Source organism: Bowdeniella nasicola (assembly GCF_900107735.1).
Lineage (GTDB): Bacteria > Actinomycetota > Actinomycetes > Actinomycetales > Actinomycetaceae > Bowdeniella > Bowdeniella massiliensis.
The window spans coordinates 169,830-224,324 of sequence record NZ_FNQV01000003.1 but is presented as its reverse complement, the minus strand read 5'-3'; the positions used below and the strand labels follow the sequence as shown (position 1 = coordinate 224,324).

57 protein-coding genes, 1 tRNA gene and 2 pseudogenes (1 of these 60 cut by a window edge) are annotated in these 54,495 nt (G+C 65.2%); 9 read left to right on the top strand and 51 right to left on the bottom strand.

Going from position 1 to position 54,495, the window contains the following annotated elements:
• A pseudogene (locus BLU67_RS03415) lies at positions 1-246 on the bottom strand (IS256 family transposase); the annotation flags it as partial.
• A 60-nt stretch (positions 247-306) separates the two neighbouring features.
• On the opposite strand from BLU67_RS03415, the gene BLU67_RS03410 reads away from it, so the two are divergent.
• Complete coding sequence (locus BLU67_RS03410) at positions 307-1,422, top strand: IS481 family transposase (RefSeq protein WP_092562099.1); 1,116 nt, start codon at positions 307-309, stop codon at positions 1,420-1,422.
• A gap of 110 nt (positions 1,423-1,532) precedes the next feature.
• Here BLU67_RS03410 and BLU67_RS03405 read toward each other — a convergent pair.
• Positions 1,533-1,614 (bottom strand) — tRNA-Tyr (locus BLU67_RS03405).
• Positions 1,615-1,773: 159 nt separating this feature from the next.
• On the opposite strand from BLU67_RS03405, the gene BLU67_RS03400 reads away from it, so the two are divergent.
• Positions 1,774-2,268, top strand: a complete 495-nt coding sequence (locus BLU67_RS03400) for a YajQ family cyclic di-GMP-binding protein (RefSeq protein WP_092562096.1) — start codon at positions 1,774-1,776, stop codon at positions 2,266-2,268.
• Positions 2,269-2,276: 8 nt separating this feature from the next.
• Here the strand turns inward: BLU67_RS03400 and htpX are convergent, their stop codons facing one another.
• Genes htpX through BLU67_RS03380 form a run of 4 tightly spaced genes read right to left on the bottom strand, consistent with a single transcriptional unit; the run spans position 2,277 to position 6,420 of the window.
• Entirely contained in the window at positions 2,277-3,140 is an 864-nt protein-coding gene (gene htpX, locus BLU67_RS03395) for a zinc metalloprotease HtpX (protein WP_092562093.1), read from the bottom strand.
• Between the two features lie 47 nt (positions 3,141-3,187).
• A complete protein-coding gene (locus tag BLU67_RS03390) occupies positions 3,188-4,597 on the bottom strand; it encodes an FAD-dependent oxidoreductase (protein ID WP_092562090.1) in 1,410 nt (469 codons plus the stop codon).
• 57 nt (positions 4,598-4,654) lie between these two features.
• The gene (ppk2, locus tag BLU67_RS03385; RefSeq protein ID WP_092562087.1) at positions 4,655-5,515 is read right to left on the bottom strand and encodes a polyphosphate kinase 2; all 861 of its coding nucleotides are present in this window, start codon (positions 5,513-5,515) and stop codon (positions 4,655-4,657) included.
• A 44-nt stretch (positions 5,516-5,559) separates the two neighbouring features.
• Positions 5,560-6,420 carry a prephenate dehydratase gene (locus BLU67_RS03380; RefSeq protein ID WP_092562084.1) on the bottom strand — a complete coding sequence of 287 codons (861 nt, stop codon included), beginning with the start codon at positions 6,418-6,420 and terminating at the stop codon, positions 5,560-5,562.
• Between the two features lie 98 nt (positions 6,421-6,518).
• Here BLU67_RS03380 and BLU67_RS03375 point away from each other — a divergent pair, with 98 nt between their 5' ends.
• The gene (locus tag BLU67_RS03375) at positions 6,519-7,400 is read left to right on the top strand and encodes a LysR family transcriptional regulator (RefSeq protein WP_092562081.1); all 882 of its coding nucleotides are present in this window, start codon (positions 6,519-6,521) and stop codon (positions 7,398-7,400) included.
• A 25-nt stretch (positions 7,401-7,425) separates the two neighbouring features.
• Here the strand turns inward: BLU67_RS03375 and BLU67_RS03370 are convergent, their stop codons facing one another.
• The 9 genes and pseudogenes from BLU67_RS03370 to pdhA form a co-directional block, all read right to left on the bottom strand.
• Entirely contained in the window at positions 7,426-8,334 is a 909-nt protein-coding gene (locus tag BLU67_RS03370; RefSeq protein WP_261977013.1) for an NAD(P)-dependent oxidoreductase, read from the bottom strand.
• An 82-nt stretch (positions 8,335-8,416) separates the two neighbouring features.
• Positions 8,417-9,502 carry a butyrate kinase gene (gene buk, locus BLU67_RS03365; protein WP_092562075.1) on the bottom strand — a complete coding sequence of 362 codons (1,086 nt, stop codon included), beginning with the start codon at positions 9,500-9,502 and terminating at the stop codon, positions 8,417-8,419.
• The gene (locus BLU67_RS03360) at positions 9,499-10,392 is read right to left on the bottom strand and encodes a phosphate acyltransferase (protein WP_092562072.1); all 894 of its coding nucleotides are present in this window, start codon (positions 10,390-10,392) and stop codon (positions 9,499-9,501) included. The genes buk and BLU67_RS03360 overlap by 4 nt, the downstream gene beginning before the upstream one ends.
• Positions 10,393-10,404: 12 nt before the next feature.
• Positions 10,405-10,662 (bottom strand): PTS sugar transporter subunit IIC, encoded by a 258-nt coding sequence (locus tag BLU67_RS12385; protein WP_261977010.1) that lies wholly within the window; start codon positions 10,660-10,662, stop codon positions 10,405-10,407.
• 18 nt (positions 10,663-10,680) lie between these two features.
• Positions 10,681-10,828, bottom strand: a pseudogene (locus tag BLU67_RS12675) (hypothetical protein); the annotation flags it as partial.
• Positions 10,829-10,890: 62 nt separating this feature from the next.
• The gene (gene lpdA, locus BLU67_RS03350) at positions 10,891-12,303 is read right to left on the bottom strand and encodes a dihydrolipoyl dehydrogenase (RefSeq protein ID WP_092562066.1); all 1,413 of its coding nucleotides are present in this window, start codon (positions 12,301-12,303) and stop codon (positions 10,891-10,893) included.
• 4 nt (positions 12,304-12,307) lie between these two features.
• Entirely contained in the window at positions 12,308-13,657 is a 1,350-nt protein-coding gene (locus tag BLU67_RS03345; RefSeq protein ID WP_092562063.1) for a dihydrolipoamide acetyltransferase family protein, read from the bottom strand.
• A gap of 11 nt (positions 13,658-13,668) precedes the next feature.
• Positions 13,669-14,646 (bottom strand): alpha-ketoacid dehydrogenase subunit beta, encoded by a 978-nt coding sequence (locus BLU67_RS03340; protein ID WP_092562060.1) that lies wholly within the window; start codon positions 14,644-14,646, stop codon positions 13,669-13,671.
• Positions 14,647-14,648: 2 nt separating this feature from the next.
• Positions 14,649-15,758: a pyruvate dehydrogenase (acetyl-transferring) E1 component subunit alpha gene (gene pdhA / locus BLU67_RS03335; RefSeq protein WP_222842353.1), complete on the bottom strand. Its 1,110-nt coding sequence runs from the start codon at positions 15,756-15,758 to the stop codon at positions 14,649-14,651.
• A 199-nt stretch (positions 15,759-15,957) separates the two neighbouring features.
• Here pdhA and rarD point away from each other — a divergent pair, with 199 nt between their 5' ends.
• On the top strand, positions 15,958-16,881 hold the full coding sequence (gene rarD / locus BLU67_RS03330; protein ID WP_222842352.1) for an EamA family transporter RarD: 924 nt from the start codon (positions 15,958-15,960) through the stop codon (positions 16,879-16,881).
• 494 nt (positions 16,882-17,375) lie between these two features.
• Here rarD and BLU67_RS03325 read toward each other — a convergent pair whose 3' ends face one another.
• The 23 genes from BLU67_RS03325 to BLU67_RS03220 all read right to left on the bottom strand — a co-directional run bounded on the left by BLU67_RS03325 (position 17,376) and on the right by BLU67_RS03220 (position 42,481).
• Positions 17,376-17,882 carry a hypothetical protein gene (locus BLU67_RS03325; RefSeq protein WP_092562057.1) on the bottom strand — a complete coding sequence of 169 codons (507 nt, stop codon included), beginning with the start codon at positions 17,880-17,882 and terminating at the stop codon, positions 17,376-17,378.
• Positions 17,851-18,051, bottom strand: coding sequence for a PAS domain-containing protein (locus BLU67_RS12030; protein ID WP_261977012.1), 201 nt, complete (start codon positions 18,049-18,051; stop codon positions 17,851-17,853). Before BLU67_RS12030 ends, BLU67_RS03325 begins: the two co-directional genes overlap by 32 nt.
• A 142-nt stretch (positions 18,052-18,193) precedes the next feature.
• Entirely contained in the window at positions 18,194-19,177 is a 984-nt protein-coding gene (locus tag BLU67_RS03320) for a polyprenyl synthetase family protein (protein WP_410002415.1), read from the bottom strand.
• Positions 19,174-20,739: an NADH-quinone oxidoreductase subunit NuoN gene (gene nuoN, locus BLU67_RS03315; RefSeq protein ID WP_092562054.1), complete on the bottom strand. Its 1,566-nt coding sequence runs from the start codon at positions 20,737-20,739 to the stop codon at positions 19,174-19,176. The genes BLU67_RS03320 and nuoN overlap by 4 nt, the downstream gene beginning before the upstream one ends.
• On the bottom strand, positions 20,736-22,265 hold the full coding sequence (locus BLU67_RS03310; protein WP_092562051.1) for a complex I subunit 4 family protein: 1,530 nt from the start codon (positions 22,263-22,265) through the stop codon (positions 20,736-20,738). The genes nuoN and BLU67_RS03310 overlap by 4 nt, the downstream gene beginning before the upstream one ends.
• A gap of 24 nt (positions 22,266-22,289) precedes the next feature.
• Positions 22,290-24,254, bottom strand: a complete 1,965-nt coding sequence (gene nuoL / locus BLU67_RS03305; RefSeq protein WP_092562048.1) for an NADH-quinone oxidoreductase subunit L — start codon at positions 24,252-24,254, stop codon at positions 22,290-22,292.
• A 12-nt stretch (positions 24,255-24,266) separates the two neighbouring features.
• A complete protein-coding gene (gene nuoK / locus BLU67_RS03300; RefSeq protein ID WP_092562045.1) occupies positions 24,267-24,566 on the bottom strand; it encodes an NADH-quinone oxidoreductase subunit NuoK in 300 nt (99 codons plus the stop codon).
• Positions 24,563-25,453, bottom strand: a complete 891-nt coding sequence (locus BLU67_RS03295; protein WP_092562042.1) for an NADH-quinone oxidoreductase subunit J — start codon at positions 25,451-25,453, stop codon at positions 24,563-24,565. The genes nuoK and BLU67_RS03295 overlap by 4 nt, the downstream gene beginning before the upstream one ends.
• Complete coding sequence (nuoI, locus tag BLU67_RS03290; protein ID WP_250506583.1) at positions 25,450-26,076, bottom strand: NADH-quinone oxidoreductase subunit NuoI; 627 nt, start codon at positions 26,074-26,076, stop codon at positions 25,450-25,452. The genes BLU67_RS03295 and nuoI overlap by 4 nt, the downstream gene beginning before the upstream one ends.
• A gap of 49 nt (positions 26,077-26,125) precedes the next feature.
• The gene (gene nuoH / locus BLU67_RS03285; protein WP_092562036.1) at positions 26,126-27,478 is read right to left on the bottom strand and encodes an NADH-quinone oxidoreductase subunit NuoH; all 1,353 of its coding nucleotides are present in this window, start codon (positions 27,476-27,478) and stop codon (positions 26,126-26,128) included.
• Positions 27,478-30,108: an NADH-quinone oxidoreductase subunit G gene (locus BLU67_RS03280; protein WP_092562033.1), complete on the bottom strand. Its 2,631-nt coding sequence runs from the start codon at positions 30,106-30,108 to the stop codon at positions 27,478-27,480. The genes nuoH and BLU67_RS03280 overlap by 1 nt, the downstream gene beginning before the upstream one ends.
• Positions 30,105-31,430, bottom strand: a complete 1,326-nt coding sequence (nuoF, locus tag BLU67_RS03275; RefSeq protein ID WP_092562030.1) for an NADH-quinone oxidoreductase subunit NuoF — start codon at positions 31,428-31,430, stop codon at positions 30,105-30,107. Before nuoF ends, BLU67_RS03280 begins: the two co-directional genes overlap by 4 nt.
• The gene (gene nuoE / locus BLU67_RS03270; protein ID WP_092562027.1) at positions 31,427-32,194 is read right to left on the bottom strand and encodes an NADH-quinone oxidoreductase subunit NuoE; all 768 of its coding nucleotides are present in this window, start codon (positions 32,192-32,194) and stop codon (positions 31,427-31,429) included. The genes nuoF and nuoE overlap by 4 nt, the downstream gene beginning before the upstream one ends.
• A complete protein-coding gene (locus tag BLU67_RS03265; protein ID WP_092562024.1) occupies positions 32,191-33,525 on the bottom strand; it encodes an NADH-quinone oxidoreductase subunit D in 1,335 nt (444 codons plus the stop codon). Before BLU67_RS03265 ends, nuoE begins: the two co-directional genes overlap by 4 nt.
• Positions 33,522-34,277 (bottom strand): NADH-quinone oxidoreductase subunit C, encoded by a 756-nt coding sequence (locus tag BLU67_RS03260; RefSeq protein ID WP_222842351.1) that lies wholly within the window; start codon positions 34,275-34,277, stop codon positions 33,522-33,524. Before BLU67_RS03260 ends, BLU67_RS03265 begins: the two co-directional genes overlap by 4 nt.
• Positions 34,274-34,828 (bottom strand): NuoB/complex I 20 kDa subunit family protein, encoded by a 555-nt coding sequence (locus BLU67_RS03255; protein ID WP_092562021.1) that lies wholly within the window; start codon positions 34,826-34,828, stop codon positions 34,274-34,276. Before BLU67_RS03255 ends, BLU67_RS03260 begins: the two co-directional genes overlap by 4 nt.
• An 8-nt stretch (positions 34,829-34,836) precedes the next feature.
• Entirely contained in the window at positions 34,837-35,196 is a 360-nt protein-coding gene (locus BLU67_RS03250; protein WP_222842350.1) for an NADH-quinone oxidoreductase subunit A, read from the bottom strand.
• Positions 35,197-35,214: 18 nt separating this feature from the next.
• Complete coding sequence (locus tag BLU67_RS03245) at positions 35,215-36,522, bottom strand: geranylgeranyl reductase family protein (protein ID WP_092562016.1); 1,308 nt, start codon at positions 36,520-36,522, stop codon at positions 35,215-35,217.
• 81 nt (positions 36,523-36,603) lie between these two features.
• Positions 36,604-37,308, bottom strand: a complete 705-nt coding sequence (locus tag BLU67_RS03240; RefSeq protein ID WP_092562013.1) for a demethylmenaquinone methyltransferase — start codon at positions 37,306-37,308, stop codon at positions 36,604-36,606.
• Positions 37,309-37,353: 45 nt separating this feature from the next.
• Positions 37,354-38,652, bottom strand: a complete 1,299-nt coding sequence (locus BLU67_RS03235; protein ID WP_092562010.1) for a S1C family serine protease — start codon at positions 38,650-38,652, stop codon at positions 37,354-37,356.
• A gap of 54 nt (positions 38,653-38,706) precedes the next feature.
• Positions 38,707-40,317, bottom strand: a complete 1,611-nt coding sequence (menD, locus tag BLU67_RS03230; protein WP_092562007.1) for a 2-succinyl-5-enolpyruvyl-6-hydroxy-3-cyclohexene-1-carboxylic-acid synthase — start codon at positions 40,315-40,317, stop codon at positions 38,707-38,709.
• A 5-nt stretch (positions 40,318-40,322) separates the two neighbouring features.
• Complete coding sequence (locus BLU67_RS03225; protein WP_092562005.1) at positions 40,323-41,288, bottom strand: o-succinylbenzoate synthase; 966 nt, start codon at positions 41,286-41,288, stop codon at positions 40,323-40,325.
• Positions 41,285-42,481, bottom strand: coding sequence for an isochorismate synthase (locus BLU67_RS03220; protein ID WP_092562002.1), 1,197 nt, complete (start codon positions 42,479-42,481; stop codon positions 41,285-41,287). Before BLU67_RS03220 ends, BLU67_RS03225 begins: the two co-directional genes overlap by 4 nt.
• A 59-nt stretch (positions 42,482-42,540) precedes the next feature.
• Here BLU67_RS03220 and BLU67_RS03215 point away from each other — a divergent pair, with 59 nt between their 5' ends.
• Positions 42,541-43,500: a 1,4-dihydroxy-2-naphthoyl-CoA synthase gene (locus BLU67_RS03215; RefSeq protein WP_092561999.1), complete on the top strand. Its 960-nt coding sequence runs from the start codon at positions 42,541-42,543 to the stop codon at positions 43,498-43,500.
• Here BLU67_RS03215 and BLU67_RS03210 read toward each other — a convergent pair.
• Entirely contained in the window at positions 43,497-43,958 is a 462-nt protein-coding gene (locus BLU67_RS03210) for an RDD family protein (protein ID WP_092561996.1), read from the bottom strand. The genes BLU67_RS03215 and BLU67_RS03210 overlap by 4 nt on opposite strands.
• A gap of 267 nt (positions 43,959-44,225) precedes the next feature.
• Between BLU67_RS03210 and BLU67_RS03205 the strand changes: the two genes are divergently transcribed.
• Together BLU67_RS03205 and BLU67_RS03200 are read left to right on the top strand one after the other, a co-directional pair.
• A complete protein-coding gene (locus tag BLU67_RS03205) occupies positions 44,226-45,518 on the top strand; it encodes an AMP-binding protein (RefSeq protein WP_222842349.1) in 1,293 nt (430 codons plus the stop codon).
• 63 nt (positions 45,519-45,581) lie between these two features.
• On the top strand, positions 45,582-46,451 hold the full coding sequence (locus tag BLU67_RS03200; protein ID WP_092561993.1) for a 1,4-dihydroxy-2-naphthoate polyprenyltransferase: 870 nt from the start codon (positions 45,582-45,584) through the stop codon (positions 46,449-46,451).
• Here the strand turns inward: BLU67_RS03200 and BLU67_RS03195 are convergent.
• Positions 46,428-46,721: a DUF4229 domain-containing protein gene (locus tag BLU67_RS03195; protein ID WP_176780683.1), complete on the bottom strand. Its 294-nt coding sequence runs from the start codon at positions 46,719-46,721 to the stop codon at positions 46,428-46,430. The genes BLU67_RS03200 and BLU67_RS03195 overlap by 24 nt on opposite strands.
• Before the next feature lie 79 nt (positions 46,722-46,800).
• Here BLU67_RS03195 and BLU67_RS03190 point away from each other — a divergent pair, with 79 nt between their 5' ends.
• Positions 46,801-47,262, top strand: a complete 462-nt coding sequence (locus tag BLU67_RS03190; RefSeq protein ID WP_092561987.1) for a PLD nuclease N-terminal domain-containing protein — start codon at positions 46,801-46,803, stop codon at positions 47,260-47,262.
• Here the strand turns inward: BLU67_RS03190 and BLU67_RS03185 are convergent.
• From BLU67_RS03185 to BLU67_RS03150, 8 genes are all read right to left on the bottom strand, one after another.
• Complete coding sequence (locus BLU67_RS03185) at positions 47,259-47,792, bottom strand: TetR/AcrR family transcriptional regulator (protein WP_092561984.1); 534 nt, start codon at positions 47,790-47,792, stop codon at positions 47,259-47,261. The genes BLU67_RS03190 and BLU67_RS03185 overlap by 4 nt on opposite strands.
• A 9-nt stretch (positions 47,793-47,801) precedes the next feature.
• Positions 47,802-48,341, bottom strand: coding sequence for an SRPBCC domain-containing protein (locus BLU67_RS03180; protein ID WP_092561981.1), 540 nt, complete (start codon positions 48,339-48,341; stop codon positions 47,802-47,804).
• A 64-nt stretch (positions 48,342-48,405) separates the two neighbouring features.
• A complete protein-coding gene (gene ccsB / locus BLU67_RS03175; RefSeq protein WP_092561978.1) occupies positions 48,406-49,302 on the bottom strand; it encodes a c-type cytochrome biogenesis protein CcsB in 897 nt (298 codons plus the stop codon).
• Positions 49,303-50,823, bottom strand: a complete 1,521-nt coding sequence (locus BLU67_RS03170; protein WP_222842348.1) for a cytochrome c biogenesis protein ResB — start codon at positions 50,821-50,823, stop codon at positions 49,303-49,305. It abuts the gene before it with no gap.
• Between the two features lies 1 nt (position 50,824).
• Entirely contained in the window at positions 50,825-51,595 is a 771-nt protein-coding gene (locus tag BLU67_RS03165; protein WP_092561975.1) for a cytochrome c biogenesis CcdA family protein, read from the bottom strand.
• Entirely contained in the window at positions 51,595-52,173 is a 579-nt protein-coding gene (locus BLU67_RS03160) for a TlpA family protein disulfide reductase (RefSeq protein ID WP_092561973.1), read from the bottom strand. Before BLU67_RS03160 ends, BLU67_RS03165 begins: the two co-directional genes overlap by 1 nt.
• A complete protein-coding gene (locus tag BLU67_RS03155; protein WP_092561971.1) occupies positions 52,170-52,856 on the bottom strand; it encodes a histidine phosphatase family protein in 687 nt (228 codons plus the stop codon). Before BLU67_RS03155 ends, BLU67_RS03160 begins: the two co-directional genes overlap by 4 nt.
• 4 nt (positions 52,857-52,860) lie before the next feature.
• Entirely contained in the window at positions 52,861-53,172 is a 312-nt protein-coding gene (locus tag BLU67_RS03150) for a glutaredoxin family protein (protein ID WP_176780682.1), read from the bottom strand.
• A gap of 11 nt (positions 53,173-53,183) precedes the next feature.
• Between BLU67_RS03150 and BLU67_RS03145 the strand changes: the two genes are divergently transcribed.
• On the top strand, positions 53,184-53,966 hold the full coding sequence (locus BLU67_RS03145; RefSeq protein WP_092561968.1) for an HAD family hydrolase: 783 nt from the start codon (positions 53,184-53,186) through the stop codon (positions 53,964-53,966).
• A gap of 42 nt (positions 53,967-54,008) precedes the next feature.
• On the opposite strand, the gene BLU67_RS03140 is transcribed toward BLU67_RS03145, so the two are convergent.
• From BLU67_RS03140 to BLU67_RS03130, 3 genes are all read right to left on the bottom strand, one after another.
• Positions 54,009-54,107 carry a 30S ribosomal protein bS22 gene (locus BLU67_RS03140; protein WP_019174583.1) on the bottom strand — a complete coding sequence of 33 codons (99 nt, stop codon included), beginning with the start codon at positions 54,105-54,107 and terminating at the stop codon, positions 54,009-54,011.
• 57 nt (positions 54,108-54,164) lie between these two features.
• Positions 54,165-54,386 (bottom strand): helix-turn-helix domain-containing protein, encoded by a 222-nt coding sequence (locus BLU67_RS03135; RefSeq protein WP_092561965.1) that lies wholly within the window; start codon positions 54,384-54,386, stop codon positions 54,165-54,167.
• 105 nt (positions 54,387-54,491) lie between these two features.
• Positions 54,492-54,495 carry the end of an acetoin utilization protein AcuC gene (locus BLU67_RS03130; protein ID WP_092561962.1) on the bottom strand. It continues 1,193 nt past the right edge of the window, so 4 of the gene's 1,197 nt are visible here — the last part of the coding sequence; the start codon falls outside the window, past its right edge; it ends in the stop codon at positions 54,492-54,494.

The following is a 54,495-nucleotide window of genomic DNA, read 5'->3' as shown; positions in this document are numbered from 1 at the left end:
ACGCGAATTCGCGTGCGCTGCCGCGTCAGCTGCGCCTTTCTCGTACCCCAGGTGGCTCGTCAGCTCCGCTTGCAGGCCACGTTCAAGAGCTGCTTTAACCAGGGCAGGCACGAAACCACCATCACCAGTCAGCTCCACCTCCCCCGCATCGATCTGAGCGAACAAGGCATCAAGCTGCCCCGAAGCTTTGAGCTGATCAACCAGGTCCTGACCCGAAGGCCTACCCGGCAAAGATTTATCGAACATAGTCATGATAATCACCGTTCCTTCCGACACGGCTTACACAAACTATTTGACACCCCCACCGTGAGTGAAGCAGCAGAAAAATTCGCGGTCTCCCGCCAGTGGATCTACGTACTTAAAGACCGCTATCAACAATACGGACCCGAAGGACTCCAACCCCGAAGCACAGCCCCGCACACCACACCCCACGCCATCACCGCGGCCGTACGAAAACGAATCATCGAACTACGCGATGAACTGACAACCTCCGGTAGCGATAACGGAGCAGAAACAATCGCCTGGCACCTCCAACAACAAGGCCTGCACACCCCCTCAAAATCCACCATCCACCGCATCCTAAAAGACGCCGGACGCGTTCAACCCCAACCACGCAAACGCCCCAAATCCAGCTACCACCACTTCACCGCCGCACTACCAAACGAGCTATGGCAAACCGATATCACCCACACCTACCTCACCGGCAGCCGCCGAGCTGACATCCTCGACTTCCTCGATGACCACTCCCGATACCTCCTGGCCATTCAAGCCTTCATGCCATGCACCGGAGCCGATGTTGCCGCAGTCATGACCAACCTCATCACCACCTACGGTGCCCCCGCCGCCACCCTCAGCGACAACGGACTCGTCTTCACCAGCCGCTACACCAGCCGCCCCGGAGCCCGAAACGCCTTCGAAACCGTGCTCACAACCCACCACATCCAACAGAAAAACGGGCGACCCGGACACCCCCAAACCCAAGGCAAAATCGAACGATTCCACTCCACCCTGAAACAAAAACTCGCCCGCGCATTCCCCCAAGCCACCACCATCACCGAACTACAAGAACAACTCAATACCATCCAAACCTGGTACAACAATCACCGACCCCACCGCGCACTCAACCACCAAACACCCCGCCAAGCATACGAACGCCTCCCCAAAGCCAGCCCCCACCACGTCCCAGACCCCGAATACCGCACCCGCAACGACATCATCGACAACGACGGCAAAGTAACCCTTCGCTACGCGGGAAAACTGCGCCACCTAGGCATGGGACGAGCCCACCGCAGACGCCCCATCCTCATGCTCATCGAAGGCCCACACGTCACCACCCTCGATGCCCACACCGGAGAAATCATCGCCTACCACCACATCGACCCCACCAAGAACTACCAACCCAAAATCAAAGACCCCACCTAAGAACCCCCACCACCAAAACAAAGAAGACCCCCGGAATTTCTTCCGAGAGCCTTCTCGCTGTCAACAATGCTTTGACACATCTGTCAACTATGTCCCGATACAGGACATAGTGGCGGGTGAGGGATTCGAACCCCCGAAGCATTCCGCGGCTGATTTACAGTCAGCTCCCTTTGGCCGCTCGGGCAACCCGCCGTGCACGCAAGTGGTGCGAAGGCCAGATTAGCAGGAGATGGGCGCCAGATACCAAATCGGCAGCGCGTGAGACCCGTCGCGATTTTGGCGATAATGTGGGCAACTAGCGGGCGCCAAGCGTCCAACGTGACAGACGACACCACACACGAGGAGTATGCCGTGGCTGATTCATCATTCGACGTCGTAAGCAAAGTTGACCGCCAGGAGGTCGATAACGCCCTTAACCAGGCCGCTAAGGAGGTGGCACAGCGCTACGACTTCAAGAACGTCGGGGCGTCGATTTCGTGGTCGGGCGATTCCATCGTCATGGTGGCAAACTCAGCGGAGCGGGTGCTCGCGATCCTCGATGTCTTCCAGTCCAAGCTCGTGCGGCGCGGTGTCTCGCTGAAGGCGATTGACCTCGGCGATAAGGAGCCGAGGGCCTCCGGCAAGGAGTACCGAATGGAGGGCACGCTGAAGGAGGGCCTCAGCCAGGAGAACGCGAAGAAGCTGACCAAGCTCATCCGCGATGAGGGCCCGAAGGGCGTCAAGGCTCAGATCCAGGGTGATGAGCTGCGCGTGAGCTCGAAATCACGCGACGCCCTCCAGGAGGTTATTGCTCTCCTGAAGGGCGCCGATGTGGATGCTGCGCTGCAGTTCGTGAACTATCGCTAGCCGGGCGGTTAGTAGCCGGCCATTTTCTCCAGCCGCGCGATGCGATCGGCCATCGGCGGGTGGGTGGAGAACATCTTCTTCAGTCCCCCGCCGCGGAACGGGTTCGCGATCATGAGGTGAGAGACCGATTGCAGGTTCGGAGTATCGGGAAGCGGACGGGCGGCAACGCCGGACTCGAGGCGCTTGAGAGCGCTCGCGAGGGCCAGCGGGTCGCCCGTGAGCTTTGCCCCGTCTTCGTCGGCGTCGTATTCGCGGGTGCGGGAGACCGCGAGTTGGATGATGGTCGCGGCGATCGGGGCGAGCAGCGCCATCGCCATCAGGGCGAGTGGGTTGCCGCCCTCGCGGTTGCGGCCACCGCCGAAGAACATGAGGAACTGCGCGATCGAGGTGATGACGCCACCGATCGCTGCGGCGACCGAGGACGTGAGGATGTCGCGGTTATAGACGTGCATGAGCTCGTGGCCGAGCACGCCGCGCAACTCGCGTTCGTTTAGCAGGCGCAAAATGCCCTCGGTGCAGCACACGGCCGCGTTTTGCGGGTTGCGGCCGGTGGCAAACGCGTTCGGCTGATCCGTCGGCGCGATGTACAGGCGCGGCATCGGCTGATTGGCGCGCACGGTGAGTTCCTCGACCATGGCATACAGCTGCGGCGCCTGCTCGCGACTGACGGGGTAGGCGTTCATCGAGCGGATCGCGATCTTGTCGGAGTTCCAATAGGAGATGAACGTCATGACGAGGCCGCCCACGGCGAACAGCCACAGGAAGCCGGGAGTATTGGTGCCCCTGGCAACGAGCGCGCCGATCGCCATCAGCAGCGCCCACATGCCGCCGAGCAGCGCGGCCGTTTTTAGCCCGTTGTGATGGTTATGCATATCTAGGTCAACGCTTCGTCAAAGGCGAGTATTCCCCGCGGTGATGGTTAATAGAGGGTCCCGTCGTGCTCTTCGCCACGGGAGATCGCCGTCATGGTTTCGCGTTGGACGACCTTGACGCGTTCCCGCGTGCCGCCGCCCGGCAGCTCGCCATGCTTGGCGCCGAGTTCCCGCTCGTAGGCATCGAGCAGTTCCCAGCCCTGCCACGTCGTGTAGCGCACGCCGCGCTCATCGAGGTCCGCCATCATGGCGTCGTGGCCGATGGCATCAGAAGTGGCGTGCAGTTTGCCGGCTTCGGCATCGGCGACGAGGTGGCCGATTGTTTGCTGGGCGTCGGACTTGGTGGAGCCGATAAGGCCGACCGGCCCGCGCTTGATCCAGCCGGTTGCGTAGATGCCGGTCATGACCTCGCCGTCGTCCCCGATCACGCGGCCTTCCTCGTTCGGAATGACGCCGCGGGCGGAATCGAAGGGCAGGCCGGGCACGTCGCAGCCGGAGTAGCCGACGGCGCGGTAGACGGCCTGAACGGGGGTGTCGATAAATTCACCGGTGCCGCGCACGGTGCCATCGCCGACGAGCTCGGTGCGCTCGGTACGGATTGCTTCGACGCGTTCGGTGCCGAGGATTTCGACGGGGCGGTGGAAGAAGTGCAGGTGAATGCGGCGCGAGGCGGTGCGCTCGGCGGGGTCCTTCAGCGTCCAGTCGACGAGGGTTTTCACGACCTGCTTCGTCTGGTTGGAGGTGCGGATCGCTTCTTCGCTGCCCTCGTCGAAGTCGAAGTCTTCCTCGTAGACGATGACGTCGACATCGGGCACCTTTCCGAGCTCGCGCAGCTCCAGCGGGGAAAATTTCACCTGGGCGGGGCCGCGGCGGCCAAAGACGTGAACGTCGGTGACCGGGGAGGATTTCAGCCCTTCAACGACGTTGTCCGGAATCTCGGTGGGCATGAGGTCCTCGACGTGCTTGGCGAGGATGCGGGCAACGTCGAGCGCGACGTTGCCGTTGCCGATGACCGCGACCTGCTCGGCCTCAAGCGGCCAGGTGCGCGGATAGTCGGGGTGGCCGTCGTACCAGAAGACGAACTTGGAGGCGCCGAAGGAGCCTTCGAGCTCGACGCCGGGGATCGGCAGTGGGGCGTCGTCATCGCTGCCGGTGGCGAAGATGACGGCGTCGTAGTGGGCACGCAAATCCTCAACACTGATGTCCTTGCCGACCTCGACGTTGCCGATGAGGCGGATATCGCCGCGCTGCAGGATCTTGTACAGTGCGACGATGATCTGCTTGATGCGCGGGTGGTCAGGGGCGACGCCATAACGCACGAGGCCGTAGGGCGCCGGGAGTTTTTCGAACAGGTCGATCGCGACGTTGAGTCCGGATTTCGCGAGAATATCCGAGGCGTAGATTCCTGCGGGGCCTGCGCCAACGACGGCGACGGACAGGGGCTCGGTGTTACTCACGGGGAGGGCATCCTTCACGGTAGCGGGTAAGGGTCAGCTAACCGGTAGTGTATCCGGCTATTTCTTCGCTTTCACCCGGGCTTTTTCTAACGGCGTAGCGACGTCCTTCACATATTCGTACTTCGAGCGGTCGAGCCGCTCGTAGTTCGATTCACCCGCGGAGGCCGGCCGCGAGGGAATCTCGATTTCGCGCGGCTCCAGTCGCTGCCAGGGAATGCGGGTGAGGATGTCGTTGATGACGTTGATCCGCGAGCGCTTCTTGTCTTCGGATTCGACCGTGTACCACCGCGCCCACGGGGTATCAGTCGCGGCGAACATCGTGTCCTTCGCGCGCGAGTAGTCCTCCCAACGGGTGATGGACTCAACGTCCATCGGGGACAGCTTCCACCGTCGCATCGGGTCTTCGGAGCGGGAGCGAAAACGTGCTTCCTGCTCGGTGTCCGACACCGAGAACCAGTACTTGATCAGGCGGATCCCGTCGTCGACGAGCATGCGTTCAAAATCGGGAGCTTGGCGCAAGAATCGGTGGTATTCCTCGGGGGTGCAAAACCCCATGACGTGTTCGACGCCGGCGCGGTTGTACCAGGAGCGGTCGAAGATGACGATCTCCCCGGCGGCCGGCAGGTGGGCGATGTAGCGCTGGAAGTACCACTGAGTCTTTTCCCGTTCCGTCGGCGCGGGCAGCGCCACGACCCGCGCGTGGCGGGGATTGAGGTACTGGGTGACGCGCTTGATTGCGGAACCCTTGCCCGCGGCGTCGCGACCTTCGAACAGGATGCAAATTCGTTCGCCGGTTTCGATCACCCACTGCTGCATCGCGACGAGTTCGCTTTGCAGCCGACGCAGCTCCTTTTCGTAGGCGGCCGAATCGAGCTTCGGCGGGTTACCGGATTTGGAGACGTTATCGTGGGTGGACATGCCCCAATGCTAGGGCCGGTTGCCGCCTTGCGCAGCGCATCGGCCTAGGATTGGCCGCCGCCCTCACGCAGGTGTCCGCGGTAGGGGTGGGCGGGATAGCTGCCAAGGATTTTCAGATCGGTGACGAAGAATTCGAGTTCTTCCAAGGCGAGTTGCACGTTCTTGTCATCGAGATGGCCGTCGATATCGACATAGAACTGGGAGGCGAAGAAGGTGCCTCCAATCTGGTAGGACTCAAGCTTGGTGATGTTGACCGAGTTTGTGGCAAATCCGCCCAGGCATTTGTACAGCGCTGCGGGAACGTTTCGGACGCGGAACAAGATCGTCGTGATCGCGGGCCGGGAGGTCGTGATCTGTGGCTCCGGCGAGAGCAGCACGAAGCGCGTCGCGTTCATCGCGGAATCCTCCACGTGCGAGCGCAGGACTTTCAGATCGAACCGCTCGGCGACGCCCTTGGGAGCGAGTGCCGCGATGCTCGGGTCGCCGAGGAGGGCGACCTCCCGGGCCGCTCCGGCGGTATCGGCGCTGATGTGGGTACGCCAGCCACGCTCCCGCAGCAGCTGGGAGCACTGACCGAAGGCATGGACGTGGCTGCGCACGACCTCGATCGTCTCGAATGTCGCGCTCGGTGCGGCCACGAGGTCGAAGTGGATCGGCAGGAAGAACTCGCCGATGATGTGCAGGTTCGAGTTCGGCAGCAACAGGTGAGGGTCAGCGACGCGGCCCGCGGAGGAGTTCTCCACGGGGATGAGAGCGCGGTCGGCGCGCCCCTCGTGGACGGCATCGAAGGCAGCGGTAAAGGACTCGCACGGGATGACGGTCGCGCCCGGCAGCATCTGCTGAACCGCGGCATCGGAGTTGGATCCTACTTCGCCTTGAACGGCGACCCGCACGCTGGAATTCATACTCGCCACCTTAGCTTTTGGCCGCTTCTTTACCGCAATTGTCCCGCCCAGTAGTCTCGAAGGGTGGGCACCGGCGGAAAGGAAGGCGCACGTCACTTATGGACTTTCGTCAGCTGAAGTACTTCGTCGCCGTCGCAGAAGCCGGCAGCATGTCGGGCGCCGCTCGAACCCTGTTCGTGACGCAACCGACCCTGACCGTCGCAATTCAAAAACTCGAAAAGTCACTCGGTGCGCAACTTCTTGATCGCTCCACCACTCCCCTGTCACTGACGCCTGCCGGTCGCGCACTCGTTGACGGCGGAGCGCCCATCTTGCAGGAGTTAGAGCGACTGTCAGCCCACGTTCGCTCGCTCGGCAGCGAAGATACACAGCGAATCAGGATCGGCTTGACCGTCTTGTTCTCGATGCAGTTCATGCCTCAGATCACGCGGTTTATGGCCAGCCACCCGGACGTGGAAGTCTCACTCGTGCAGTCGGGATCGCGCGCGATGCAAAAAGAAATCGCTGACGGCCAGCTCGACATCGGGGTCGTGTCCTTCCCCTGCTATGAGCCGAACCTCGAAATCACGCCATTAGCCGGCGACTACGGGACGTACACGGTGGCCGCGGTCATGTGTGATGACCATCCGCTCGCCAGCCGTGCCTCCGTGACGTACGCAGACCTCGCCGGCCAGGCGTTCTCCTCGTTTTCGGACAATTACGTGCTGGGCGAGATGCTGCACGAGCGCTGCCAAGAAGCGGGCTTTACTCCCAACGTTCAGTTCACGAACGACTCGTGGAACGTGTTGCTGTCCTCGATTCTGGACCTCGGGACAATTGGCCTGTTACCGATGCAGCTATCCGAGCTCACCGCCCTCAAAGGGCTCGCCTGGGTGCCGCTTGATGACCGAGTCTCGCACCTGCCGATCGGGATCGCGATGCAAAAGGGCCGGCCACGACCCAAGGCGCTGACGGAACTGATTACCGCGCTGCGCTCCTAACTAGTGGTGGAACGTCGCCCCTCGATCAGACGGCGCCTCTCACGACCAGTGGGCTTGTGCCATCCGTGCGCATCTCCAGCAGCGAGCCAACGGATTGCTCGACCATGGCGGTCACAACCTCGCGAGTGTAGAACGCGATATGCGGGGTTACCAGAACGTTCGGGAAGGACCTTAAGAGAACGAGGTTTCGATGGCGTATCGTGCCAAGGCGGACGTCGCGGTGGAAGTACTCGAGGTCATTTTCCAGCACGTCCAGGGCAGCTCCGGCGATATGGCCGGCTTCCAGGGCAGAGATCAGGGCTTCGGCGTCGATCATATCACCGCGGCCACAGTTGACGATCGTTGCGCCCTTGCGTATTTTGGCGATCTTGTCGGCGTTGATGAGGTGATGGTTCGCGTCCGATGCGGGAGCGTGCAGCGTCACGAGGTCCGACTCGGCCAGGAGCGTGTCAAGGTCGACGTACTCGACGATGCCTTCCAGCTCCGCCTTGGGGTAGGGATCGGCAGCGAGCACGCGGGTACCGAAGGGCTTGATCAGGTTGGCGACCATCGCTCCGATCCGACCAGTACCGATAATGCCGACCGTCGAGTTTCCCAGCTCTGAGCCCTGGCTTCCCATGAGCGAAAAGTCCTGGATCTGGGCGCGGTGCATGACGAGCTTCATCCGACGCAATGTCATAAGAATGAGCATGACGGTGTATTCCGCGACGGAGTTCGGCGGGTATGTCACGTGCCCGACGGTGATCCCGAAGTTTTTCGCCGCGTCGAGATCGATGTGGTCAAAACCGACTGTGCGCGTGGAAATATACTTCACGCCCCGTTCGGCAAGTCCGGCCATGAGTTCGGTGTCAATGATCGACTGCCCGAGGATTGAGATGGAATCCGTTTCGGGTAGGTCGTTGAGTGTTGCGAGTTCGAGGCGGGTGTTGCGAATGATGATCTCTTCGCCGGTGCGCTACATGCAGGCATCGAAGTCGCCGAGCTCATCGGGTCGAACGTCAAAGGCGACGATGGGGTTAGTCATGGGTGGTCCTTAGATAGTCACGGACGTGGTGGGCACGTTCTTTGCCCAGCACGATGCGCCGGGCACCAAGCGCGAGGGCTTCCATTTCAAACTCACCGCCAAAGGCGTGAATCGGCGCAATCCATCCGGCACGTTCCCGCACCGCAGCGAGCAATAGTTCTGAGCGGGCCATCCCACCGGTGAGCGCAATAGCATCGACTTCTCCCTTCAGGGAGGCTGCTAGCGCTGCGATCGTCTTAGCGATTCCCAGGGCCAGGGCCTCGAACACGAGAGCGGCCCGCTCATCGCCTGCGCCAATTCGAGACTCAATTTCACGCAGGTCGGTCGTGCCGAGCAGACCAGCCAGCCCGCCACCGCCCCGCACGGCGCTTTTCAATTCGGCAAGCGGCATGCTGCCGGCGAGTGCGATGAGTTCTTTGATGGGCACTCCCCCACTGCGCTCTGCTGAAAACATGATCTCGTCATCGGAGACAAAGTCGACCATGCGCCCGCTGCTGATCGCACAGGCCGTTGAGCCGCCACCGAGGTGGACGATAATCTCGCTGGCCTCCTCATAGGGCGTGTCAATCGCGTCGGCGAGTTTGCGGGCAACGGCCCGCATGTTGAGGTGGTGGCCGATCGACTTGCGTTCGATTCCGGCTACCCCGGTAATGCGGGCGGCATCCGACATTTCATCCACGGTGACCGGGTCGTAAATGTAGGCGTGCGCGCCGGGCACACCGAATTTCGTCACCAGGGCTTTGGCTAGGGGGCCGCCGAGGTTGGAGGCGTGCTCAAGGACCGGCCGGTTGGTGATGACGTCGAGGAAATCATCGTCCACCTCATATCCGCCCGGCCCGACCGGCCCCACGAGCCCGCCACGGCCAACGACCGCATCAAAGCTGCCCGGATCAAACGTGCCTGCGAGCGCCGCCTCAATGTCGGCTTCCCTGCGAGGCAGCTGGTCGGTGATCCGGTCCATGCCTGCGAAGTCCGCGCCGCGGTAGGTGATCTCGTGCCGGAAGATTTCCCTGTCATCGTCAAAGACCGCGATCTTTGTCGAGGTAGAGCCCGGATTGATCGCGAGGATTCTACTCATGCGCCCTCCCCCATCGCGATCGCGAGCTCGATTGAGTAGCGCTTTTCCGCTGCTCCCGCGCTGCGCGAGGTCAGGATAATCGGGCACGCCGCCCCGAGCACGACGCCTGCCATCGCTCCGCCACCGAAGTAGATGAGCGATTTCGACAGCACGTTTCCGGTGACGATATCGGGCACGACGATGACACTGGCATCGCCCTTGATCGCTCCCGGGTAATCCTTTTCCTCGGCGATACCTGGAATCAGGGCGATGTCGAGAGAGATCGGGCCCTCCACGGTGATGTCGCGCCCGTCTTTAGCCGCGAGGCCTGCCTGCAGCTCCGCCGAAGGTAGGCGGGGAATGACGGTTTCCGCGGCAGACAGCAGTGCGACCTTCGGGTCGGATACGCCGAGCGCTTGCATGACCTGAACGCCGTGCTCAATGATCGCTTCGCTTTGCTCTTCATTAGGAACCGTCATCATGCCGCCGTCGGTCACGGCGATGAGTTGGTCGAGCTCGCGGGCCTCAAGAACCGCGACATGCGAGAGCACCGCGCTCGAGCGGATTCCGGTTTCTCGATCCACGACTGCCTTGAGGAATACTCCGGAGGCAACATGGCCTTTCATCAGGGCTCCGGCCCGCCCCTCGCGAACGAGGGCTACGGCCAGTGCAGCGGACTCGGCATCATCGGCCACCGTGAAACACTCATAGCTGTCCTTGGCCAGGTGTGCTGCCGCGGCCTGCGGCAGCGAAGGCGAGGGATCGATGAGCAGCGGGTAGATGGTGCCGGCCGCGGTGAGATCGGCAAGCGAGTCGAGTACCGCGTCATCGCACGCGTTGACGACGGCGATCCCGACGGGCTCCTCCCGTCGAGAAACGAGGTGGTCGAGCTCAGCAAGTCTCGTGATCATGAAGCGTTGTCCTTAGGAGAAGTTGAGGCGGTAATCCTCGGGATCGATGATCGGCACGATCTTCGTGAACACCCGGTTAAAGATGATCCCGAACGCGACCGGAGCGACCACGAAAGCGATGATCGCCTTACCGATGTTCAGCAGAGACCAGCCTTCCAACTCGAAGTAGGCCAGCGGGCCGACGAGTCCGGTAAAACCGAACCCGGCCAACATCGGCGTTCCGGTGATGCCGAGGATTGCGCCGATGATGCCACACAGCGCCGCCGACAAGGAAACCGATGACGAGCCCCATAACGCCGTTGGAGACTTGGGTCGCCTGCAAGACGACCTCCAGCCATGGCGCGTGCGGTAGGAGGGCCCGCACCAGCTCACCCAGCAGAGCGCCGGGGATGAGTGCGACGACGGTACCAATGGCGAGCCCGTTCAGGACGTTCATGGTGAAGTCCTTCGCGGGATGCGCGGTCGCTGGCTGGGTTGCAACTGACATGAGTGGTCTTTCTACTGGTGGATGGCGTGGCCAAGAGCTGCCTCGGCCGCGTCCATGATGGATTCCGTGAGAGTGGGATGAGCGTGGATCGTTGCGACGATGTCGTCGGCGCTGAGCAGGTTTTCCACCGCCAGGCCGAGTTCCCCAATGAGTTCGGAGGCGTTCGGCCCGACAACCTGGGCACCCAGCAGGCGCGAGGTGTCCTTGTCTGTCACGAGGCGCACGAATCCGACAGCTTCTGACAGTGAGAGCGCGCGGCCATTACCCCCGAGGGGGAACTTCGACTTCTTCACCTCAAAGCCCGCTTCCGTGGCTTCGGCCGCGGTCATCCCGACGGTCGCGATCTCGGGCGAGGTGTAGCACACCGCCGGGATCGCGAGGTAATCGGCCGCCACCGCACGATCGCCGGCAATGGCGGCGGCAGCGACTTTGGCTTCATAGCTCGCCTTGTGAGCAAGCGGCAGGCCGGGCGTGATGTCGCCGATCGCGAAGATTTGCGGTACCGCCGTGCGGCACTGCTCATCGACCTCGATCAGGCCGCGCTCCGTCGTCGAAAGCCCCGCCATCTCCAGGCCGAGCTCGTCGGTATTGGGTACGCGGCCGACGCACACACCGAGGTAGTCGGCCTCGATCGTGTGCTCACCGTCGGCGGTTTCGTACGTGGCGCGCACGTGATCACCATCAACGGCCGTCGCGGTGAGCGTGGCTCCGGTGATGATCTCGATGCCGCGCTTTTTTGCTTGGCGCAGCACCGGCGCGACAAGGTCGTCCTCGAAGGCGGCAAGCACGCGATCCAGGCCCTCCAAGACGGTGACCTGGGAGCCGAGATCGGCGTAGGCGCCGGCCAGCTCCATCCCGATATAGCCGCCGCCAACGATGATGAGCCGCTCCGGGATCTCGGGCAGGTTCAAGACCCCGGTGGAGTCTAGGACCCGCTCGGATAGCGGCGCTACCGGCAGCACGACGGGCCGCGAGCCCGTCGCGATGATGCAGTGCTTGAAGGAGTAGGACTGGCCGTAGACGTCATCGAAGATGACGCGCAGCGTCGAGGCATCAACGAAATGTGCCTCGCCCGAGATGACCTCGACACCGTTCTTCTTCAGCAGTCCGGCAACGCCCTTGGTCAGGTGACCAACGACGTCGTTATCCTTCCACGCCTGCGTGGCGGAAAAGTCGATCGTCGTGTTCTCGTTCGTGACGCCGAACAGGCCGGGCGCCTTGGAGGCGGCCACGTGGTGGCCCGCCTCGATCAGCGCCTTGGACGGGATGCAGCCCACGTTCAGGCAGGCTCCCCCGACCTTATCCTTTTCGACGACGATGACCTTCTGGCCGAGTTGAGCGGCGCGGATTGCGGCGACGTAGCCGCCCGGTCCGGAACCGATGACGACGAGGTCGACTTCGGATGCAAAATCTCCTACAACCATCGGCTTAGCTCTCCGCAAACAGGTAGTCGGGATCGGATAGGAACGCCTTGAAATCGTTTAGCGCCAGCTGGGCGGCGACGCCGTCGACGAGGCGGTGATCGAAGCCGAAGCTGATCTTCATGACGTCCTTGTAGACGGGGTTCTTGTCCTGATCGGGCAGGAACTCGCCTTCGATGCGCCCGATGCCGATGATGATCGGCTCGGGCACGTTGATGATCGGGGTGGACCACACGCCCGCGGTGGCGGCGCCGCCGACGTTCGTGATGGTGAGCGATCCGCCCGTCATATCGGCGCTCGCAAGTTTGCCGTCCTGGGCGAGAGCGCCGAGGCGTTCAACCTCGCGAGCGATGTCGAACAGCGAGCGACGATCGGCGTCCTTCACGACGGGCACGTACAGGCCGGCGTCGGTGTTGACAGCCACCGTGACATCGATCGAGTCACGGTAGACGATCTCGCCCGCAGCCATGTCCGCGTAGGCGTTGAGGTGCGGGTGCTTCTTCAGCATCGCGACGCACGCCTTGACGAGGTAGGGCGTGTAGGTGAGCTTGATGCCGGCCTCGGCGGCGCGCGGCTTGAGCCGGGCCCGGTGGGCGACGAGCTCGTCGACGACGGCGCGGTCGAAGACCGTGACGTGCGGGATGGTCTGCTTGGCGCCCACCATGGCGTTAGCGGTCGCGCGACGCATCGGGCTCATCTTCTCGCGGCGCTGGCCCGCAGCGGATGCGATCGGCGCGGCCTGTGCCACCGGCGCTGTCGGAGCCGGGCTGTCCTGAGGCGCCGGGCTCTGCTCAGTTGGCTCACTCGGGGCGCTGTCGGCTGACGCTGCCTGGAGCGCCGCGTCGACGTCATCGATCGTGATGAGGCCGGAGCGGCCGGTGCCCTCGATCGTACGCAGGTCGATCCCCTTGCTGCGGGCGTAGTAGCGCACCCGCGGGACGGCCAGCGTGCGAATATCAACGTCCTCGCCGTGCACGGCTTCGCGCGGCGAGCTCGTCGTGGCCGGTGCGCTCGGCGCTTGCGGAGCGCTCTCGTCCTCGGCGTCCTTGACGGCGTCCACGCCGGATTCGTCGGCCGCGACCGCGCTATCGTCGGCGGGGCTCGCAGGGCTGCCAGCACCATCGCCAGTGTCGATCTCGATGATGACTGAGCCGACGAGCGCCTTGTCTCCCTCCTCGCCGATGATCTTCGTGACGATGCCGGAGACCGGGCTCGGAAGGTCGGCGGTGGCCTTGTCGGACTGAATCTCGACGAGGGTGTCGTCCTCCTTGACCTCATCGCCAACCTTGACGTGCCAGGCGATGATGTCTGCTTCGTGGGTGCCCTCACCAATGTCGGGCAGTTTGAATTGGAACATTGCTGGCCTTCCTAGAACTCGAACGTGGCCTTGGCGGCGGCGTAGATGTCCTTCGCGCCGGGCAGCCACACGCTTTCGGCAGCGCCGAACGGGTAGGTGGTGTCGGGGCCGGAGACCCGCGCGACGGGAGCGTCGAGCTGCATGAAGCAGCGCTGTGCGATCTCCGAGGCAACGTAGCCACCGACGCCCGCAATGTGCTGGGCTTCCTGCACCACCAGTGCGCGGTGGGTCTTGGTCACCGAGGCGACGAGCGTCTCGAAGTCCACCGGGGCGACGGTGCGCAGGTCGATGACCTCCGCGTTGATGCCGTCCTTGGCGAGTTCGTCGGCGGCCTTCTCGGCCTCCACGACCATGAGGCCGTAGCCGATGATCGAGATATCGCTGCCCTCGCGGCGCACCGCGGCCTTATCGAGGTCGACGGTGTAGTAGTCCTCGGGAACCTCGCCCTTGACCGTGCGGTAGAGCTTGAGGTGTTCGAGGAAGACGACCGGATCATTGGATTCGATCGACGCGATGAGCAGGCCCTTCGCGTCATAGGCGCTCGAGGGGATCACGACGCGCAGACCGGGGATCTGGGCGAGCAGTCCCTCGTAGGAATCGGAGTGCAGCTCGGGGGTGTGTACGCCGCCACCGAAGGGGGTGCGGATCGTGATGGGTAGGTTGCGCTTGCCGGCGTAGCGGTAGCGGTAGCGGGCAATATGCGCGACGACGGCGTCCATGCCCTGCAGGATGAAAGAGGAGAACTGAATCTCCGGCAGCGGGCGCATGCCCTGATCGGCCAGCCCAATCGACATCGCGAGGATGCCCGACTCGGCGAGCGGGGTATCGAAGACGCGGTCGGTGCCGTACTTGGCCTGCAGGCCGTCGGTGATGCGGAAAACGCCACCGTTTTTGCCCACGTCCTCACCGAAGATCATCGTCGTATCGTCCCGGCCGAGCATGGTGTCGAGGCCGGAGGTGACAGCTTGGGCAAGAGTCATCTCGCTCATGCTTAGTTAGCCTCCTTCGCGGCGTAGGTGTCGAGTTGCTCGGTGATCGTTGCCGGCGGGTTTTCATACATCACGGACAGGAAGTCAGTGACCTTCTGGGCCGGCGTCTGGCCCATGAGCTTCAGGGCTTCCTTGATTTCGCCCTTAACCTGTTCCGCGATCTCTTCTTCGCGCTCAAGGTCCCACAGCTTCTTTTCCACGAGCACCTCGCGCAGGCGGCGCAGCGCCGACTTGTTCGTCCAAAGGTCGACTTCGTCTGCACCGCGGTAGCGCGTCGGATCATCCGACATCGTGTGTGAACCAGAGCGGTAGGTCAGGGCTTCGATGAGGACCGGACCATTGCCGGCAAGCGCGTATTCGCGCGCCGAGGCGGTGGCGAGATAGACGGCGACGGGGTCGTTGCCATCCACCCGGATCGCGGGCACACCCGCAGCGACACCCTTTTGCGCCAGGGTCTGTGCGGCGGTCTGGTTCACGACGGGAACCGAGATCGCGTACTGGTTGTTCTGGATTAGGGCGATGACCGGGGCCTTGTAGACGCCCGCGAAGTTCAATCCCTCGTAGAAATCACCCTGCGAGGTAGCGCCGTCGCCAAGATAGGCGAAGGCCACGCGCTTTTCGCCCTTACGGGCCATTGCCATCGCGGCTCCCACGGCGTGCATGACGGTCGCACCGACAATGACCTGGGGCACCCAGGCCGAGACGTCCTCGGGGTAGGCGTTGCCTTCGATGTGGCCGCGCCACCACAAGAATGCCTGGTGCATCGGCACTCCGTGCTTGATGAGCGGAGCCAGGTCGCGGTAGGTGGGGATCAGCAGGTCCTGGGAGCTCAGGGCTTTCAGCGAAGCGAATTGGCTGGCCTCCTGGCCGCCGCCCGGAGCGTAGTTGCCGAGCGCTCCCTGGCGGTTGAGCATGATGATGCGCTGATCAAAGACGTGCGCCCACACCATGTCTTCCATGAGCTCGACAAGGGTTTCTTCCGAGACCTTCTCAAAGGCCTCGGGGTCGAGAATTTCGCCGTCGGGGCTCAGCACCGCGTGCATGGGGAAGTTCTCGCCATAGCTGGCGGCTATCTCCTCCCAAGGAATTTCGGCTAGCGACATCGCGTCCATGTATGACAATCCTCTTCGATGAATTTTGTGATCTCTACACTCCCTAGACTCGCTGCTTTTACCGCCAAGAAGCAAGGAGATAGCCGTAGTTTTACTTTAGAAGCCTATAAGCAGCATCTATACCCAAGGCGCACTCCGCGACTTCCATGACTGGTGAGACCATCGTGCTGGGCCCCGCTGGCCGGGGGATACTACTGGGGTGAGCGCCCCTATTTCTGCCAAGCCGGATGGTATTGACCGCACCGGTTTTGCCCTGGGGCTTGGCGCCTACCTCATGTGGGGCGGCTTCCCCCTGTTCTTCGCTCTCCTAGCAAGCGTCGGCGCGCTGGAAATCGTCGCCCACCGCGCGATCTGGGGACTCGTATTCTGCCTTGCCGCGCTGCCAGTCCTTGGCCGCTGGCGGGAGTTCGTTGCAATCCTGCGCGATCGCCGCATTGCGAGCGCGCTTTTCCTTGCGGGCCTGCTCGTTGCCGCGAACTGGACGATCTACGTCTATGGCGTCACGAGCGGGCGGACGCTGGATGCGGCGCTCGGATATTTCATCAATCCCATTGTCACCGTCATCCTGGCCGTTCTGGTCCTCGGGGAACGACTCCGGCCGCTGCAGTGGGGGGCGATTATTTTCGGCGCGCTCGCAGTCATCGTCCTCATCGTCGCCTACGGCGAGGTGCCCTATATTGCGCTCGGGCTCGCGGCATCCTTTGGGCTGTATTCGCTCGTGAAAAAGCAGGTGGGACCCAAGGCCGGCCCGCTGCCGGGGATGGCGGTCGAGACCATGGCGATCGTGCCGCTCGCGGCGGTGTATCTCGGCTACCTTGCGGCGACGGAGAGCATCTGGGGCGGCCTGGATCGACCCGGAATCTTTGCGCTGCTCGTGATCTCGGGCCCGCTGACCGCAATCGTCTTGATGATCTTTGCCGGCGCTGCTCGCCGACTGCCCTTGGCATTCCTCGGGCTGCTGCAGTACATCACACCCGCAATTCAGATGGGGATCGGGGTGGCCGTGTTCCACGAGCCCTTGCCGCCCGAGCGGCTGGCCGGTTTCGCGCTGGTGTGGATCGCAATCTCGCTGCTGATCGCCGACTCACTGAGCCGGCTGCGCCGCCGGGCGCCCCGGCGCTGATACGTCCTTAGTCCCAGTGGGCCGGGTCCGCGATGCGCGATCTCGCGGCACGTGGCGATCAAGGAGTTCACTCGCGCGAGGTTTTCGGTGGCGCGTGCGCTGGCGGTAATGACCGCCTGGACGTGCGCGGCAAGGTCTTCGGGCAGCTGCATTCCGGTGATGGAGGCGGTAAAGAGCTGCAGCACCTGGTTGGGGACATCGAGCGCGTAGGTAGTTTCAGCAACGGATTCCGCGCTGGCGGCGATGAGGCTGCGATTGTCCGAGAAACTTGACCGCATCTGACGCATGCCCTCGCGCAGCGCGCGCGTGAGGTCTTCGATCGAGCGAGCACTGGCGGCGGCATCGGGTTCGCCATCCATGAGTTCGACCGTGAAATTGGCGATCATCGTCGTGTGCAGTCGGGACAGCGCGATGCGGAAGCGGGTGGCCGCCGAGTTATCGGCCAGCGAGTTGAGGGTCCTCACCATGGTCGCCAGCGCCGAGGTGACGATGGGTTACATCTGGATCCACAGCTGCAGCAGCTGCGCCAGCAGGGCCATGTGCGGGCCGTGCGCGGTAAAGGCGTCCAGCATCTCCTCGGTGACGACGCCCGTCGTCGTATCGCGCGTAATGTCGCCTGCTAGGCCGCGCAGCTCGGTCGCGAGGCTCGCGATCTGCTCCGCGGCGTCCATCCAGGCATCGAGCTCGCCCATGATGCGGCGTGTGATGGCCAGGGCCTCGCCGAGCATACCGGTTTCCTGCTCGCGGCTCGGCAGACCGTTGACGAGCGCTTCGCGGGCGGTGACCTCGGCGGGCAATGCCTTCCACATGAATGGCGCGTAGCTGGAAAACCCTGCGGCCGAGAGTTCCTTGCCCAGAACTTCAAGGCCTGCGGCTGCGGCATCTCGCCGGTTCATGCCGGATTCGAGGTACCCGTCCTCGGCTCGGCGCACGGTGCGATAAATCCCGACGGCGGCCGAGAAGAGCTCTTTAACGACGGGCCGGGTAGAGGTATCCCCCACCGGGCAGCGGCGTGACCGTCGCGAACACCACGTACTCTTTGCCATCCAGGGCGCGATTGCGCACGTAGCCGACGAATGGGCTGCCCGCCTGGAGCGTCTCCCACATCGCCTTAAACACGGCACCGGGCATCGCGGGGTGCCGGATGATGTTGTGCGGGGAGCCGAGCAGCTCGATGCGCTACAGTTGGGCTAGCTGGCCGAAGATCGAGTCCGCGTCGGTGATGACACCGTGGTCATCCGTTGTGGAGAAAACAATGTCCGCCACCGGCAGTTCCCGGTAGCCCTCGCTGTCCACGTCACCCTCTCCTACGTCACGCCATGCGGTTGACGAGTAGCACCGCAAAGTCGGCGAGCGCGTCCTTCACGGGCGAGGCCGGCAGGCCGTCGAGTTCGGCTACCGCATCATCGGCCCAGGAGCGGGCGAGCTCGCGCGCCTCATCGACGACGGGGTGGACGCGCAGCCGCGCCACGACGTCGCTTAGGGCGCGATCGGAGCTCAGATCGCCCTCGAGGTCGCTCAGGAGCTGTTCGCCTTCGGCATCGAGCGTGCCGGCGCGCTGGCGCTTCTTCAGCAGCAGGATCGGCATCGTGTCGACGCCTTCGCGCAGGTCCGTGCCCGGGGTCTTGCCCGTCGTTTCCGAATCGGAGGCAAGATCGATGACGTCATCGGCGAGCTGGAAGGCGACGCCGACCTTCTCGCCGTAGCGCTCGAGCACCGCGATCTGTTCAGCCGGCGCTCCGGCGAACATGGCCCCGTAGCGCGCGGAAGTCGCAATGAGCGAGCCCGTCTTGTCGGCGAGGACATCGATGTAGTGCGCGACCGGGTCCTGCCCGTCAGCAACGCCGAGCGTCTCATGCAGCTGGCCAAGGCAGAGCCGCTCGAAGGTTTCGGCGTGGATCCGCACCGCTTCGGCGCCAAGGGAGGCGACGATTTGGGAGGCGCGGGCAAACAGGAGATCGCCGGTCAGGATGGCGACGGTATTGCCCCACACTTCGTGGGCTGCAGGAGCCCCGCGACGCAGCGCCGCGGAGTCCATAACGTCATCGTGGTAGAGCGTGGCGAGGTGGGTGAGCTCGACGCCCACGGCCGCCCGTTCCACGTCCTCATTCACGCCGTCGCCCAGATGGGCGGCGAGCAGCACGAGCATGGGCCGCATGCGCTTGCCGCCGGCGATCGCGAGGTGGCTTGCCGCCTGATCGATCACGCGTTCTTCGTGGGAGGTCGAGGCCTGCAGCCGCGCCTCGACGGAATCGAGGTAGGGCTTCAGGGTCTCGAAGGTCAGCGGCTCACTCACGGCAGTAACTGGCTCGCGTTCGAAAGGAGGTTCAGGACCGGTCCGGGAATGATGCCGAGCAGCACCGTCAAGACGGCGCAAGCGCCGATCGCGATCGTCGTCGGGCCCTCAGAGCCGATGGCAACCGTCGACTCGTCCTCCGCGTCCGTCAGGTACATCAAGACGATGAGGCGGACGTAGAAGAATGCGGTCGCGGCCGAGGCGATGACCGCCACGACGACGGCCCAGGCAAGGCCACCGGAGATCGCCGCGGAGAACACGACGAACTTACCGATGAAGCCCGAGGTCAGCGGGATGCCCGCAAACGACAGCAGGAAGATCACCATGGCGCCGGCTAGCAGTGGATGCCGCTTGCCGAGGCCCGCCCATTGCTGCAGGTTCGTCGCCTCAGAGGTGATGTTGCCGTTCGCATCGACCTCACGAACGAGCGAGACGATGCCGAAGGCGCCGATCGTCGCAAGACCGTAGGCGAGCAGGTAGAACAGCGTTGCTCCCAGCGCCTGCTGCGTCAGCGAGATGACACCCAGGAGCAGGAAGCCGGCGTGGGCGATCGAGGAGTAGGCAAGCATGCGCTTGATGTCGTTTTGGACGACACCAAGGACGGTACCGATGAGCATCGTCAGCACCGCGATGCCGAGCATCAGGGCGTTGAGGTCCCACTGCATGCCGTAGGCGATCGTGTACCAAAAGCGCAGCAGCGCGGCGAAGGCGGCGAGCTTGGTCGCGGCCGCCATGAAGCCCGTGATGGGGGTGGGTGCGCCCTGGTAGACGTCCGGCGTCCAGGTGTGGAACGGTGCCGCACCGACCTTGAACAGCAGGCCGACGGTCACGAGGACAATGCCGGCGAGCAGCAGCGTGTCCTTGCCCGCGACGAGCATGACGGAATCGGCGATCTCGGCAAACCGGAAGGAGCCGGAGAAGCCGTACATCAGCGCGATGCCAAAGAGCATGAACGCGGAGGAGAACGCGCCGAGCAGGAAGTACTTCAGCGAGGCTTCCTGGCTGAGCAGGCGGCGACGACGGGCGAGGCCACACAGGATGTACAGCGGCAGCGAGAGAACTTCCAGCGCGATGAACAGCGTCACCATGTCGGCCGTGGCCGGGAAGACGAGCATGCCTCCCAGCGAGAACAGCACGAGCGGGAAGACCTCGGTCTGGGCGAAGCCCGCGCGCGTGTAGTCCTCTTCCTCATAGCTGCCGGGACGGGTCGCACCGGCGGCGACGAACGCGCCATCACCGAGGCTCGTGCGGTCCGCGATCACCATGAGCGCGAGCAGCGAGGAGATGAGCAGGATGCCCTGGGTCGCCAGTGCGAACGGATCCTCGTGGTAGGAGCCGGCGAGCACGCTCGTCGGTCCATCGGCCGCGACGACGGTCCAGCGCCAGACGACCGCGACGATCGCGGCCGCGATCGCCACCATCGAGACCACCAGCTGGATCGTGCGGCGTACCGTGCGCGGCGCGAACGCCTCAATCAGCACGCCGATGACGGCGGCGGCGAAGATGATGAGGATCGGGGTGAGCGCACCCCAGGCGATGTCGGGAGCTACGAATTGACTCACTTCTCGCTCCTATCGAAGAGCTGGGCAGAGATGGTCGCGTCGGTCGTGATGGTGTAATCATCGGCCACCGGCGCAACGGTGTTAATCACGAGGGAGGGCAGGACACCAAGGACAACCATGGCGATCGCGAGCGGGACCATGACGGCCTTTTCATTTCCGTCCAGGTCGCTGCTATCGATGAGTCCCTCGGTCGTCGGTGGGCCGGTAAAGACCCGCTGATAGGGCAACAGCACGTACAGCGCGGCGATGATGACGCCGAGCACCGCGAAGCTGCCGGCCCAAATGTTCGCGCCGAAGGAGCCCATGAGGACCATGTATTCCGGCACGAAGCCCGACAGGCCCGGCAGGGCAATCGAGGCCAGGCCGGTGAACAGGAACAGGCCCGCAAGGATCGGGGTCGTGCGCTGCATGCCGCGGTAGTGCGGGATCTGCACGCTGCCGCCGCGGCGGCCCAGGAACTCCACGATGAAGAACATGCCGGCGGTCGTGATGCCGTGCGCCACCATGTAGACCATCGAGCCCGTCATCGCGACAGTGGAGCCGATGAAGATACCCATGACGATGAAGCCGAAGTGCGAGACCGAGGTGTAGGAGACCAGTCGCAGCAGGTCACGCTCGGCGACCGCCATGAGGCCGCCCCAGATGATGGAAATGACGGCCAGGATGATGATGACCGGTGCGGCCTTCGCGCTGGCGTTCGGGAACAGCGGCAGGCACAGCATGATCATGCCGAAGGTGCCGACCTTATCGAGAATGCCAACGAGCAGGACCGAGGTACCGGCCGGTGCCGCTTCCGCGGTATCCGGCAGCCAGGTGTGCACGGGAACCATCGGAGCCTTGATCGCAAAGGCGATGAAGAAGGACAGGAAGATCGCCATCTCCACGCCGGCCGGCATCTGCAAGCCAGCGAGGTTGTCGATGAGGAAACCGTCCGGGCCCTGCGGTCCGTAGGTGTAGATCGCGATGACACCGACGAGCATGATGAGGCCACCGGCGAGCGAGTACAGCAGGAACTTGATCGCGGCCGCGCGGCGCTTGACTCCCCCGTAGCGGCCCACGAGGAAGTAGACCGGGATGAGCATCGCTTCGAAGACGACGTAGAACAAGAACACATCGCGGGCGGCAAAGATCGCGACCATGAAGGCAGCGAGCGAGAGCACGAGCGCGTAGTAGCCGGCCGCGCTGCCGCGGGACTCACCGTCGGCCGGTGCCGGGCGGTAGGCCATGATGACGAGCGGCACGAGGGCGAGCGAGAGCAGGACCATAACGAGGCCCAGTCCGTTCACGCCGAGCGCCCAGCTCACTCCGAGCTGCGGGATCCAGGAGGCCTGTTCGACCAGCTGGATGCTCCCGGCTTGTGCGAAGTCGAAGGAGACTGCGGCCACGATGGCGAGCACGAGCTCGAGCACCGAGATGCCGAGCGCGGTGAGCTTAGCGGTCTGATCCGGAAGGCGTAGCAGCCCGATCGCGAGCGCGCCGAGCGCGGGCAGCGCGATCAGAATCGTTAACCAGGGGAAGGATTCCATTGAGTTTTCTCCTGTTCTTCCCGGTCAGATCCGTGAAGCCAACACGACGACCAGCGCCACAATGACGCCGACGACGGTGATGGCCGCGTAGGAGCGGACGTAGCCGTTGTGGAGTTTGCCGAACCATCTGCCAAGCGCGCCCGTCCCGCGGGCAGCGCCCATGACGAGCCCGTCAACGGCGAGATGGTCTGCTTCCTGCACACCCCGGGTGAGCATTTGCGAGGGCGCCATGAAGACGGCCTCGTTGATAGCGTCCTGGTGTAGGTCGGCGCGAGCCGCGCGCACCAGAGCGTTGGTCTCCGGCGGGGTGGTGGCCACCTCGCGGCGAGCAAAGAGCACGTAGGCCAGTGCCACGCCCAGGATGACGACGGCGAGCGTCGCCCCCATGATGACGGGCACCGCGATCACGGGCTCGTGATGCTCAACCTCACCGGTAACCGGCGCGAGCCAGGCGGTGAAGTCCCAGACGTAGGTCAGCGCGAGGCCGAGCCCGATGGAAAAGACCGACAGCACGATCATCGGCACGGTCATGAGGGCGGGCGACTCGTGCGGATGCATGTCCTTACCTTCGCGCGTCTTAGACCAGCGCTTGTCGCCATGGAAGACCATGAAGAACAGTCGCGACATGTAGAACGCGGTGATGCCGGCGCCGAGCAGCGCAATGAGACCAAAGATCCACGGCCGCAGGCCATCGCCAACGAAGGCGGCTTCGATGATCTTGTCCTTGGAGAAGAAGCCCGCAAACGGGGGTACTCCGAGGATCGCCAGCCAGCCAATGGCGAAGGTGATCCACGTGACCTTCATGTACTTGCTGAGCCCACCAAAGCGCCGCATGTCGACCTGATCATCCATGCCGTGCATGACGGAGCCGGCACCGAGGAACATCTGGGCCTTGAAGAAGCCGTGGGTGAGCAGGTGGAAGATCGCGAAGGCGGCACCGATCGGGCCGAGCCCGGCCGCGAGCATCATGTAGCCGATCTGGCTCATGGTGGAGGCCGCCAGGACCTTCTTCATGTCGTCCTTGGCGCAGCCGACGATCGCACCGAACAGCAGCGTGATTGCGCCGATGATGGCGACGAGGAGTTGGGCCGTCGGGGCACCGGCGTAGATCGCACCGGAACGCACGACGAGGTAAACGCCCGCCGTGACCATCGTGGCGGCGTGGATGAGCGCCGAGACCGGAGTCGGGCCGGCCATGGCGTCACCGAGCCATGCCTGCAAGGGGAACTGCGCGGACTTACCGCACGCGCCCACGAGCAGCAGGATGCCGGTGACGGTCAGCCAGGTGGTCGACGTGCCGGGCACTGCGGCGAACGCGTCGGCGTATTTGACGCTGCCGAGGGTGGCGAACATCGTCGCCATCGCGAGCAGCAGACCGGCGTCACCGATGCGGTTCATGACGAAGGCCTTCTTAGCGGCCGTCGCGTACTCGGGCACCTGGTTCCAGAACCCGATGAGCAGGTAGGACGCGAGGCCCACGCCTTCCCAGCCGACGAACAGCAGCAGGTAGGAATCCGCGAGCACGAGCGTGAGCATCGCCGCGATGAAGAGGTTGAGGTAGGCGAAGAAGCGTCGCCGGTCCGGATCGTGTTCCATGTAGGCCACGGCGTATACGTGGATGAGGGAGCCGACGAAGGTCACGAGCATGACGAAGGTCAGCGAGAGCGGGTCGAGCAGCAGCCCGATCGCTCCCCCATCGATAAGTCCCGGCATCCAGTCATAAAGCGGCAGCTCGATGGAGCGCGCCTCGGGGGCCAGCCCGAAGAGCTGGAAGAGGATCGCGGCACCGAGCACGAAGGATGCCCAGGAGGCGGCCACGCCAAGCCAGTGCCCCCACCGGTCGGACATGCGTCCGGCGAGCAGCAGGATCGCGGCGCTGGCGAGCGGGATTGCGATGAGCAGCCACGCGAGCGAGGCAGCGCCCGTGGCCGGGGTGGTCCCGATCTCGATTGCGAGGGGGAACTGAGAGGCAGTCAGTAGTCCAGTCATGAGCTAGGCACCTCAGTTCTTCAGCAGGGACACGTCGTCGATCGACGCGGACCTGCGGGTTCTAAAGATGGACACGATAATCGCGAGCCCGATCACCACTTCGGCGGCAGCGACGACCATGACGAAGAACGCCATGACCTGACCGTCCAGGCCGCCGTGCATGCGGGAGAAGGCCACGAGCGCGAGGTTGGTGGCGTTGAGCATGAGCTCGACACCCATGAACGCGATGATCGCGTTGCGCCTCACGAGGACCGTGATCGCGCCGATCGAGAACAGGATTGACGACAGCACGAGGTAGTTCATGATGCTCATTTGGCATCCTCCTCATCGATCATGGCCGCAGGGAGCTCGGGGGCCGGAGTGCCCGGCATGTTCGCGAGCCCGGACTGCGCGACGTGATCATTTACGTGGGCTGCGGGATCAAGCGCGAACTCGCCGATCTCACGCTGCTGGCCACGCACCCGCAGCACCTTGGGTACCGAGGCGTTGATCGGGCTGCCGTCGGCCGCGAGCGCGGGCACGTCGGCGGCGTTGTGGCGGGCGTAGACGCCCGGGGTCGGCAGCTGGCTGATCCGGCCATCTCCGCGGGCCCACGCGCGCATCTTGGCATCGGCCACGGTGCGCTGGGTGATGGCCCGGTGCAGGCGGTCGCGGTGGGTGAGCGTGAGAGCTCCGAGCGCGGCGGTGATGAGCAGCGCGCCGGTCAGTTCCATCGCGAAGACGTGCTTACCGAAGATCACTTCGGCGACGCCGACGGGGTTCGTCGCGGCATTGGCTTCGGCGAGCCCCGCGGGCTGACCGAGGGTGGCCCAACCGAGGGCGCCGGCGAGCACGATAACGAGGCCGAGGGCCGCAACCGCGGAGACCCAACGCTGGTTCTTGATCGTCTCGACCAGCGAATCGGAGGCATCCACGCCGACGAGCATGAGCACGAACAGGAAGAGCATCATGATCGCGCCGGTGTAGACCACGACCTGGGCGACCCCGAGGAAGGGTGCCTCCAGCGCGGTGTACATGAACGCCAGGCAGATCATGACAAAGACGATGGACACGGCCGCATAGACGGCCTTTTTCGCAAAGATGAGGCCGAGCGCGAAGATGACCATGAGCGGTGCCATGATCCAAAACAGCACGGTTTCACCCGTTCCGATCACGGGTTCGGCCGCGGGCGCGACGGCGAGGGGAAGCAGCGGGCTCATGGACGGTCTCCCTTCGCTGCGCTCGCGTCTTTCAAGGTCGGATCCTCCGGCCGGTTGGCGCGGACCCAGTCGATCTGCTCCGTGGTGGGGCCGGTGACCTCGCCGCGGTAGTAGTCGTCATCGGTCGTGCCCTCGACCATGGGGTGCGGGGCGGCAAGCATGCCCGGCTCCATCGGAGCGAGCAGGTCCTGCTTTTCGTAAATCAGGCCTTCACGGGTGGGGCCCGCGAGTTCGTATTCGTTGGTCATCGTCAGGGCGCGCGTGGGGCACGCCTCGATGCACAGGCCGCAGAAGATGCAGCGCAGGTAGTTGATCTGGTACACGCGGCCGTAGCGCTCACCCGGGGAGAACTGTCCGTCCAGTGAGTTGGAGCCGGCTTCAACCAGAATCGCGTCCGCGGGGCAGGCCCAGGCGCACAGCTCGCAGCCGATACACTTTTCCAGCCCGTCGTCATAACGGTTGAGCTGGTGACGGCCGTGGTAACGCGGCTGGGTCGGGACCTTTTCGAACGGGTACTGCTCGGTGACCGTCGGGCGGAACATCGAGGAGATCGTGATCCCGAAACCCGCCACCGGGGCGAACAGCTTGCCTAGAGCGCCCTTCTCGTCGGGAGCGAACCGCATGGGTTCGCGGCGTGTCACCTCCCCGCGGGTGCGGGCCTTGTCCATGTCCTTAGACATCAGCTTCCTCCTCAACCACGGCGGTGCCAGGCTGCCGGCGGCTGGCGCGCGGCGATTCCGGCAGGTGCTGCCCCGGCAGTGGCGGCACGGGGTAGCCGCCCGCGAAGGCGTCGAACGGCTCGTCGGAATCGGTGACGATTCCGTCGGTCAGTTCGTAGCCGTCGTCGGTCAGTGTTTCGGGTTTCTTCTTTTCGGGGATGAGCAGCATGATCACGATGGCGACCGCGAAGACGCCACCGATGACCATCAGCAGGGTGGTCAGCGGGATGTCGGTGAAGCGACGCACGCCCTGAACGATCGCCACCATCGCTACCCACACGAGGGCGACGGGGATGAGGACCTTCCAGCCGAGCTTCATGAACTGGTCGTAGCGGAAGCGCACGAGCGTGCCGCGCACCCAGATCATGAAGAACATGACGATCCAGACCTTGGCGATGAACCACAGCATGGGCCACCAGCCGGTGTTCAGCATGCCGTCGCCGATCATTGACAGCGGCCACGGTGCCCGCCAGCCACCGAGGAATAGGGTGACGGCGACGCCGGAGACGTTGAACATGTTGATGTATTCGGCGAGGAAGAACCACGCGAACTTCATCGACGAATATTCGACCATGTGGCCGGCGACGAGTTCGCCTTCGGCTTCGGGTAGGTCGAAGGGCAAACGGTTGACTTCGCCGACCATCGAGATGATGTAGACGATGAAGGCCGGCAGCAGGGCGATGAACCACCACAGCCGGGTTTGCGCGTCAACGATTTGGGAGGTCGACATCGATCCGGAGACGAGGAAGACCGAGACGAGCGACAGACCCATGGCGAGCTCGTAGGAGATCACCTGCGCCGAGGAGCGCACGGCGCCAAGCAGCGGGTAGGTGGAGTTGGAGGACCAGCCGCCGAGCACGATGCCATAGACGCCGAAGGCGGTAATCGCCAGGATGTAGAGCACCGCGACGGGGAAGTCTGTCAGCTGCAGCGGCGTCGTGTGGCCGAACATGGAGGCTTCGGGTCCAAATGGGAGCACCGCGTAGACCATGAAGGCAGTGAAGGCCGCGATGAACGGCGCAAGCAGGTAGAGGAACTTGTCCGCGCCCTTGAGCATGAAGTCTTCCTTCAAGACCAGCTTCAGGGCGTCCCCGATGGCCTGGAAGAGACCGAAGGGGCCATGGACGTTCGGGCCGGGGCGGGTCTGCATCCGGCCCAGTCCACGTCGTTCCACCCACAGCGCCATGAGCACGGAGACCAGCAGGAAGACGAGGATGAAGACCGCCTTGATAAGGACGATCCACCACGGGTCGTTGCTGATATCCGCGACGGGATGCGCGTCAAAGGGGAAGGCGAGGGCAATCATTAGTTGGCCTCCTTAGCTTCCAAGGTGACGATGTCGCCAGCGCCCACCCCGAGGTCGGTGTAGACGGAGCAGCCGGGCGAATGCTGCGGCAGCCAGACGACGTGATGCGGCATGTCGGTGATCGCAACGGGGACTCGCACGGCGCCGGCGGGACCGGTGACGGTCACGAGGTCGTCGTTTGCCAGACCGAGCTCACCGGCGAATTCCGGGCTGATGCGAGCAACGGCGCGCGGCGCGGTACCCGCCAGGTGCGGCTCGCAGTCCTGGCCGCTCGCGCTATCGAGCATCATGCGCCACGTCGCGAGAACCGCCTCGTTGCCGGAGGCGTGCGGCACCTCGCCAGCAGCACGGTGCTCGAAGGCCGGCGTCGCGCCGCTCCACTCGAGCAGTTCGGTGATCTGGCCGTGAACCTCATCGAGGGAATCGATGCCGAGATCAATGTCGAACTCGCGGGCGAGATCGGCAAGGACTTCGCGATCAGAGGAGAAGTGCGAGGTGCGAACCTGGCCGAAGGGACGCAAGCGCCCCTCCCAGTTCAGGAAGGTTCCGGCCTTGTCGACCGGCGGTGCGACGGGCAGCACGACCTGGGAGGTCGGCGTGATCGCGGAGCGGCGAACCTCGAGCTGGACGACGAAGGCGGCGCGCAGTGCACGCTCGGCGAGGACGGGATCCGGGAGGTCGGCCAGGTCGAAGCCGCCGACGATGGCCGCGGGCAGCTCGCCGGTGTTCAGCGCGAGCAGGATCTCGGTCAGGTCGCGGCCGGCAGCGCTCGGCAGCTCGGTTACTCCCCAGGCGCTCGCAACATCGACGCGGGCTTCCGCATCGCTCGCGGCGCGGCCCGAGGGCAACAGGTCTGGCAGCAGTCCGGCCTCGAGCGCGGCGCGTTCGCCGGCGCGGCGCGGGATCCACACGAGGCGTGCTCCGCTGCGCTTTGCCAGTGCCGTCACTTCGCTGAGCAGGCCCGGCACCTGGGCGGCGCGCTCGCCAACGGCGATGATCGCGCCCGGTGCGGACAGGCGTCCAGCCAGGGCGTTGAGGTTCTCGTGCGCGGAGCCGTCCACGATCGCCGCGAGCACCTCGGATTCGGTGCCGGGGGCGGCGGAGATGAGGTCGGCGCCGAGCTTGCGCGAACCGCGCGTGAGGTAGGGCGCGAGCGTGGAGACGTGGACGCGGCCTTCCAGGACGCCCTTGCGCAGGCGCAGGAAGACGTTTCCGGCCTCTTCTTCGGATTCCAGTGCGACGAGGAAGACCTCGGGCGCGAATTCCAGGTCACGGAAGGTGACGCCGAGCCCGCTGCCCGCGACGTGCGAGGCGAGGAAGGCGGCTTCTTCCGCGCTGTGGGCGCGGGCGCGGTAGTCCACGTCATTCGTCTGCAACACGACGCGCGCGAACTTCGACCACGCGAAGGCGTCCTCCAGGGTGAGGCGGCCACCGGGCAGGGCGGCCACTCCCCCGCGCGCGAGCGCGTCCTTCAGCCCATCGGCCGCAATGGCCAGAGCCTCGGACCAGGAGGTTTCGACGAGCTCGCCGGTTTCTTCGTCGCGCACCATGGGGGCGCGCAGCCGGTCCGGGGCGTCCTGCCAGGCGAAGGCGAAGCGGTCCTTGTCGGTGATCCACTCCTCGTTGACCTCCGTGTCGTTGCCCGAGAGGCGACGCATGACGGTGCCATGCCGCACGTCGACGCGGATGGCCGCGCCGGACGCGTCATGCTCCGCGACGGAAGCCGTAGAGATGAGGTCGAAGGGGCGCGAGCGGAACCGGTAGGTCGCGCTCGTCAGGGCCCCCACGGGGCAGATCTGGATCGTGTTGCCGGAGAAGTAGGAGGCAAAGGTGCGTCCGGATTCATCCCGCTCGGCGGCGCCGACGGGTCCCGCGGCGAGTCCCGCGGTCAGGCCGGGCTCCCCGTCGGGGCCGATCAGGTCCGGCGCGATGACGTGCGGCTCAGCGTGGCCGGTGTCGGCGAAGTCGAGGATGTTCTCATCGAAGGTGCCGATTTGCGAGGAGTGCAGGCCGTGCAGCTCCATGCCGGGGCTGCCGGCGCCGCGGCCCTGCAGCGCGATGAACGGGTCACCGGCGATCTGCGCGGAGAACCGGGTGCAGCGCTGGCAGAGGATGCAGCGGTCGCGATCGAGCAGGATCTCGGTGGACACGCGGATCGGCTTGGGGAAGGTGCGCTTGATGTCGATGAATCGCGAGGTGGCGCGGCCGTTGCTCATCGCCTGGTTTTGCAGGGGGCATTCGCCGCCCTTATCGCACACCGGGCAATCCAGCGGGTGGTTGATGAGCAGGAACTCCATGATGCCCTGCTGCGCCTTGTCCGCGACCTGGGAGGTGTGCTGGGTGTGCACTTCCATGCCGGGGGTGACCTCCATGGTGCAGGAGGCCTGGGGCTTGGGCATCGGGCGGATGTTGCCTTCGCGGTCGGGCATCGCCACATCGACCAGGCACTGGCGGCAGGCGCCGGCCGGCTTCAGGAGCGGGTGATCGCAAAAACGCGGAATGTGAATCCCGGCCTGCTCGGCCGCGCGAATGATCAGCGTTCCCTTGGGAACCTCGACGGTGACGCCGTCGATGGTGGCGCTGATTAGCTCGACGGCTTCGCTACCGGGTTTGGGAGTGGTCGTCGTCATCGGACACCTGCCTCAGTAAAGACGGCGGTCGCTTCGTAGGGGAAGAGCTCGCGCGCGGGCGTTGTTAGGCCTGCTTCAAACTCCTCACGGAAATACTTGATGCCGGATTGGATCGGGGTCGCCGAGGCGTCACCGAGCGCGCAGAAGGAACGGCCCAAAATGTTGCCGGCGATCTCGTTGATGAGATCGACGTCGCCGGGCTCGCCCTTGCCTGCTTCCAGGCGGTGCATGATCTGGCGCATCCAGAACGTGCCTTCGCGGCACGGGGTGCACTTGCCGCAGGATTCGTGCTGGTAGAAATCGGTCCAGCCGCGCACGACGCGAACGACCGAGGTGGTCTCGTCAAAGACCTGCAGGGCGCGGGTACCGAGCATGGATCCGGCGGCCCCGACGGCTTCGTAGTCGAGCGGCACATCGAGGTGCTCTTCGGTAAAGATCGGCGTGGAGGAGCCGCCCGGCGTCCAGAACTTCAGGCGGTGGCCGTTGCGCATGCCGCCACACATCTCGATGAGCTCGCGCATGGTGATACCAAACGGGGCTTCGAACTGGCCCGGGTTTTTCACGTGCCCGGAGACCGAGAAGATGCCGTGCCCGGCGCTCTTTTCGGTACCCATGGCCTTGAACCAGTCGTTGCCGTGGGCAATGATGCCCGGCACCGAGGCGATGGATTCGACGTTGTTGACGACCGTCGGGCGAGCGTACAGGCCCGCGACCGCCGGGAACGGGGGCTTCAGGCGCGGCTGGCCGCGCAGGCCTTCGAGGGAGTCGAGCAGCGCAGTTTCTTCACCACAGATGTAGGCGCCGGCACCGGCGTGCACGGTGACCTCGAGCTCGTAGTCGCCGCGCGGACCGAGTCCGGTTCCGAGCAGGCCCGCTTCCTTGGCTTCGCGCACGGCGTTCAGCAGTCGGCGGTAGACGTGGACGACCTCGCCGCGCAGGTAGATGAACGCGTGGGTGCAGCCGATGGCGTAGGAGGTGATCGCGACGCCCTCGATGAGCACGTGCGGATCGGCCATCATGACGGGAATGTCCTTGCAGGTGCCCGGCTCGGACTCATCGGCGTTGACGACGAGGTAGCGAGGGCCGCCATCTGGCGGAGGCAGGAAGGACCACTTCAGCCCGGTCGGGAAGCCTGCGCCGCCACGGCCGCGCAGTCCCGAGTCCTTGATCTGGTTGACGACCTCTTCCGGGCTCATCTGCAGGGCTTTGGCGAATGCTTCGTAGCCCCCGTGTTCGCGGTAGGTCGCAAGGGAGTAGGGCGCATCCTTATCCCACAGGTCGGTTAGGACCGGGGTGAGGGTTCCGGGAGTGGAATAACTCATTCGTCTGCTCCTTGCTTCGCATCGCCGTCGTAATCGGCCGACGATCCGGGCTCTCCCACGTCTTCGGTACCGGCGTAGGGATCGGCGGAACCGGATTCTGAGGGCTCGGGTGCGCGCCAGTTGTGATCGCGAGCGATCTTCAGGCCCAACAGGCTGGCTTCGCCCGCGGCCACGCCTTCGGTGGCGCGACCGTCTTCGAAACCGGCCAGCACGCGCGAGATTTCCTTGAAGGTTCCGACGGTTTCGGGACCGCGCGTGGGGTGGATCGGCTTACCTTCGCGGATGTCCTCGACGATCTGCAACGCCGAGGTGGGCGTCTGGTTGTCGAAGAATTCCCAGTTGACCATGACGACGGGTGCGTAGTCACAGGCCGCGTTGCATTCGAGGGCTTCCAGGGTGATTTTGCCGTCGTCGGTCGTTTCGGTGTGGCCGACGCCGAGCTCTTCGGACAGTGTTTCGTAAATTATGTCGCCACCCATGACAGCGCATAGCGCATTGGTGCACACGCCCACGTTGTACTCGCCATTGGGGCGGCGGCGGTACTGGGAGTAGAAGGTTGCGACCGCGGAGACCTCGGCGCGGGTGATGCCCAGGACGTCAGCGCACAGCGCCACGCCGCGCGGGGAGACATAGCCGTCGTAGGACTGGATGAGGTGGAGCATCGGGCCGAGCGCGGAGCGCGCGTGCGGGTAGCGGGCAACGATCTGCTCGCATTCCGAGCGCACCGTCGCATACACCTGCTCGGGGTAGCTGGATTCACTCACCGGTCAACGCCTCCCAACACGGGGTCGATTGAGGCCATGGTGACGACGATGTCGGCAATCATGCCGCCCTCGACCATCATGGCTGATGATTGCAGGTTCGCGTAGCTGGGCTCCCGGAAGTGCACCCGGTAGGGGCGGTTACCGCCATCGGAGACCGCGTGCACACCGAGGACACCCTTGGCATGTTCCGTGACTGAGAAAGCTTGGCCGGCGGGAACGCGGAAGCCTTCAGTGACGATCTTGAAGTGGTGGATGAGGGCCTCCATTGAGGTCCCCATGATCTCCTTGATGTGCGCAAGCGAGTTGCCCTGGCCGTCGCTTCCGATGGACAACTGGGCGGGCCAGGCAATCTTCTTGTCAGCCACCATGACGGGCTCACCTTCGCTGGCCTCCAGGCGCTCCAGGCACTGGTAGACGATCTTCAGCGATTCGTAGCACTCATCGAAACGCACCATCGTCCGGTTATACGGATCGGAATAGGTGCGGGTAGGGACCTCGAAATCGTAGGTCTCGTAGCCGCTGTAGGGCTGGAGCTTGCGCATATCAAGCGGCAAGCCGGCCGCGCGCAAGCACGGCCCGGTCAGGGACAGCGCGAGCGCTCCCGCGATCGAGATGTAGCCGACCTTTTGCATCCGCAGCTTGAAGATGGGGTTGGCGGCCAGCAGGTCACGCAGTTCGCCGACATCGCGGCGCACCTTGGGCAGCAGCTCGCGGATGTAGTCGGTCGTGCCCGGGGGCAGGTCCTGTGCGACGCCGCCGGGACGGAAGTAGGCGTGGTTCATGCGCAGGCCGGTGATGCGTTCCAGGATGCGCAGGATTTCCTCGCGGCCACGGAAGCCGATCGTCATGACGGTCGTGCCGCCCATTTCGTTACCGCCGGTGCCGATGGCAACGAGGTGAGAGGCGATCCGGTTGAGCTCAGCGAGCATCACGCGGATGACCTTCGCACGCTCGGGAATGTCGTTCTCGATGCCGAGCAGGCGCTCCACGGCAAGGACGTAGCCGAGCTCGTTGTGCAGCGGGGCCACGTAATCCATCCGGGTGCAGAAGGTCACGCCCTGGGTCCAGGTGCGGAACTCCATGTTCTTTTCGATACCCGTGTGCAGGTAGCCGGTGCCGACTCGCAGTTCCTTAACCGTCTCGCCCTCGATGTCGAGGATGAGGCGGAGCACGCCGTGCGTGGAGGGGTGGACCGGGCCCATGTTGACGACGATGCGCTCTTCGCCAACGCGTTCGGCCTCGGCCGCGATATCGTCCCAGTCCCCGCCGGAGGCGGTGTATTCGGAGAGGGTGGCGTCTTCAAAGACGGGACCTGTAGCGTGCACGCTCATGAGTTGTACGACCTCCGAGTATCTGGCGGTGGGACGGTGGCGCCCTTGTATTCCACGGGGATGCCGCCGAGCGGGTAGTCCTTGCGCTGGGGGTGTCCTACCCAGTCATCGGGCATGTGGGAGCGGGCGAGGGCGGGATGGCCGTCAAAGACGATGCCAAAGAAGTCCCAGGTTTCGCGCTCTTGCCAGTCATTGCCGGGGTAGATGGACACAACCGAGGGGATGTGCGGATCGGAATCCGGGCACGTGACCTCCAGGCGCACCACGCGGCCACCGTGGGTGATGGACATCAAGTGGTAGACCGCGTGCAGTTCGCGATCGGTTTGGTGCGGGTAGTGCACCCCGGATACGCCCAGACACAGTTCGAAGCGCAGGTCTTGGTCATCGCGCAGGTGCCGGCAGACGCGCTCAATGTGGCTGCGTTCGATGTAGACCGTAAGTTCGCCACGATCGACGACGACGGCCTCGATCACGTCATCCGGGTTGACGCCATCGGTCTGGAGAAGTTCGCGTAGCACCTCGATGAACTCATCGAACCAGGAACCGTAGGGCGGCTCGGTGGGATCCGGCATCCGGATCTCGCGCACGAGGCCACCAAAGCCCGAGGTATCCCCCGAGCCGGCGGCTCCGAACATGCCCTTGCGGGTGTCGATGATCGGAAGCTGGCGGTGCGCCGTTGCGGGGTCGACCGCGGCACCGATGGCATCCGTGACGGCGATGTCCTTGCTCGCCTTGGTGTTGTCTTCGCTCACGCCAGCTCTCCGTTCATCAGATGCATCGGGGTCGCGCGCAGCGCCGCGGCTTCGGCGGCCCGAGCGGCTTCCACCCGGTTGACGCCCAGCGGCTCGTTCTTGATCTGCTCGTGCAGCTCCAGGATTGCGTTGAGCAGCATTTCCGGGCGCGGCGGGCAGCCCGGCAGGTAGATGTCGACGGGCACGACGTGATCACAGCCCTGGACGATCGCGTAGTTATTGAACATGCCGCCCGAGGAGGCGCACACGCCCATCGAGATCACCCATTTGGGTTCCGGCATGGAGTCGTACACGTTGCGGATGATCGGCGCCATCTTGTGCGACAGGCGGCCCGAGACAATCATGAGGTCGGCGTGACGCGGCGAGGCGCGGAAGACCTCCATACCGAAACGCGAAATGTCGAACCGCGGCGTACCGGTGGCCATCATTTCAATCGCGCAGCAGGCCAGACCCATGGTGACGGGCCAGACGGATGATTTACGTGCAAGGCCAACGATTTTCTCCACGCTTGTCAGCATGAAGCCGGATGGTGCCTTTTCTTCGATACCCATGCTTTACCTCAGTCCCATTCCAGTCCGCCGCGGCGCCATTCGTAGATGAAGGGCACCGAGATCAAGAAAATAAACGTGAGCATCGAGACCAGGCCGAACAGGCCCAGCTGGTCAAAGGCGACTGCCCACGGGTAGAGAAACACCACTTCGATGTCGAAGATGATGAAGGTCATCGCGATCAAGTAGTACTTGACCTGGAAGCGGCCGGAGTGTTCGGCGCGCGGGGTCGGGGAGACACCGCACTCGTAGTTCGCGACCTTGACGCGGTTGTAACGCTTGGGCCCAATGACGGCGGACGCGGCCAAGCCACCGAGAGCCATCGCGGCGGCGACGGCCATCATCACCAGGAGGGGTACGTATGGATTCATGATGTCTCTCTTATCCGGTCACGACGCGGGAACGATTTTAGTCAGCGTGGCGATGATGCGGTCCATCGCATCGCCGCCGCGATGTTCGTACCCGTCCGATAACAGTTTATGAACGAAACGCATGAGTGTGGGCCGTGGGAGCCCGTACTTCGTGCAGATTCGCATCACATCGGGGTTTTCAATGAGTTTGACGAAGACTTTTCCGAGCGCGAAATACCCGCCGTGTTCGGCCGCCATGGCCGCCGGGTAAGCACGCAGTGCCTTTTCGTGGCCGTAAGCGCTGGTGCGGGCCAGCGCCTGCGTCACGACATCGGCCGCGATGCGTCCGGCCTTCAACGCATAGGTGATGCCCTCACCGTTGAACGGCGAGACCATCCCGCCGGCATCGCCGACGAGGATGAGGCCCTGTGAATAGTGTGGCTGCCGGTTGTAGGCCATCGGCAGGGCCGCGGACTTCAGCGGGCCGAGCTGGTTTTCCTCGGTGAATTCCCAGGACTCGGGGGCATTGGCCATCCACGCCTTGAAAATCGCGCGGTAGTCGAGTTTGGTTGCCTTGGCCGTGGAGGACACGGATCCGAGTCCGACGTTCGCGGTGCCATCACCCAGGGCAAAGATCCAGCCGTAGCCGGGCAGCAGGTTGGACGCTTCGCGCGGACCGTCCCACAGCTCGAGCTGGGATTCCATCCACTCATCATCGTGGCGCGGGGTCTTGAAGTAGGTGCGCACGGCGACACCCATGGGTCGGTCGTCGCGTTTTTCGATCCCCATCCGGGTCGCTAGCCGCGCCGAGACGCCGCCCGCATCGACAACGATCGGGGCGCGGTACTCGCGCTCCTGGCCGCGGGAGCCATCCGGGTTCTTCGTGCGGGCCTTCACGCCCACGATCCGTCCCGACTTCAGTCGGATCGGCTCGGTCACGGTGGTGTTTTCGATGAGTTCGGCTCCGGAGGCCTGAGCGTGGCGGATGAGAGATTCATCGAGCCCGGTGCGAGCCTTGGCCATCCCGTAATTCGGGTAGGTCGTGGTTTCGGGCCAGGGCAGGTGGATCGTGTGTCCGCCGCCGATGACGCGCAATCCCTTGTTGCGCATCCAGCCCTTGGCGGGATCCATATCGACGCCCATGAGGAGGAGTTCGCGTACCGCTCCCGGGGTAAGGCCATCGCCGCACACCTTGTCGCGCGGGAATTCGGCCTTTTCGAGCACGATGACTCGGTGGCCCAGTTGCGCTAGATAGTGTGCGGTGGAGCTACCGGCGGGGCCGGCGCCTACGACGATGACATCCGCATCGCCTGAAGAGTTCCACTCCACTGTTACTGCTCCCAGCATGTTCACGGTATGCCCGGACGGGAAGGCACACACGTAGCCAAAGTCTACAAACCGCCCATCGAATCCTCTTGCTAGGCAACCCTAAGTGACGGGTGGCACTTTGTGCGCACGGTGCAGGGCCACGATGCCCCCGGAAAGGTTGCGCCACTTGATGCCGCGCCAGCCAGCCGAGTGCATGATCTGGGCGAGTTCGCGCTGTGCCGGCCAGTCGAGGATCGACTCCATGAGGTAGGAGTAGGCCGGAGCGTTGGAGGAGAACGCTCCGGCGATGGTCGGCAGCGCCGTGCCGAGGTAAAACTCATAGGCCGCGCGCAACGGCGCGAAGGTCGGCGTGGAGAACTCGCAGATGACGATGCGGCCCCCGGGCTTCGTCACGCGATACATCTCGGTGAGCGCCGCGGCGGTGTCGGCGATATTGCGCAGCCCAAAGGAGATTGTGACGGCATCGAAGGTCTCGTCGGCAAAGGGCAGGGCCATGGCATCGCCGGCGATGAAGGGAATATCGCTGCGGCGTTGCTTGCCGACGGCGAGCATCCCTTCGGAAAAGTCACACGCGATGACGTTGACTCCGCGATCGGCCCACTCCTCCGTCGAGGTTCCGGTGCCCGCCGCGAGATCGAGGACCCGCTGGCCCGGCAGGGCCCCCACCGCGGTTCTCGTCGCCACTCGCCAGATCCGGTCTTGGAAAACCGAGAGCAGATCATTGGTGAGGTCATAGCGGGAGGCGACGTCATCAAACATCGCGGCGACCGCATGGGGGTTCTTATCGAGTTCGGCGCGGGTCATGGCCCAATCGTCTCACGGCCCGCGCCGGGGTGCCGAACCCGCTCGCTAGCGCTGGGGCTGATCCTGGCGGGCCGCGAGCGTGACCTCGATGTCCTTGGTCTGTCCGCCGCGAACGACGCTGACCGTCGCGGTATCGCCCGAGGCATACTGGCGGACGTGACCCACGAGCGAGTCGGCCGACTGCACGGCGTTCTTGTCGATCGCGACGATGACGTCACCGACCTGGATGCCTGCCTTGCCTGCCGGGGAGCCGTCCTCAACGCTGCGCACCTGGGCGCCGGCGCGCACCGCGGAATCGGTGGCCGCCTGGCCGGTGGCGAGTCCGACGCCGAGGAAGGCGTGCTCGGCGACGCCGTTAGCGATGAGCTGATCGGCGACGCGGGAGGCGAGATTGGCGGGGATCGCGAATCCGAGGCCGATCGAGCCGGCCTTGCCCTGCTGGCCGAGGGTCGCGATCGAGGACGAGATGCCGATGACCTTGCCGGTGCCGTCGAAGATCGGGCCGCCGGAGTTGCCCGGGTTGATGGAGGCATCGATCTGGATCGCGTTCGTCGTCACGCGGTCAACGACCTGCTCAAAGGGGCCGTCCTGGCTGACCTTGGAGGTCGTGACCGGGCGGTTCAAGGCAGAGACAATGCCCGTCGTGACCGTCGAGGACAGCCCGAGCGGGTTGCCGACGGCCACGACCGGCTGGCCAACGGTCAGGCCGCTGGAGTCGCCGAAGGTGGCCGGCTTCAGGTCGCTCGGCGGGTTATCGAGCGTGAGGACCGCGAGGTCGGTGGCGGGATCCGTGCCGCGCACCTTGGCCTTCAGCATCCGGCCATCGGCAAGCGTCACGACGATCTCGCGGGCGCCGTCGATGACGTGATTATTGGTGAGGATATGGCCCGTGTTATCCAAGATGACGCCCGAGCCGTTACCGGAGCCGTCGGCGGTGCGCATCGCGATCGAGACGACGGAATCCTTCACCTCGCCCGCGACGGCCTCCCAGTTGGGCAGGGCGGCAGACGACGCCGCGCGGGCGTTCGTGGAGGTGTCGGCGCTCGTCGTCGTGGATACGCCGGGCGACGCCGTCTGCTGGGTGGTGGGCTCGATGAGGTGACCCGCGCCGAGCGTCACGCCGGAGGCGAGCAGCGCGGAGGCCAGGGAGGTGCCGAGGAGCGCCGCCCACGTCGGCCGGCGGCGGCCCGCCTCGGAGCCGGGCTGCGGACGCGTGTCCGTCGGGCGGGTGGGAGCCGGGTGGGTGGGGCCGGGATAGCCGGAGGTGGAGTAGCCGGTGTCGGGCCGGATCCACGCCGGCTGGGAGGGCTGGTTCGGCTCAGGTGGGCGCTGCGAGTCATTCATGTGGGTTAGTCCTTTCTGATAGATAAGGAAACCCCGAGCAACTGAGACGCGACTTTAGCGATCCTGAAGGTTAGCTGAGACTTCAACCTCAATGACGGTGAGGCCCGACACACCGGCGGCGAGCAGCGGCGCGAGGCCCTCCTCGCGGCAGCGGGTAAAGCCGGCGCCATAGGCCGCGGCAAGGCCGCCGATGCTGCCGGTTTGTTCCGTCGCGAAGTAGCGCGCGAAGCGCCGCGCGCCCGCCTCGCTGGTTGCTGCCAGCTCGCCGTGTTCGAGCCCTGCGAAGATCGAGCCGCCCGCATCGTTGAGGACAATGACCTGCAGGTCGACGCCGGCTTCGAGCGTGCCGCGCAGCAGCGCGGAGGCGTCGTGGAAGAAGGTCAGATCCCCGCACACGATACGCACCGGGCGCCCACTGCCGAGGGCCAGTCCCCAGCCGGTGGCGATCGTGCCGTCGATGCCGGCGAGGCCCCGGTTTGCCCACACGCGCAGTCCGGCGTGCTGCTCGCGGGCCGGGGCGAAGCGATCGAGCGCGCGGATCGTGGAGGAGGAGCCGACGAGCAGGTCGAGGCCCTGGCGCGCCGAGTCCTGCCATACCGTGAGCGCCGCTCGCTCGAGCGGCGTCGTGGGGCGCGCCGCCACGGCGCGGTCGGCCGCGAGCCAGGCGGTGAGCCAGGGCGACTCGGGCAGCTGCGGGAGCTCGCCGCGAGCGCCCGGCTCCCCCGCCGCGACCCGCACGACGCGCGCGGCGCCGCCGGTCAGGTCGGTGTAGCGATCGTGGGCGGCAAGGACGATCGGGGCCGGATCCGGGCGCGAGATGAGCTCGGTGACGGGCCGGGTGAGCGTCGGGTGGCCGGCGATGACGACGTCGCTGATCTCGGCGGCGAGCGGGCTCTCGGCCAGCAGCGCGACGTAGGAGGTCAGGGCGCTCGGCAGGTCGCGCAGGTTGGAGGACGGCTCGGCAAAGACGGGCGTGGCGGTGGCGGTGATCGCCTTGGCGAGGCCCGCGATGTGATCGGCCTTGTCCCCCGCGACGACGACGGGCGCCTCAAGGCCGGCGAGGACCTCGGCGATATCGGCGCCGGCGGGGGCGGGCGGTGCCTGCCAGTCGGCCTCCGGCAGCGGCGCCGGCTCGTCGCCGGTCTCCGGGGTGAGCGGCGGCCGGAAGGAGACGTTGAGCTGGACGGGGCCCGGCGCGGGCGAGCTCAGCCCGCGGGCGGCCGCGAGCGCCTCCGCCACGATGGCGCTCGCATCGGTGGCGTCGGCGTCGAGGTGCACGCAGGCGCGCGCGACGTTGTCGAACATCGCGACCTGGTTCGTCGTCTGGTTGGCGCCGGTGCGCCACAGCTCGCGCGGCCGATCGGCGGTGAGCGCGAGGAGCGGCACGGCGGCGGCGTCGGCCTCCGCGAGGGCGGGATACAGGTTGGCGACGGCCGTGCCCGAGGTCGTAACGATCGCGACGGGGTGCCCGGTTGCGAGCGCGATGCCGAGCGCCGAGAACGCGGCGGCGCGCTCATCCACGCGCACGAGCACCCGCACCCGCCCGGCGGCCTCGGCCTGGGCGATGGCGTAGGCGAGCGGCGCGGAGCGCGAGCCCGGCGCCAGCACGACGTCGCGCACGCCACCTGAAATCAGCGCGGTAACGATCTCGCGCGCGGTGGCCATGGCGCTCACTGCTCGTCCTCGTAGTCGGATAGATCGATTCCCGCGAGCGCCGCGACACGCGCCAGCCGCTCGCGCCACACGCGCTCCACCTCGCCCGACTCCCGCACCGCATCGATCCGGTCGGGCAGCACATCGCGCACCGGCAGCATGCCGCCGCTCGGGCGCAGCGGGCTGCTCGTGACGTCCTCGGCGAAGAGGTTGACGGTGGCAAGTCCGCAGGCGAGCTCGCAATCCAGCGCGGCGGCCAGGCGTAGCCCGAGCGCGATGCCGACGGAGGATTCCAGCGCGGAGGAGACGACGACGGGCAGCGCGAGGGCCTCGGCGAGGTCCATCGCGGCGCGCACTCCCCCGAGCGGCTGGACCTTGATGATGGCGTAGTCGGCGGCGGCCAGGCGCCTCACGGCGAGCGGATCGGCCGAGCGCCGGATCGATTCGTCGGCGGCCAGCGGCACGTCGATCTGCCGGCGCAGGGTGGCAAGGTCGGCGACGTCGGCAACCGGCTGCTCGGCGTATTGCAGGCCGCCGGCGGCGCGGTCCAGCTGCGGAAGCACGCGGGCCGCTTCGCTCAGGTCCCAGCCGGTATTGGCATCGACGCGGATGTGGCCGGCGGGCCCGAGCGCGTCACGCACGGCCTCGAGCCGCGCGAGGTCCGCGCTCAGGTCCTGGCCCGTCTCGGCGACTTTCACCTTCGCCGTGGTGCAGCCGCCCGAGGCGAGCACCATGGCGTGGGCGCGTTCGGGATCGACGGCGGGCACGGTGACGTTGACGGCGATGTGATCGCGGCGCGGCGCGGGCAGCTCGCCCGCCAGGGCCTCGTGCGCACACGCGAGCCAGCGGGCCGCGTAGGCGTCGTCGTATTCGATGAAGGGCGAGAACTCCGCGGCGCGCCCCTCGCGCGTCAGGATGATGCCGTGGCGGCGGTCCAGGCCCCGGAATCTCGCGCGCAGGTCCGCGCCGTAGACGGCGATCATGGCAGCACCCGTGCAATCGCGCGCCGAATGGGCAGCATCTTCGTGTACGTTTCGGCTAGTTCCCGCTGCGGATCGGAACCGACGACGATGCCGGCGCCGGCATACATCCGCAGGTCTTGGCCGTCCGCGCGCCCCTCGATGCGCGCGCAGCGCAGCGCGATGACGAATTCGCCGTTGCCGGAGTCATCGACCCAGCCGACAGGCCCGGAGTAGCGGCCGCGGTCAAAGCCCTCGAGCTCGGCCAGCACCCGCTCCGCGGCCTCGCGCGGTGTGCCGCAGATCGCGGCCGAAGGGTGCAGCTGGCCCGCGACCTGCAACGCCGAGTGTTCGCCCCGCAGGTAGCCGCTGACATCCGTAGCAAGGTGCATGATCGTGGGCAGCCGCAGCACGTGGGTATCGGAGACCTGCACGTCGGCGATCCTGCGGAGTACCTCGATCACGCTGCGCGCCGCATAGGCGTGCTCGCTCGTGTCCTTTGCGCTCGTCATGAGGTCTTCGGCGGCGGCCTCATCGGCATCAAGGTCGCCGCTGACGGGCGCGGAGCCCGCGAGCGCCCGGGAGGCCACCTCGCCGTTTCGCACGCGCACGAGCATCTCGGGGCTCGCGCCGATCAGGCCATCGACGTAGTAGGTCCAGCACGTCGGGTAGGCTTCCGCGAGCGCCGCCGCAAGTGGCCCGATCGGCACATGGCCGTCGAGCTCGATGACCTCATCGCGCGCGAGGACCGTTTTGGCGAGTTCGCCCGCTTCGATCCGACGCACGGCCTCGCGCACCCCGCTCAGGAACGCCTCGTCGCTGAGCTCGCCCGCATGCTGCGCCACGACTCGGCTCGCCGCGCGCGGCGGCTGCGACACCTCGGGCGCCTCGGCCATGAGGTCGCTCAGGTCTATGACACGCACCCCGGCGGGTCCGATATGCCACTGGATGCGCGGCACGATGAGCACGCTGGTGGCTTGCGAGACGGGCGAAAACGTGGCGGAGACGAAGGCACGTACCCCCGAGGTGTAGGCGGGCAGCGCGGCGCACAGCGCGGAAAACTGCTCCTGCAATTCCTCGAAGCGGCCGCGCCCGGAGGCAGTTAGTCGCGCGAATTCGCCGATTCCGATCGTCCGGACGGACTCGGCGTCGCTGCCGTGCCGCCAGATGGTCGGTTGGTGCCCGGCATGCAGTTGTGCAAGGTCGGGCGGGCTCACCTGGGACAAGTCGGATTCCTTCGATGGGGGTTACGAGGGACTCAACTACTCTAATGCGTATGACACCTCACGAAAGCGCTGGCCAGCCATTCAACCCCCGCCTGTGGCGCGAGGTTGCGGGTTTCGGCTTCACCGACATGACCTACCATCGCGCCATCGACCCGGACTCGGGCGAGGACCTACCCGCCGTCCGCATCGCGTTTAACCGGCCCGAGGTCCGCAATGCCTTCCGGCCACACACCGTCGATGAGCTCTACCGCGCGCTCGATCACGCCCGCATGACAAGCGACGTGGGGACCGTCATCCTCACCGGCAATGGCCCGAGCCCCAAGGACGGCGGCTGGGCGTTTTGCTCCGGCGGCGATCAGCGCATCCGCGGGCGCGCCGGCTACCACTACGAGGTCGCGGGCGCGGACGCCCAGGCCGATCCGCACACCCGGCGGGAGCAGATCGATCCCGCCCGCGCGGGCCGGCTGCACATTTTGGAAGTCCAGCGACTCATCCGCACGATGCCGAAGGTCGTCATCTGCGTTGTGTCCGGCTGGGCGGCCGGCGGCGGCCATTCCCTCAACGTCGTGGCGGACCTCTCGATCGCCTCGCGGCAGCACGCACGCTTCATGCAAACCGATGCCAACGTCGGCTCCTTCGACGCGGGGTACGGCTCGGCCCTGCTCGCCCGCCAGATTGGGGACAAGCGCGCCCGCGAGATTTTCTTCCTCGCCCGCGAATACAGCGCGGAGGATGCCGAGCGCTGGGGCGTGGTCAACGAGGTCGCCGATCATGCCGAAATCGAGAATGTGGCGCTCGGCTACGCCCGCATTATCGCCACCAAGTCACCGCAGGCGATCCGGATGCTGAAATTCGCGTTCAATCTCGCCGACGACGGGCTCGCGGGCCAGCAGGTCTTCGCGGGCGAAGCCACGCGCCTGGCCTACATGACGGATGAAGCAGCTGAGGGCCGTGACGCGTTTGTCGAGCGACGCGATCCCGACTGGTCGCCCTTCCCGTATTACTACTAGGCGCCTGCCGCGTTTACGACGTAGACCTTGGCGATGTGGTCGCCAAGCGTTTGCCGACTCGGGCTGATCAGGGGGCGCACGAATCCCCAAAACAGCGTCAGGAAATCCAGGGTGTGCGCGAGATCGCGCCCGGCGAGTCGCCACCGGCTCGCCGGCTCACCGCTGGCGGTCTCTGCCCGAAGACCCACCATCCGGTAGCGCAGCGGCTCGCCCGCTCGTGCCGTGAGCGCGGTCAGGGCTACGACGATGAGGTAGGCGAGACTCGAGTACAGCCAGATATCCGCTGCGGCGGCTCCGAGCGGCCCGTGAACGCGCTTGACAGCGCCTGGCGTACGAGGCTGACCGGGAGCAGGAAGCCGACGGTAAAGGAGAGCGCACGGCGCCAAAAACTGGCGGGGACTTCGCCCGACATTGCGCGCATTGCCTGCGGCGGCGGGGCGTGATGGGCCATGACTCAAGAGTAGTCAAAGAAAGACCCGGCCACCCCCGTGGCCGGGTCTTGACCGTCTGGTCTCCCCCTGCGGAGACCAGACGAGAAGTCGCGTGCGTAGCTCAGGCCCTCCTCCTGATAAGCGCTACGGCTAATCGCGCCGACACCTCAATAATGCCGCAGCGCAAGGCAGAGGACGCTCATCGGGAGACTGAACTTGCCCTGATCTTCCTCCCTTGCCAGTCGGACGCGGCATCATACCCAGGTATGACACCATCCTCGTTATCGTTAACGGGTGACCACCTTCGCCCCAGCCGATCCGAACGGTATCGTCCCCGTCGTGGGCGGCCGCGATGCCGCCGCAATCACGCGGGTGCTGCGCACTCTTGCCACCGCGTTGGCGCAGGACGCCACCCCGCCCAACTACCTATCCGACCCGGCGGCGACGCCTAGCGAGATCAGCCGCACCCTCGGCCGTATCCGCCGCCCACTGGCCGATGCGCGGATCATCGTCCAGACCTCCGGATCGACCACCGGGCAGGGTAACCTCGTCGGCCTCAGCCCCACCAACGTGCTGTCCTCGGCGCTCGCGACGCTGGTCACGCTTGCAGACCAGCCGCCTCCCACCACCCTCGCCCCGGCCACCCTCGACGCGGCGCGCTCCGCCCTGCCGCCGAAGGCCCGGGCGACGTGGGTGACCGGGCTGCCGGTCCATCACATCGCGGGCCTGCAGGTCCTTACCCGCAGCCTGCTCGCGGATACCGAGCCGATCATCGTGGATACTGCCGCCGGCTTCGACCCCGCTGCCCTCGCAGCGGCCGCCGAGCGTCACGACGGCGCCACCCGGCTCTACACCTCCCTCGTGCCCACCCAGCTGCGCGAAGTCGTGGCCGACCCCGCCCTCGCCCGGCGCATCGGTGAGCGTTTCGATGCGATCCTCGTCGGCGGGGCCGCCCTGCCACCGGCGACGGCCCGCGCGGCCGCGCAGGCAGGCCTGAACATCGTGCGCACCTACGGCATGAGCGAGACGGGCGGCGGCTGCGTCTACGATGGCCGCACCCTGCCGGGCGTTCAGGTCAGCCTCACGGACGTCGACGCGCACGGCGTCGGCCTCATCCGCCTCGCCGGCGCGATGGTCGTCGACGGCTACCTCACCGACGCCACCCCCACCAACCCCCGCCACCGGCTCGGCCATTCGATCCTCACCTCCGATCTCGGCGAGCTCACCGGAGGCGTCCTTAACGTGATCGGCCGGGCCGATGACGTCATCATCACCGGCGGCGCAAACGTCTCGCCGCAGGCCGTCGAACAGCTGCTGTCCGACGCCGGTATGGAGGGCATCATCGTCGGTGTGCCGGATCCGCGGTGGGGCGAGCGCCTAACCTTCGTCACGACGACGCCAGGCACCACCCTCGACCAGGTTCGGGCAGCGCTTGGAACCCGGCCCGCCGAGCAGCGCCCGCGCGCCCTTGTCACCCTGCCGGCGCTGCCCGAGCGCGGCCCCGGCAAAATCGACCGGCGCCGAATCGCCAGCCTCGCAGCCGCGCGCCTTGCCAGCGGCGAGGGTGAAAGCCGCGATCCACGCTAGCGCCTGCGCGGCGTTAGACTTGGGCAGGCTTTCCCCCTCCCCTTGCGAAAGGACCGATCCCTTATGGCGACGCTCGCCGATTGGATCGAAGGCGCGCGCCTTCGTACCCTGCCCGCTGCCGTGGCTCCGGTCATCCTCGGCTCGGGAGCCGCGATCGGGCTCGGCAGCTTCTCCCTGCCGCGCGCACTGCTCGCCGCGATCGTGGCGCTCGCCTTACAGGTCGGGGTCAATTACGCCAACGACTACTCCGATGGCATCCGCGGCACCGACGACAACCGATCCGGGCCGCCCCGCCTGACCGGCGGTGGCCTGACGGCGCCGGCGAACGTGCAACGTGCGGCGCTTGCCTGCTTCGCTATCGCGGCGCTCGCCGGGCTCGTCCTCGTCATTCTCGCGCGCCAGCCGTGGCTCATTGCGATCGGCGTCGCGGCGATCATCGCGGCGTGGTTTTACACCGGCGGGAAGAAGCCTTACGGCTACCTGGGTCTCGGCGAAGTCTTCGTCTTTATCTTCTTCGGCCTCGTCGCCACCGCGGGCACGACCTACACCCAGGCCCTCACTGTTCCGTGGACCGTATGGGCCGGAGCCAGCGGGATCGGGCTCATCGCGTGCGCCATTCTCATGGCAAACAACATCCGCGATATCCCCACCGACGCCGTCACCGGCAAGCACACCCTGGCCGTGCGCCTGGGTGATCGCCGCGCCCGCTACGCGTTTGTCGCCATGATTATGGGCGCAATTGCCCTCGCTGTTCTCACCGCCATCGCCCATCCGGGCGCGCTTATCCTGCTCGCCCTCATCGTGCCGGCCTGGTTCATCATCAAGCCAGTGCCCGCAGGCGCTACCGGCAAGGAACTCATTGCCGTCCTGCGGGACACCGGCTTTTTCGAGCTGCTGTATGCCTTCGCGCTAGCGCTCGTCTTTGCGCTCTAGCTCATCGTCGAGGAGCAGGTCCTCTTCGGAACTGGCCGCATCCGCTCGCTGCTCGCGGGTTCGTCGCGCCCGCAGCGGATCGTGCTCGGCGAGCTGCGCCACGGCGGCCCGACGCGGGCGATCAAGCAGCACGTACGATAGCAGCGCTCCGATGAGCACGGCGATGATCCAGGTGATCGGGGAACGCCAGTTAAACCCGGCAAGGACAAGGATGCCGCCGGCGCCGGCGATCAACAGGATGCGATAGAGGGTGTACGTCAAAAAGGCCACCCCCTCACTGTAGTCCGGCGCCGTACGCGGGTGGCGAAGTCGATACGCCCGCGCTGCTGATCCGACGTACCCTAGAGATATGGTTCGAGTGCTCCCTGTCATCGTGATTGCAGCGCTATTGATCTATGCGTTAGCTGATTGCGTCATGACCCCGCGGGACCGCGTGCCGCGCGGATTGCCGAAGGGACTGTGGATCATCCTCATCTTGGTTCCCGTCGTGGGCCCACTCGCCTGGCTGTTCATGTCCCGGATGACGGGCTCGGCGCCCTACCAGCGCGGGCGGCAGGGCTCGTGGAATCCGACAAGCCCGTCGAACAATCCCCGCGGCGGGATTTTTGGGCGCAAGGCTAAGCCCGTTGCCCCCGACGACGATGAGACCTTCCTAGCCGATCTCGACTGGCAGGCACGCAAGGCGCATTACGAACGCCAGCGTCGGCAGCGCGAGGCCGAGGAGGAAGCGCGCAAGAAGAAACAGCGCGAGGAACGCCGCCGCCAAGCCGAGGCCGGCGAGGACGATGAGAGCGATACCTCCGCCAGCTAACCGCGCGCCAGCGCCTGGCCACCGGCCCGCCACGTCGCGGCCAGATCCGAGCTGGGCGGGAGCCGGAAATCCAGTTCCATGATGACGAGCCCGTGCGCCATGGCAAACATCGCCTGCGCCGTCGCCGGATTGCCAGTCACGAGCCAAAATGGCGCGCCGGACCATTCCTCAAGCCCCTCGATGAGGTCATCGCGGCGAAAATCACGTCCCGTTGCCAGTCGGTATCTGCCCGGATCTGACAGGGCCATCTCACGGTAGGTCGCAAGGAGCGCTCCTGCCGGATCGTCGCCCGCGATCGCCGCATGCAGCGCATCGCCCATCTCGAACAGTGCGCCCTCCACGATCCATGCGGCAAGCTCCGCTCGACTCGCGACATGCTTGTACAGCGATGGCGCCCGAATGCCGAGCCGGGCGGCGAGCACCCGCATGCTGAGCTCATCCCAGCTCGAGTCATCCATGATCGATCGCGCCGCCGCAATGATCTCGCGCTGTCGCGTGGTCAGTAATCGGGGCTCGGGTCTCGCCATCATGGCTTCACGCTAGCGCCGGCGCTCCACTTCTGCAGCCAACGCCTCGTTGAATGCGCCCATGTCTGCTGCGATGTCGAGCGCCCCGCCGGCATAAAGGACTAGGGCTCCCGTGAAATCCTCCCCCTGGATCAGCCGGGTGTGGCCCTGCGTGGTGCGTTCCAGCAGAAAATAGTGCTCTCCATCAACGAGGCCAGGCACGATGAATTCTCCCCGCCAGCGCAACTCGGCCCCTGGCTCCGCGCGCAGCACGACGGGTTCGAACTCGAGGACATTGCCGCCCGCCCGCATGCGCGTCTGCAGCTTTTCACCGGCGACAAGCTCACCCGATATCTCCGCGAAGTTCGGTGACCACCGGCTCCACGATGGCAGGTCAGCAAGGACCTCCCAGACCTTTTCCGCGGGTGCCTTGATGACGAGCTCGGAGCGCGGGGAGACCGGCTTGATAAGACCGGTGTACCCGGCGGAAGCGGCGCCCAGTACGAGGATTACCCCGACAATGGCGCTGACGCCAATCATGGCGGCGCATGCCGGCCGCGGGTTCTTTTTCATGTCATCAGCTAACACTGTTAGCCTAGCGTGCGCAAGGCCTCGTCAGCCCTGACTTTCGGTTCGGTTAGAGCAGCAGCTGCGTGATCGCGGGTTCGATGAGTGCGTAGGAGTGTTTGGATTCGAAGAAGTAGTTGATTCCAAACATGTTGAACATGACGCCGGCGAAGCCAATGAGGATGAGGTACGCCGACCGGCGCCCATCCCAGCCACGGGTGGTGCGGGCATGCAGGTAGGCCGCGTAGATGACCCAGACGACGAAGCTCATCACTTCTTTCGCGTCCCAGCCCCACGGCCGAGTCCAGGCCGAGTTCGCCCAGATCGCGCCCGCGACAATCGTGAAGGTCCACAGCACGAATCCGACGGCGACAAGTCGGTGCGCGAGCTGCTCGAGAGTCTTGACCGGTGGCAGAACGCCAAGAATGCGGGAGGCCAGCCCGTGGTCCTCCCCCGCCACGTCCTTACCCAACTGCAGTGCGGCGATGAATGCGGCAATGCCGAATACGCCGACGCCGCCAATTGCCAGCGGCACGTGGATGATCAACCAGTAGTGGTCCAGGATCGGTGCAATGCCATCGGATCGCGTGTAGAGCACGACGACCGCGAGCCCTAGGATCAGTGCCGCGGGAAGCGCGACAAAGACGCCGACGTCTCTCAGATCCCACCGGCGCGACAAGATCAGGAAGATCACGAGAGCAACGAAGGTGAAGGAGATCGTGAACTCATACATGTTGGACCAGGGCATGTGGCCGCCGGCGATGCCGCGCGTCACGACGCCGATCCCAAGGAAGATGGTGCCGAGGTAGGTCAGCGACATCCCGATTCCGGCCCCAGGCCTGCGCACGCCCTCGCCTCGGTTGCCGGGACGTCCCGAGACATCGACGGCAAAGGCGAGCATCGCGCCAACAAACGCCGCGATCGCGGCGTAGACCAACAGGGTGGATACCTGGGCGAGGGACTGCATCTAATTTTCCTCATGTCTGGGATCAGGGGCCGGCAGCTCGGCCAGGAGCCAGTCAAGTTCCCCATCCAATCCCGCGTCATCACCGCGAGATAGAGCCGCCGCTTCGATCACTGTAGTGCCTGCGAGGGTACTCGTTCGCACCCACAGTCGCCGCCGCGGCACAAAGAGCGAAATGCACAGGCCTCCGATAGCGCTCACCGTTGAGATCAGCAGCCACATGAGGGAGGGATCGTGTCGCACATCAAAGGAACCAAAGCGCGTGAGGTCACGAAACTCGATCGTGCCAAGGCCCCCGGGGATCTCTGCCGTCTGCCCCGGCGCGAGCTGGATGGCGTAGGGCGTTCCGGTGTCATCGCTCACCTGCGTGAGCTCATCAGTGTGCAGCTCGTAGGCATTGCGCGGAATCCCCTCATCGAGCCCGAGATTTCCGTGCCAGACGTCGAGCACGAGGAGTGGTTGGATGAGCGAGGGGTGCGCCGAGGCCCACGTCCCATCGCTCTGGCCGGCTGCCGGCATGAAGATGCCCGAGAACCCAATCTGGTCGAGGCCCTTCGAGACATCGGGCACCTTGATGACGCCGCGTGAGGTGTAGGCCGCGTCTTGCGGAATGAAGGGGACGGGCCCATCGAAGGCCACCTTGCCTTCCGCATCGGTCACCCGAATGATCGGTGCGAACCCGTTGCCCGATAACGTGATCGCCGTGTCGCCGGCCTCGATCGGGTGGTTCGGAGTGATGACCTCACGGCGCTCAGCCATCGCCCCTGAAGCATCGGGCTCGCGCACTGTGACATCGGCGCGGAAGGATTCAGGCCGACCGCTCGGCGCAAATGATGACGCAAAGGCATCGAGGGTGAAGGAAAACGGGCGAAGATCTGATTCGCTGAACCAGGCGCCGGACTCAAAGGAGTCGTAATCGACGAGCGCATTAGCAAACCCGCGCCCTTCGATCACGATGGCCTGGCCGCGATACGTGGCGAGCTGCCCCCAGGCGAAGGACACCAAAATGCCGACGAGCGCGTAGTGGAAGAGCAGGTTTCCAATTTCTTTGAGGTGTCCGCGCTCGGCGCTCAGTCCGTCATCGAACCGCTTGACTCGATACCTGCCTTTGAGTCGCTTCGCTAGGCCAGCGATGACGTCGTCGCTCTCGGATACCTCGATGCGCCGGTAGGACTCGAATCGGGACAGGCGCGACGGAATCCGGACCGGTGGTGAGGTGAGCGAGCGATACAGCTCCCGGGTGCGCGGCAGGATGCAGCCGATCAGGGAGATGAACAGCAGCAGGTAGATCGCCGAGAACCAGACCGAGGAGTACACGTTGAAGAATCCCAGCGTGTCCAAAACCGGTCCCAGACGCGGGTAGGTTTCGAGGAATTCGGCGACCTTTTCCGGGTTCTGCGCGCGCTGCGGCACGAGCGAGCCCGGCATCGCCGCAAGGGCGAGGGCGAGCAGCAAGAAGATCGCGACCCGCATACTGGTGAGCTGGCGCCAACTCCAGCGAAACCACGAGACGACTTCGCTCACGTCACACCACCGTCTCGAAGCCGCCGATGATGCCCTGCAGCCACGCCGTTACTGAATCCCACAAGCCGGAAACCAGCAGCAGCCCCAGCACGATGAGCAGCACCCCGCCAACGCGCATGAGCGTCACTCGGTGCCGGCGCATTGCGGACAGCACCTTCGTCGATCGGGCGAATAATGCTCCGAGCACAATGAACGGAATGCCGAGCCCGAGGCAGTACGCTAACGCGAGGATCGCCCCACGCCACAGATTTGCGCCGTCCAGCGCGAGCGTGAGCACCGCCGATAGCGTCGGCCCAATGCACGGTGTCCACCCGAGGCCAAAGACGACCCCGAGGACGAAGGCGCCGACCTGCCCGCTCGCCATGTCGATCCGCAACCGCTTCTCACTTTGCGCAAACGGCAGCCACCCAGCAAACGCCAGCCCCATGAGAATCACCAGGACTCCCAACACCCGCGTAATGATCGAGACGTAGGGGGCAAGGGCGTAACCGATTGAGGCGAAGGCAATGCCAAGGCCCACAAAGACAGTGGTAAAGCCGGCAACAAACAGCGCGAGCCCGCCTGCCACTTTGCGCGTCGGGGCCTTCGCTCGAACACCCGAGCGGTCCGCGGCAGCGCCGGTCATTCCGGAGACGTAACCGACGTAGCCGGGCAGCAGCGGCAAGACGCACGGGGAGGCAAATGAAATGAGCCCGGCGATGAGCGCCACGGGAATCGCGGCGATCATCGAGCCGGTCAAGACGGTCGTGCGAAAGAACTCAACGAGATCCATCAGGAGGACTCCGCCAGCGCATCCTCGATGAGTCCCTTGAGGATCTCCGGGTCGATCCGGCCAAGGATTCGCCCCGAGACCCGCCCCGATTTATCGATGACGACGGTCGTGGGCATCGCCTGCAGCGGGACCTTGCCCTGCATACTTGCCACAATGGTGGCGCTCGGATCCAGGATCGTTGGATAGGGCACCTCGAAGGTATCTTCGAAGGCACTCGCCGCAGCCTGATCATCGCGAGGGTTGATCCCGAGGAAATGGACCGCAGTGAACTCCTGCGACAGGGCCTTCAGGTCCGGAGCTTCGGCCCGGCACGGCGGGCACGCCGCGTACCAAAAGTTGACGACGGCGACGTCACCAGCCCAATCGGCCGAATCGATGTCCTTGCCGTCGAGGCTCTGCCCGCTGATCTCAATCGGTTCGCCACGCTCGGCAGGCTGCCAGATGGTGAACGAGCCATCGCCGGCCTGATAACCGGCCCCCGGCGAGGTAGCCGTTCCGGGCGCGTTCGACTCGGCGCATCCGCCAAGGAGCGCAACGGCGAGGGCGGCCGCTGCCAGCCGCGAGAAGCGAGGCGTCACTCGCGCTCATCCGTCCCGGCCAGATCGGCGCTCGAGGTTCCCGGCACCATGTCACTGGCCGCTAGCAGCAGGTCGCCAGCTGGCTCCCAGTAGGCGAGCCCGACGAGGCGATCATCATCGAAGGTCAGCGACGTGAGCGAGGCGAGCGAACACTGCCGCGAGCGCGGATCGTGCGCGAGCGGCCGCCGCTCGAGGAAGAGCCGCGTGACCCAGATCGGTAGCTGATGCGAGACGAGTAGTGCTTCATGCCCGCGAGCCTCGGAGTGCAAGACGTTGCGAATGACGCCGCTCATCCGATCAACCTGCTCGGCGTATGGCTCCCCCCACGAGGGGCGCATCGGATTGCGGTAGCGCCACCAGAACTTCGGATGAGCGAGCATCGCACGGTTGCGGTTGACGTCAAAGCCCTCGAATTCGTTGCCGGCCTCGATGAGGCCATCGTGCGTCATGAGGCTCAGCCCAAAGCGCTTCGCGGTCGGCGTGGCGCTCTCCTGGGCTCGCTGCAGCGGGGAGGCACCCACGTGCGCGATATCGTGACCGCCGTCGGCCAACACATCGGCGACGCGACCGGCCATCGCCTCTCCCAGCTCGGAGAGTCGATAGCCCGGCAGCCGGCCGTACAAAATACCCTCGGGGTTGAACACCTCGCCGTGCCGCATGAGGTGAATCGTCGTGCGCGTCATGGGGTTAGTCTCTCAGGTTTGGCGGTGCCGCTTCCAATGCGCGTGTCAGCTGCCGAACGCTCAGCGTGTAGCGAGCGATTTCCTGGCCCGCCACGCAGATGACGGGCACGGCCTCGTGGTAGCGCTCACGCAGGTGAGGATCGGCGTCGATATCGATGACGTGCGGCTGCGCGCCGCGCTCGGCAAGGACGCGCCGAGCCACCGCAATCGCGTCATCGCAGAGATGACAGCCAGCTCGCGAGTAAATGACGACGGGCGGGGGCGGGCCCGGGCGTGGGCGGCGGTTGCGGAAGATGCGAGAGGCGAAGCGTGTCATAGAGTTGAAGCGTGGATCGGAAGGTTGCGGCATTCTTCGATGTCGATAACACGCTCATCCGCGGCGCCAGTGCATATCACCTGGCCCGCGAGCTGTATCGACGCGAGTTTTTTGGTGCTCGTGACATTCTATTCGCAGCCCGCCACGCCGCACTTTATTCGCTTTTCGGCGAGACGGTGCCACGGGTCGAAGCCGTACGAAGCCGCGCCCTGGCAGCGATCAAAGGCCATGCCGTCGCCGAAGTGATCTCCATCGGGGAAGAGGTCTACGCCGCGGTCCTTGCTCCCCGGGTCGTCACCGGAACCAAACACATCCTCGACGATCACCTGGCGCAGGGGCACGAGGTATGGCTCGTCACCGCAACCCCCGTCGAGCTATCGGAGCACATCGCCGCGCGCCTGGGCGCGACGGGCTCCTTAGGAACGCGCGCCGAACACGTCGACGGAATCTACACCGGTCATCTGTCGGCGCCGTTCTTGCACGGCCAGGTCAAAGCCGATGCCATCCGGCAGTTAGCCGCTGAGCGCGGCATCGATCTTGCCGCGTCCTTTGCCTATGGCGATTCACTCAACGACGTTCCCCTGCTTGCCGCCGTCGGCAATCCCGTCGCGGTCAATCCCGAGCCCCGACTCAAGGCGTATGCCAGCGAGCACGGGTGGCGGATCACGACGTTCAAGCAATCGCGCCGTCGCCTCATGACGGGGATCGGGCGCGGCGTCCAATCGGCCTCGCTCGCAGGATTGCTGTGGGCAGCAGCAGCGGTGGTTAAGTCGCTGCGGGGACGCACCCGATAGGAACACAAAAGGCCCGGAATTCTTCCGGGCCGGTGTGTGCGCTTACTTCTTGTTGCGGCGCTGGTGACGAGTCTTGCGAAGCAGCTTGCGGTGCTTCTTCTTCGACATGCGCTTGCGGCGCTTCTTGACTACAGATCCCATATGGTCCTCACAGATTAATGTTGGTTCGCGGCCGAGCCGCAGGAACAAGGTGCTAGTTTACCCGCTCGCCTCGATATCGCGATCGCTATCCCAGGAGCCAAGGCCGGATGCAATGAGATCGTCGACAGCGGATCGGGGGACACGAAACGAACGCCCGACGCGAACGGCCGGCAGTTCACCGGCGTGAACCATGCGGTACACCGTCATGCGAGACACCCGCATCAGGTCAGCGACCTCCGCGACGGTAACAAAGCGCGGGGCTCCTTCTAGCTGGGCCATGACTGTCCGTTTCTCACTCAACCGCCGCGAAATACATGGGTTCGGCGGGCATTCTCCCTGGTGTGATATTCCCAGATTTTGCTGTTGATCTCAACCGGGTTCGCCTCAC

Bases quoted from the DNA above. Each gene is read 5' to 3' on its own strand.
- htpX (WP_092562093.1), bottom strand. From the start codon at position 3,140: ATGCATAACCATCACAACGGGCTAAAAACGGCCGCGCTGCTCGGCGGC.
- ppk2 (WP_092562087.1), bottom strand. From the start codon at position 5,515: ATGTCCACCCACGATAACGTCTCCAAATCCGGTAACCCGCCGAAGCTC.
- BLU67_RS03380 (WP_092562084.1), bottom strand. From the start codon at position 6,420: ATGAATTCCAGCGTGCGGGTCGCCGTTCAAGGCGAAGTAGGATCCAAC.
- BLU67_RS03375 (WP_092562081.1), top strand. From the start codon at position 6,519: ATGGACTTTCGTCAGCTGAAGTACTTCGTCGCCGTCGCAGAAGCCGGC.
- buk (WP_092562075.1), bottom strand. From the start codon at position 9,502: ATGAGTAGAATCCTCGCGATCAATCCGGGCTCTACCTCGACAAAGATC.
- BLU67_RS03360 (WP_092562072.1), bottom strand. From the start codon at position 10,392: ATGATCACGAGACTTGCTGAGCTCGACCACCTCGTTTCTCGACGGGAG.
- lpdA (WP_092562066.1), bottom strand. From the start codon at position 12,303: ATGGTTGTAGGAGATTTTGCATCCGAAGTCGACCTCGTCGTCATCGGT.
- BLU67_RS03345 (WP_092562063.1), bottom strand. From the start codon at position 13,657: ATGTTCCAATTCAAACTGCCCGACATTGGTGAGGGCACCCACGAAGCA.
- BLU67_RS03340 (WP_092562060.1), bottom strand. From the start codon at position 14,646: ATGAGCGAGATGACTCTTGCCCAAGCTGTCACCTCCGGCCTCGACACC.
- pdhA (WP_222842353.1), bottom strand. From the start codon at position 15,758: ATGGACGCGATGTCGCTAGCCGAAATTCCTTGGGAGGAGATAGCCGCC.
- BLU67_RS03310 (WP_092562051.1), bottom strand. From the start codon at position 22,265: ATGGAATCCTTCCCCTGGTTAACGATTCTGATCGCGCTGCCCGCGCTC.
- nuoL (WP_092562048.1), bottom strand. From the start codon at position 24,254: ATGACTGGACTACTGACTGCCTCTCAGTTCCCCCTCGCAATCGAGATC.
- nuoK (WP_092562045.1), bottom strand. From the start codon at position 24,566: ATGAGCATCATGAACTACCTCGTGCTGTCGTCAATCCTGTTCTCGATC.
- BLU67_RS03295 (WP_092562042.1), bottom strand. From the start codon at position 25,453: ATGAGCCCGCTGCTTCCCCTCGCCGTCGCGCCCGCGGCCGAACCCGTG.
- nuoI (WP_250506583.1), bottom strand. From the start codon at position 26,076: ATGCGGTTCGCTCCCGACGAGAAGGGCGCTCTAGGCAAGCTGTTCGCC.
- nuoH (WP_092562036.1), bottom strand. From the start codon at position 27,478: ATGATTGCCCTCGCCTTCCCCTTTGACGCGCATCCCGTCGCGGATATC.
- BLU67_RS03280 (WP_092562033.1), bottom strand. From the start codon at position 30,108: ATGACGACGACCACTCCCAAACCCGGTAGCGAAGCCGTCGAGCTAATC.
- nuoF (WP_092562030.1), bottom strand. From the start codon at position 31,430: ATGAGTTATTCCACTCCCGGAACCCTCACCCCGGTCCTAACCGACCTG.
- BLU67_RS03265 (WP_092562024.1), bottom strand. From the start codon at position 33,525: ATGAGCGTGCACGCTACAGGTCCCGTCTTTGAAGACGCCACCCTCTCC.
- BLU67_RS03255 (WP_092562021.1), bottom strand. From the start codon at position 34,828: ATGGGTATCGAAGAAAAGGCACCATCCGGCTTCATGCTGACAAGCGTG.
- BLU67_RS03250 (WP_222842350.1), bottom strand. From the start codon at position 35,196: ATGAATCCATACGTACCCCTCCTGGTGATGATGGCCGTCGCCGCCGCG.
- BLU67_RS03245 (WP_092562016.1), bottom strand. From the start codon at position 36,522: ATGCTGGGAGCAGTAACAGTGGAGTGGAACTCTTCAGGCGATGCGGAT.
- BLU67_RS03240 (WP_092562013.1), bottom strand. From the start codon at position 37,308: ATGACCCGCGCCGAACTCGATAAGAACCCCCATGCGGTCGCCGCGATG.
- BLU67_RS03235 (WP_092562010.1), bottom strand. From the start codon at position 38,652: ATGAATGACTCGCAGCGCCCACCTGAGCCGAACCAGCCCTCCCAGCCG.
- menD (WP_092562007.1), bottom strand. From the start codon at position 40,317: ATGGCCACCGCGCGCGAGATCGTTACCGCGCTGATTTCAGGTGGCGTG.
- BLU67_RS03225 (WP_092562005.1), bottom strand. From the start codon at position 41,288: ATGATCGCCGTCTACGGCGCGGACCTGCGCGCGAGATTCCGGGGCCTG.
- BLU67_RS03215 (WP_092561999.1), top strand. From the start codon at position 42,541: ATGACACCTCACGAAAGCGCTGGCCAGCCATTCAACCCCCGCCTGTGG.
- BLU67_RS03200 (WP_092561993.1), top strand. From the start codon at position 45,582: ATGGCGACGCTCGCCGATTGGATCGAAGGCGCGCGCCTTCGTACCCTG.
- BLU67_RS03190 (WP_092561987.1), top strand. From the start codon at position 46,801: ATGGTTCGAGTGCTCCCTGTCATCGTGATTGCAGCGCTATTGATCTAT.
- BLU67_RS03185 (WP_092561984.1), bottom strand. From the start codon at position 47,792: ATGATGGCGAGACCCGAGCCCCGATTACTGACCACGCGACAGCGCGAG.
- BLU67_RS03180 (WP_092561981.1), bottom strand. From the start codon at position 48,341: ATGAAAAAGAACCCGCGGCCGGCATGCGCCGCCATGATTGGCGTCAGC.
- ccsB (WP_092561978.1), bottom strand. From the start codon at position 49,302: ATGCAGTCCCTCGCCCAGGTATCCACCCTGTTGGTCTACGCCGCGATC.
- BLU67_RS03165 (WP_092561975.1), bottom strand. From the start codon at position 51,595: ATGGATCTCGTTGAGTTCTTTCGCACGACCGTCTTGACCGGCTCGATG.
- BLU67_RS03155 (WP_092561971.1), bottom strand. From the start codon at position 52,856: ATGACGCGCACGACGATTCACCTCATGCGGCACGGCGAGGTGTTCAAC.
- BLU67_RS03150 (WP_176780682.1), bottom strand. From the start codon at position 53,172: ATGACACGCTTCGCCTCTCGCATCTTCCGCAACCGCCGCCCACGCCCG.
- BLU67_RS03140 (WP_019174583.1), bottom strand. From the start codon at position 54,107: ATGGGATCTGTAGTCAAGAAGCGCCGCAAGCGCATGTCGAAGAAGAAG.
- BLU67_RS03135 (WP_092561965.1), bottom strand. From the start codon at position 54,386: ATGGCCCAGCTAGAAGGAGCCCCGCGCTTTGTTACCGTCGCGGAGGTC.